The organism is Paenibacillus sp. J31R30, assembly GCF_059692115.1.
Genome location: NZ_JCAUAV010000005.1, coordinates 346029 through 390158 on the forward strand (window position 1 = coordinate 346029; position 44130 = coordinate 390158).

Below are 44130 nucleotides of genomic sequence, written 5' to 3' on the forward strand. Positions count from 1 at the left end.
CCTTTTAACTACTTATCCGTCGCCTCAACCAGCGTCAGCACCGTCGTCAGCTTCTTCCCGCCGCGATAGTACACTACGTTGATTTTATCGCCGATCTTCTTCTCATTGTAAAGGTACTTCCGCAACGAAATCGTGCTATCAATCTTGCGATCGTCCAACTGCACGATCACATCCTGCGCCTTCAGTCCCGCTTCCTTCGCAGGGCCAGAGACGTCGAAGACGATAACTCCAGTTTTGACATCTGCAGGCAGCTTTAATACATCCGTTCCTTTAAAAGCTTGCAGCTCCTGCGTCGACACACCTATCAACGGTCGTTTCACCTTGTGGTCCTTGATGAGACTATCAATAATCGGTGTCACACTATTAATCGGAATCGCAAAGCCCAAGCCTTCAACGCCTGTGTCCGAAATCTTCATCGAATTGATACCGATCACTTTGCCTTCGATATTGACCAGCGGTCCACCACTGTTGCCTTGGTTAATCGCGGCATCCGTTTGGATGACATCCATTTCCCAGTCATAATCAGTGCCTTCACGTGAAAGCGAGACAGGAATCGTCCGCTTCGGTGAGGAAACGATGCCTTGTGTCACCGTTGGTGAGAAGCCAAGACCCAGCGGATTGCCCACGGCAATCGCCATTTCACCCGCTCTTAGCTTGTCGGAGTCTCCGAACTCAGCAAGAACTTTAACATCTTTGCCATCGGCCTCCAGCACGGCCAAATCGGTAATCCGATCCCGACCAACCAACGTCGCTTTGCGATGCTCGCCTTCGAAGTTCACGATTTCGAATTGATTCCCATTCTCCACGACATGACTATTCGTCACAATGCGAACTTTATCCCCGCTCCGCGCGAACATGACGCCTGATCCGATGCCAATGCCCGTTTCTTGCCCCGCTTCGTCCTTCTTGGAGGAGATGACACTGACTACGGCTGGCTTTATTTTGTCCGTCGCAGCAACAACCGAGTCATTGCCATTCATCGGATGCACATCCGCCTTGGCTACCACAGGAATCGCTAGTGCGTTCTCCGAAGAGTCACTTCCTCCAATAGCTTGAACAATTCCTACTACGATGAGCATGCCTATAGCCCCGATGAGCCCTGCGATGAGGGCAACATACCGTCTTCGACCAGCAAAGCTCGTAAAGCTCGTGAAATTCCCTGTCCCCTTGGGACGCCAGACCGGCTCGCGCCTTCTAGACCTTTTGGTCGAATAAAAATCATCATCAAACAAACTCATTTCGGGTCCCTCCTCGCTGTCGGGGTTTGAAGCTCACTCGCCTTGCTTTATTTCAATCCATGGATGTGTTCAAGTTCAAATCATCCTGTGATTGGTTTTTTGCAAATAATAGGAATGTTTCGCTCGCTTCTTGCCTACAATAATAGTAAACCAAATCTCTTACCGAATTACTAGAGTTTAAGGAAACTTTTCCACATAAGAAAGTATAAGTTTTCGGTTTCCGAAAATTGCTTTCTTATTGGCGATAAAACTTACCTCTAAACGCGGTAGCTCATCTTTGATTGGCCTCGATAGAAGTTTTATCACTAGACCTTATTTAAAAGGAGAATGCCACAATGAACCGTATTCCTTCCCATTTTGAAGAAATTAATATGATCGGTAAGCTCGCTGACCTCAAGGAAAGTCACTATCACCAGTCCCTTGTCCTCTCATCTCTCATTCAGGTCTTGATTGATAAAGGTCTCATCACCGCACAGGAAATCCAGCTCAAGTCACAGGAACTCGACGCTGCGCTTACTCCGAATCCAATACATCCCATTTCGTAGAACGGTCAAAATACGTATCCATCAGCCGCAGCTGTTTCGCCTCGGGCGCTCGCTCTTGTACTATGTTATTCACGGTCAGCCTGGCCAAATCCATTAAGTTATGATCACGGCTAAGGTGCGCCATATAGACAGATTTCGTCTTATTCGTCATGATATCACAGAGCGCTTCACCTGCGGCTTCGTTGGATAAATGTCCCTTGTCACCGAGAATCCGTCGCTTAATGCTCCACGGGTAATGCCCCACGCGCAGCATGTCCACATCATGATTCGTCTCTAGGACCAAAGCGTCCGAATCCGAGATCTTTTCCTTCACCTTTTCGCTCATATACCCGAGGTCCGTTACAACACTTAACTTCTGTTCCCCTTCATAAAAAACATAACCCACCGGCTCCGCCGCATCATGCGAAATCCCGAAGGATTCCACTTTTAATGATCCAAACTCCTCTACACCGCCCGTGTCCATGACACGCTTGTTGCCTTCGGCGATGACGCCAATCTGGCGATCTAGCTCCACCCACGTCTTCTCATTCGCATAAATCGGCACATCATATTTCCGCGCAAACGCACCTAACCCTTTGATATGATCGGAATGCTCGTGTGTGACGAGAATGCCATCAATACTGCTCGCCGCGAGCTCACGCTCTTTCATTAACAGCTCCATCTTCTTCGCACTGAAGCCTACGTCGATCAGCAGCTTAACCTCACCGTTATCGACGACCGTTGCATTCCCCGTAGAACCACTTGATAACACCGTAAATCGAATTCCCATCTTTCCTGCTCCTCTATCCTACCTGTGTGCCAGTTGGTTATTCGTTGCTATTTCTTAGGCGTGCTTTTGTCACCTGAAGCTGGAGAAGCCGATGCTCCCCCGCCTCCATCGGGCGTAAATGGGACAGGCTCAGACCCTTTTTGCAGGGACTCCACCGCACCATTGAACGCTTGCACATAATACACATATCCGTTATCGATCGTAATCCGCCACTGCGGAAACATCGGCTGTGTTTGCGAATTATAAGGTTGTCCGTGATACCCCAAGCGAACCTCGGTAATAATCGAGCCATCGCTCAAATAATTGTCCACTAAGCTGCGAACCGCTAATTGGGCCGAAATCAACTTCTGCTCCGTCTGTTCTACCTCTGATTCTACTTCAACGAAAGCTTGACGGTAACTGGTAATTTCTCCATTTTTCTCATTCAGCTCAACTGTCACATCAAAGAGTGGAATCTTCCCATACAATTGGGAGAACACATAGATACCATTTCGGCTCATGACCGAATCCAGTTGATACATCGCGAAGTTTGGAATCTCCGACAGCGATTGAACTTCTTTACTAGCCCCTTTACCGAGCAGTGTGCTCATGTAGATGGGTGTTTTGAGCGTTTTCTCCTCGCCCAGCTTGATGTTATCATCATATTTCACTGTAATGACCTTCAACTTAGGCGGATCTGTCGGCAGCTCGTCCGTAAGACGAATATTTTTATTGCGGAGCGCACGATTCAAGTCCTCCACCGTACTGGATGGATCCAAGGAAATTTCCGTGTCATTGGAACGATTGGTGGACCACAGCTGGAAGCCGAGAATCATATTTAACAGTAAAAACGAAGCAATCAAAATCGTCTTGGCCCTGCTCCAATTCATAATCTCACCAACCTTTCCATGAGGTCCTGCCTATTCAATAAAATCATACGTACCATCGCGCAATTCCAGCGCCCACGCACTAGTTAAGGTTAACGTCTTATCTGAGATGACAGGACGATACGCTGGGAATATAGAAACGATACTTGATCGGCGTTGGTAGTACTGTAATCGTTGCTCTATCGTCTCACCCGACATCAACTCGTTCTCGCGGCGCTGCCCTGACTTTAGATCAGGAATGACCATCGATCGTTCGAATCCGGAGATGACACCCTTTTGAACCTGCAACTTCATCATGCCAAAACTCTCTGGCTGTGCCGTTATAATGGGTAGTGATTCATAGTACTGCCGGAATGTGAAATCCTGATTATCTATGAGCTGTTTCTCCGGGGTGTGGGAAACCATATATTTCCCATCCCAACCAATATGCTGATTGATAAATTTGATGCCAGCCAGCAGATCATCCAATACCTCGGTTTTGCTTGCCGCAGGCGCAACAGGATCCGTATACGTGACCCATCGTTGATCCCGGTTGAGCTGGAAGCCGCGCTTGCTGTCGGTGTAGATCTCAGATCCATCGCGTTCTCTCAGATAGCGAGTAATACCCGGATCGACGAATAAGCTTTGCTTCAGTTGATCCGCCGTAAGCTGGGTATACGTGAACGTATAGCTAGGCAGATGCAGCGTCTTCAACGGCAGATAGTAATCACCGCTGTTCGTTGTCTTGTATAGGTTGTTTGGTTCCCCGTAGGCCACGAAATTCTCAACGTCCTTACTTGTGAAATCCGCCCCAATAACTTCATAACCAACACCAGGCGAATCCGTGAAAAAGAACGCACGAACCTCTTCATTCGTCCCTTTGGAATAAATCCAAATTTTCGTGATCTTGTCGTTCTCGACGGGAATTTCACCTTCAATTCGGAACAGCTGCTGCAGAATCGTGAACGGTATCCCATCTCGGAACCGAATCTCCACACCAAGCTGCTTCGTCCGCACTTCTTCCCAGTTCACATTGACGAGATACATCGACGTCTTGCGGAAGCCTTTGAAACTGCGCTGCTTAATATTATCCAGCAATCTCGTGTAATAATAATTGTTCGGGTATAACACAGAATGCTGCTGATTTCCCAAGTGAATAATGAGTTGATCTGGAAAAAGCATATCCGCCAACTCCATTTGCTTACCCAGCGTCTCGGTCTGAACATAATTGCTTTGCTGAATCGGCTCAATCTTAGGAGGGCTATAGGAAGCGAGGATAAAGCTCTGATACAAGCTTGTTCCTATCAACAGAACTAACAAGATCGTTTTCAGGCTCTCAATCATACTTCCCCCTCCTCTTCCTGCCCAATTGGCAATGTAAATAGGACGCGTGTGCCTTGACCCAGTTCGGACTCTAAAGCAATCGTTCCACCGTGCGCTTTCACTATTTCCCGGGCAATGGACAGGCCGAGGCCTGTGCCTCCCATGTTGCGAGAGCGCGCTTTATCTACGCGATAGAAGCGATCAAAAATGCGTGAAAGATCCTTCTTTGGGATCCCCATTCCGTTATCTTGCACGGATATTTCCAGCATTTCTTTCTCAATCTTACGAGCTTCCAATCGAATTGTACCTTCATCACCTGTATACTTAATCGCATTGGAGACCAAATTATCAAGAACCTGATCGATTTTGTCACGATCCAGCATAAGGCTCGTCACGCCATGTTCCACGTGTAACATTATTTGAATTTTCCGTTGCTGCAGCTGAAAAGAAAACCGGTCCGCGACCTCCTCCAGCATCTCGCTGACGAGCGTCGAGGACTTGCTCATCATGGACTGCTTCGAATCCAGTCGCGATAGATGCAGCAGATCCGTCACCAAGCGGATCATCCGCTCGGTTTCACTTCGCGTCACGCTAATGAAGCGCGAGGCGAGCTGCGGCTCTTCAATCGCTCCGTCATCGAGCGCTTCGAGATAGCTCTTGATCGTTGTCAGAGGCGTGCGCAGCTCATGCGAGACGTTCGCTACGAACTCTCGTCTGGCTTGCTCCAGCTTCTCTTGGTCCGTTACGTCCTGCAGCACCGCAATGATCCCGTGCTGGCCTTCACCCCGACGGTGAATCGGTGTGAACGTAATCCGAACGGACGACTGCTCGTCCTCATCGTCAGGCATTTGGATGTCTAGCAGCGTCGTATTCACTTGCCCGGTAACTAAAGCACGTATCGTTTCTATCGGAATCCCGATAACCTCGGAAATTTCTAAACCTAATGTCGTTTCCTCTTCCACTTGCAGGATCTGCTTCGCCCGACGATTCAGAACGATGACCTGACCCCTGTCGTCCGTTGCAATGACCCCGTCATTCATATTCGTCAGAATCGAAGCGAGTTTCTCCTTCTCTTCTTCATTGAGAGAGAGTGCCTCCTTCAGCCGATTCATCATAAAATTAAAGGTCTGCCCCAGCTGCCCGATCTCGTCGGTCCCTTGAATGACGACCTGTTGATCGAAATTCCCCTCGGCGACAGCCGTCGCTTGTTTCGTAATCTCTTTAATCGGATTCGTAATTGTACTTGTTAAGAGAACACCTAACAGTGCGGTCAACCCCAAGGCAATCAACGTCCCCGAAATGAGGATACGGTTAATTGAGCGAATTGTCTTATAGACATCCTCCATGGATGCGATAATGTAAACCGCACCTAGGACACGTGCCCCGCTTCCGACCGGCTTCGCAATAATAACCTTCCGGTACCCATCCTCATCCGTAAAAATTCGTTGGTTATCCTTAATCCCTTGCAGGGCCCGAATCACTTCCGGCTGTGTATTCTTCTGCTTCAAATGGCTCGGAACCGATGTACTGATCACGTTCCCGTTCGCATCAATAATTTGAATTTCGGCATTATTAATGGAGAAAAGATTGCTAACGAATTCATTCAAATCTGCATACGTTTTCTTACCTTCGGTTGCATTCTTGCTCTCCTGATCCCCCGTCAAATACGATTCAACGAAGCCAGCAAGCAGCGTAACCTGACTATTGCGGGATGCTAGGAAATCATTTTTAAAATATGTCTCCACCGTCTTATAGAAATACACGCCAATCAGCTGCATCGCGATAAGGATCAGCAGGACATAAATAATAATCAGCTTCGCTTGAATCGATTGAAAGAAGCGGATGCCCTTCATCTTTAGAAGCCTCCGGCTTTAGGACTGCGCATCAAATAACCAAGGCCCCTGCGCGTCATGATATACTCCGGACGGCTTGGATCCGTCTCCAGCTTCTCGCGTAGACGACGAATCGTCACATCGACGGTCCGCACGTCGCCGAAATATTCAAAACCCCACACCGCCTGCAGCAGGTGCTCACGGGTCATCACTTTGCCTGAGTTTTTGGCCAAATACTGAATCAGCTCGAACTCCCGATGTGTCAGATCAAGGGGCGTCCCGTCCTTGTAGACCATGTACATGTCGTTATCGATAAAGAGCGCATGAATGCGCATCCCATTCCGCTGTGCTTCCGGCTCATTCGGTGCCGATTGCACCTTCGTCTGTCTGCGCAGATGCGCCTTCACACGGGCCAGCAGCTCTCTTGTGCCGAATGGCTTCGTCACATAGTCGTCTGCGCCCATCTCTAAGCCCAGAACCTTGTCTAGCTCCGTATCCTTCGCTGTCAGCATAATAATCGGTGTATTGAGCTTAGAGCGCACCTCACGGCATACATCCATGCCATCCTTGACAGGCAGCATGAGATCAAGCAGGATCAGATCCGGCTGCTCCGAGAACGCTAGCTCTACAGCGCTTCCACCATCGTACGCACAGATGACCTGATAGCCCTCTTTCTCCAGGTTAAACTTCAAAATATCTGCAATTGGTTGTTCGTCATCCACCACGAGAATTTTCCCAAACATGTGACCACCGCCTACTATAAAGTAACTGACATTGCCATGCTCCATCGAGCGCAGCTGCCAGAGTTAGATCCAATTTCAGCCAGTTATTTCCTTCAAGCTCATTTCCATTTTAACATAGTTTTAACTAAAAAGAGACAAGGCCCCCGAGTTGTCCGGATTGACCTTGCCCCATTTTTTTCTATCGATTCAAATATTTCAAAGGATTTTCCACGCTTCCACTTTTCTGCACTTCAAAATGCAAATGCACGCCTGTAGAATCGCCTGTGCTCCCCATAATTCCAATTTTATCGCCTTTCTCGACGATAGTGCCTGACTTCGTAAGGATTTGACTTAGATGTCCATACAGTGTCTCATAGCCATTTAGATGATTAATAATAATATAATTGCCGTAATCTGACTTATAGCCCGTTTCAACAACTTTGCCATTATCTGCAGCCATAATGTTTCTGTTACCTGTGATGTCGATGCCTTTATGTAGCTTGCCCCAACGATAACCGAATGTACTTGAGATACTAGGAGAAATGACGGGCCATGCGAACTTCCCGGTACCTTCACCCTTTATGACCTTCGTTCCTTTTTTCACCTTGGCTGTGACGGGTTGATCAATGATCTCTTCATTCACAACTTGCTCTTCCGTCAGTAAGCCATCAACTTTCGTCACTTGAATCGTTACTTTCTTAAGCCCGTTCTTTCCTGCTGAAATCGGTTGGACTACGCCTACGCGCATCGAGTCGTCTTTCACATACTCAGTATCGTATTGAATCTCTTGATTCTTCACGATTTTCTCCGTCGTTTTCACTGAAAGCGTTGGCTTCAGCACCGTTACGTCCAATTGATTGCCAATTTTCAGCTTATCATCTTGAATGCCTGGATTGTTATCATAAATGAATTGCTTCGTAATACCCAGTTTCTTCGCAATACAGGATACACAATCGCCTTCGACAACCGTGTATTTGGCTGGTGCGACATCGCCTGTTTGTAGTGTTTTCACTACATCTTCTGGTTTCGCTATTTCTGTCGGATCGATGGGAACTTCATCCGTATCGACCTTCTGAACGAATTCTACTTTCTCGAGCTCTGATGGCGCTGTTGCAATATCCTCACCTAGACCGGTAGATAAGGCAGCAACTTTTTCACTATTTTTCCCTTTAGGTGTAAACGGTTCGCTCACTTGCGTAAGAATCCGATCAGCAGTTGCCTGATCCTTCACAATCGCTATCGTCTTGCCATCCACCTTCAGTGCAACACCTACTGGCTGCGGTACGAGCAGCTCATCCAACGAGGAAATGACACCAGCATCGTCCGTTTGCTTGTTGTAAGCCCTTTCAGGCGTGTAGGTGATCCCATCCGTTTTAAGAACGATGTGAACATTTGGGAAATTCTTCTGTACTTCTAACGGTTTGTTGATCTTATATTCATCAATTAGCTTACTATCGCTTACGACACCTATTTCTTGATTGTTAAGCATCACATGGTACACATTATCCATGCCCGCTTCCACATACTGGTGTCCGGTGAACGTAATCGCTCCCGTAAGTGCAATGGCACTTACACCTAATGCTATAGTCCATTTATGTCGTTTGATAACCGTTAGTGTCGTTGTTGTCGGAACTTCGTCTAGTTGAACCTCTTCTAGCTGCTTGTCTGATAATGATTCATTTCCGGTCAAGCTTTCTCGCTTAGACGTGAATCTCTTCATGAGATCCATGACAAAACGCATTCCCCTGAAACCTGTCATGATCTTCTCCCTTTGAACGGTTTTGCATCCTTGGAATTACCTCCAAAGATACATAAATAAACCTTGATTAGACATAATATCCATTATGTTTTCTTTCATTTGTTAAATTTAACACACTTTCTGTGCCTATTTCAACAAAATACTCGATTACCATGTGATAGATTCGTGTCTACCGCCAAAAGAAGTCGCTAAAACGCTTATTTTTTGTACGAAATCCCAACTATTTCACTTAATTTTACAGGATTTGGCGAAACATAGTGAAACTTAGAAGGGGAGCTACGGATGAACTTCTCAATTGTCAGCAACTTCCCCTGAACCTAGTACTTATTTAAAATATCCGTTAACTGTGACAACTCTTTGTCGCTCAAATACTTCTTGAGTGTCGAGTTTACTTCGTCTAGCTCTTGTGTTGTAATCCCATCTTCCAAAATTGCGGAGAGCTTCTGCACCTCAGTCTGAGGAAGCTTAGCGACAACAAGTGAAAATATTTTCATTTTATCATCGCTTGAGAGTGCCTCTTTCTTCTTCGCAAAATCCTCCGTGGACATGACAAGCTCCTTCTTCTCGCTCTCCTCCGTTCGAGCGCTTCCCATCACGGCTATGGCATCGTCTTGGCTGCCTGTGGAATTGCCTGCACCATTTAACGAACTAATACCGCCTACAGGTTGTTGATCATTCGGATTTGGACTTGAACTCGGGCTTGGAAAGGCCCCTGACGGGTTGGGACTAGGAGTTGGTGACGGCGTAGTTGCAGGGTTTTCCCCTAATGCCGTTTTCTTCCCCCCGTCTTTCCCCTTAACTATATTCAGCTCTTCCGCCAATCTTGACGCAAATTCACCAAATTGAATCTTTTTACCCATCGCAGGCAGCTGATATTGTCGAAATATATCCTCCACGTACATGTTCACCACGTACCATGTTGTAAACATCGTAATTGATGTAATAAGGACGGTACTTATGACGATTTTACTTAACCAAGTTAACAGTTTCATACGATTTATATCACTCCTAACATTGCTCACAGCTAGATAAGCTTCTCCTCCCAGTATGGACGAAAACCCTGCCATTATATCCCTGTAGGCAAAAGAAAAATCCCCTAAGCTGTGAAAGCAGCCTAGAGGATTATTTAGGTTATCTATGATTTAAGCGTAGATAGGACGAACCAAATTCGTTTGTTCACGATTACGGCCTACGGAGAAGATCGCGATTGGAATACCTGTAAGCTGAGATACGCGCTCTACATAGTGTCTTGCGTTCTCTGGCAAATCACTCAGCGTACGAGCTTCAGAAACATCTTCTGTCCAACCTGGAAGCTCTTCGTATACTGCTTCACACTCGGAGATAGCTTTCAAGCTAGCTGGGTAGTGCTCAATCAGCTCACCGCGGTACATGTAGCCTGTGCAAATTTTGACCGTTTCTAGACCCGTCAGAACGTCGATAGAGTTCAAGGACAGACCTGTGATGCCGCTAACGCGTCTTGCGTGACGCACAACAACACTGTCGAACCAGCCAACACGACGAGGACGACCCGTTACCGTACCGTACTCGAAGCCTTTTTCGCGAATCCAAGCGCCGATTTCATTGTCCAATTCCGTTGGGAAAGGACCGTCGCCGACACGTGTTGTATAGGCTTTAGCTACACCGATGATGTTGTGAATCTTCGTCGGGCCTACGCCAGAACCGATACACACACCGCCAGCTGTCGGGTTCGAAGAAGTTACATACGGGTATGTGCCTTGATCGATATCCAACATAACGCCTTGCGCGCCTTCGAACAATACTCTGCGACCTTGGTCGATATATTCATTCAGGATAACAGATGTATCCTTCACGTAAGGACGTATGATTTCAGCATACGCTAGGTACTCTTTAAGGATTGGCTCTACATCAAGACCTGTCGAACCGTAGACTTGCTCGATTAATACGTTTTTCTCAGCAACGATACGACGAAGTTTCAATTCGAACTCTTCCGCATCCATCAAATCCGCGATACGAATACCGTTACGTGCTGCTTTATCCATATAACAAGGACCGATCCCTTTGCGGGTCGTACCGATTTTGCTATCACCCTTACGATCTTCTTCCAGACCGTCAAGCAACAAATGATACGGCATAATCACATGCGCGCGATCACTGATATTCAGGTTCGTTGTTGTAAAACCATTATCATGAATGTAATTAATTTCTTCAATGAGTGCAGCCGGATTAATAACCATCCCATTCCCGATCACACAAGCTTTATCTCTGTAAAAAATACCGGAAGGAATCATCGTTAGCTTGTACTTTTTCCCGCTAATAATGATCGTGTGGCCTGCATTGTTACCACCTTGATAACGTGCAACAACCTCAGCAGATTCCGCTAAGAAATCCGTGATTTTACCTTTTCCTTCATCTCCCCATTGCGTACCGACAACAACAACCGTTGACATATGCACTTACCTCCGTACGGTGACTAGTCACCCATAATAAGCCGTTATGGCTGTAAGACCACAGAGGAAAGTTGGACTTCATTAAAGCGCTAAAGCGTTCAGCGTCCATTGCACTTTCCCTCTGGCGATTCTGGTGATGCAACTACCTCTATGCACTGCTACACGCGGCAACAGATAAGAGAGCTAACTCTCACTTACTCACCGCAAAGGAATATCTGGTCTCTTTCGGCAGTGATCTGCAGGAAGGAAACCCACCCTTCGGCATGAAAAAACGACCTTATTTCGAGTTACCTGCCACAAGCCGGCTTGTCGATCAAGGTTTTTTCACCGTCTTTAGTTTAGCAGTCCCCCATGCCAAAGTCAATGAAAAACGAACGATTATAGGGGTGTCTGTATAATTGTTCGGAAATTACGCAAACTTTTTCATTGCCGCCGCTAAAAGAAGAAAAACCTCTGGCTTTGCCCATTCCTCCTTGATTCTCTTCTCCATAAGATGCCTCTTCAGGGCATTTTTTATGTCATTTTGGTAGGGGAAAGTGCAGACTACTTATGCATATACAACGAAGTCGATTTATGTGATGGGCGGATTACATGACTGTAGGGTGGATTTCAACGTTACAGTAGAGATTTTAGCGAGATTCGGCTCCGTAGGGATGATTTTCACGCTTTCAGCGGGCAATTTGCGTCGGTAGCCTCTTCAGACAACCAAAAAACAGCCGTCAATACTGCCCGGCTGCTTCTTGATGACTACGATCCATATTCACGAATTTATTGAATTGTTTCAGGAAGGCCAGCTCGACGGTGCCTACGGGACCATTCCGTTGTTTGGCAATAATAATCTCGATAATGTTCTTCTTTTCGGATTCCTTATCGTAATAATCGTCCCGGTAGAGGAACGCTACGATGTCGGCATCTTGCTCGATGGAACCGGATTCCCGAAGGTCAGACATCATCGGACGCTTGTCCTGCCGCTGCTCTACGCCCCGGCTCAGCTGCGAGAGCGCGATGACCGGTACATTCAGCTCACGGGCAATTTGCTTCAGCGTACGGGAGATCTCAGAGACCTCCTGCTGACGGTTGTCGCCGCCTTTACCGCCACGGCCAGCAATCAGCTGCAAGTAATCGATGAGGATCATGCCGAGCCCTTTTTCCTGCTGCAAACGACGGCACTTCGCTCGGATATCCGCGACCGTAATCGTCGGGGTATCGTCGATATAAATATTCGCCTCTGACAAGGCGCCGATCGCCATCGTCAGCTTCTCCCAGTCGTCGCCTTCGAGATAACCAGTCCGCATGCGGTTCGCATCGACGTTAGCCTCGGCGCAGATCATACGTTGTACGAGCTGCGCGGCGCCCATCTCGAGCGAGAAGATCGCGACGGTCTCTTTGGCCCGAACGCCGACATTCTGCGCCACGTTCAGAGCGAACGCGGTTTTACCAACAGAAGGTCGGGCGGCCAGAATGACTAAGTCTGAACGCTGGAAGCCAGACGTCATCTTGTCTAGGTCAATGAATCCTGACGGGATTCCCGTTGACCCGCCCTTGTTCGAGTAGAGGTTTTCAACCTTCTCGAACACTTCCATCAGCACGTCGCGGATCACGACGAAGCCGCTCGAGCTGCGGCGCTGCGAGATCTCAAGAATCTTCGCTTCCGCCTCGCTGAGCATCGCCCCGACATCATCCTCATTGGCATAGCCATTGGTGACGATTTGGGTCGCTGTCCGGATCAAACGACGAAGCATCGACTTCTCCTCGACGATTGCCGCGTAATAGTCGATGTTGGCAGCGGTTGGCACCGCGTTCGCCAGCTCCGACAAATACGTCACACCGCCGATCTCCTCAAGCTGCTGCTTGTTTTGGAGAAGAGCTGTTAGTGTGATGAGATCGACCGGCTCTTGATCCTCTGCGAGCTCTACGATCGACTCGAAGATGCGCTGATGAGCGCCGCGATAGAAATCGTCACTTGTGATCCGCTCCATTGCGGTAATCAACGCATCGCCGTTAATCAGGATCGCACCAAGGACGGCTTGCTCAGCTTCTATATTTTGAGGCGGAACACGATCCACAAACATATTATCTCCGTTGCTCATGCTACTGTGCCCGCCTTTCATTTTCACGGTTTAATAGTTTACTAGTTTTATGTCTACAAGAGAGAAGAGCCCCAGACTGGGACTCTCGCACTTTCCTACTGGCTATTCGAATCTTCATGCCCTGCACCGAAAAGCTTACTTCTCTTCCGTTACTTGCACGTTCAAGCTAGCTGTTATTTCCGCATGGAGCTTAACTGGAACCTTCGTTACACCTAGTGTACGAATCGGCTCTTCCAGCACGATTTTACGTTTATCAATCACGATCTTATATTGTTTCTCAAGTACTTCTGCAATTTGCTTACTAGGAATGGCTCCGAACAAACGGCCGCCTTCGCCAGACTTCGCTTTAATTTGAACCGTCATTTCACTAAGCTTCTCGCCTAGTGTCTGCGCATCCGCCTTCTCTTGATCCTTGCGGCGTTGCTCAGCTTTCTTTTGATTATCCAACACTTTGACTGTGCCCTGTGTAGCTGGAGCGGCAAGTCCTTGTGCGATTAGGAAATTTTGTGCATATCCCTCGGATACTTCTTTCACTTCGCCCTTCTTACCTTGGCCTTTAACGTCTTTTAGTAAAATTACTTTCATTCGAAAAGTCCCTCCTCTTCCTCTATATCCGCTAGTACTTGTTTTAATCGCTTCGTTGCTTCCTCTAATGTACCTTCCGTCTGTGTTGCTGCATTGGTTAGATGCCCGCCGCCGCCTAGACGCTCCATGACCACTTGAACGTTCATTTGACCCAGCGATCTCGCGCTAATGCCAATTAATCCGTCCGGTCGTTCGGCAATTACAAAGGAAGCCATAATATTCGTCATATTTAACAATGTATCAGCAACTTGAGCAATCATCAACTGAGAATATTTACGTTGTGGCTCAGCAACTGCCAAAGCAATATGATCATAGATCGTTTCTGTGTGTTTAATAATCTCGGAACGCTCAATATAAGAATCCAGATCTTCCTTCAGCAGCTTCTGTATGAGTGCAGAATCTGCCCCATTGCGTCGCAAGTACGATGCTGCTTCGAAAGTTCTTGCTCCTGTTCTTAGGCTGAAGCTTTTCGTGTCCACAACAATCCCCGCTAGCAGCATCGTGGCCTCTAGGACTTCCATCGACAGCTTCTCGTTGATATATTGCAGCAGCTCGGTCACCAGCTCACACGTAGAGGACGCGTACGGCTCCATATAGACGAGCGTAGCATCGTGAATGAATTCCTCACTCCTACGGTGATGATCGACCACTACGACCCTGTGTGTCAGCTGTAGCAGCCTAGGCTCGGCTACCATAGAAGCCTTGTGCGTATCTACAACAACCGCAAGGGAACGCTGTGTCGTAATCTGCATCCCTTGCTCCGGTGTAATGAACCAACGGTGCAGTCGCTCATCGGCCGAAATCGTCTCCATTACTTTCTGAATGGAAGGATTCACACCCTCCAGCACGATGTAGCCTTCTTTGCCGACAACCTGTACCGCCTTGAGCACACCAATCGCCGCACCGATAGAGTCCATATCCGGAAACCGATGTCCCATGATGATGACCTTGTCACTGTCCTTCATCAAATCGCGCAGTGCATGCGAGATCACTCGGGCTCTTACCCGTGTGCGTTTCTCAACCGCATTCGTTCTTCCGCCGTAGAAGGACAGGCGCTGTCCGACCTTCACCGTCACCTGATCACCGCCGCGGCCGAGTGACATATCCAGCCCCATTTGTGCCATTTGACCAAGCTCCGTCAATTGTTCAGCCCCTGATGCGATCCCAATACTCAGCGTTAATGGCAGCTTGTTCTCAATCGTTAGATCACGTACGTCATCCAGCAGCTCGAACCGTGTTTGTTCAAGCTGACGTAATGCCTTTTGGTCCATCAGAATCAGGAAGCGATCTGACGATGTCCGGCGTAAATACAGCTGATTCTTCTGAGCCCACTCGGTGATCTCACCGGTAACCTTGGCTAGCATAATACTGCGTGCCTGATCATCCAGTCCTTGCGTCGCCTCTTCCAGATTATCCATCATGACGATACCAATCGCCGTTTTGCTATCTTCGTATTTCTTCGCAAGCAGCGCCTGCTCTGTAATTTCACGTAGATAGAGAAGTCTCTCCTCCGGTTTGGACCAGACCTGATATATAAATTGGCCAACCTTTAACTCCATTTTATCGCTTTTGTCTTTCTTATTTTTGAGATCAGGGAAATAATCAAAGAGCGGCTCACCGATCACCGAGTCCTGCCCTAGCATCTTTGCTACAAAAGGATTGTGCCACTCAATGCGTTTCTCTTCATTATATAAAATAATGCCGATGGGCAGCCCGCTCATGACTTCATTGCCGGCTTTCTTCACCCTGTGGGTTATTGTTCCGACGTACGTATTCAATTCTCGACGAAAAGCTGTCTCCGCTTGCAGTGTAAAGTATGCCATCACTCCGCAGAGTAATAAAGCTGTTAGGCCCAGCCACCATTTGAACATATACAGAGTAGCTGTCAAGGCGATGAGCAGAACGAACATCCACACAATATGTTGACCGTGCCACCGCTTCAAAAGGAACTTCGGCATTCGAACTAGCTCCTAATCCTATAAATTTTTCTTGAACCGTTCACGGATTGGAAACGCAACATCAAATACCCCTAATAAGCTATAAACAATAAATAGTGGCGGCATGAAGACCAGGATGATGATCGCCACGATTGGCAGGATGGGTTTCCACTTATTCGCATGAGCAACAAAGAACAGGAAGCCTATCGCTTGAACTGCGAATACGAGCATCAACAGCGGCATCGCATTCATCAGAAGCGTGGAAATGAGCGAGCTTGAATCAGGCTTCGTGAATAAATCCAAGACGAATGCCACTAAATAAATCCAAACGAGTGATCTTTGCAGCATCCACTCTCTCATAGGTCGTAAACCTGGGATTCCTTCGCCCGATTTGTTCAGGAACCAGCGCGTTACGCCGTGCGTCACGAAGGTCACGAACAAAGCCAAGAAAATCAAATACAAGGGAATCACTTGCACAATAAAGCCAACATACCAGTCTTGATCCTTCGGTAAAATCTCCTGAATGCTTTGCGGCATAGTTGCGATACTATCTATCATGAATAGCTTGAACTTCGCAACCGGATCAAGACCCAATGCAAAACCTAGAAGCAAGCTTAACAATGACTCAGCCAGGATCGTAACGATACCCGCGGTTAGAACCGATCTTGCTGCAGCTTTGCGTTTATACAAATTACCCATCACTAACACAGGTGGTAAAATAAACAACGCAATTGTTATCAAATAGAGGCCTAACCACTGTGTAAGTATGTAAACAACGAGCAGACTAAGCACATAGCTAACGACGAAACGCTTCGTACTTGTTTTGACATATAACATAAGCACTGGAACCAACAGAAAACTACAAGTGAAAATAATAAATGGCGTCATCAACGACAGCAACGAAAGAATCATTACCGCGCTCCAGATGACACTTTGCCAACTTCGATTCCCCAACCGGGCTCACCTCTTACGTAAATGTTCTTCGAGCGATGAAATGTCGCCGTACCAGTCCTCAAGTTGATGGCCCTCTTGGCGGTGCTTCTTCATTTTCTCAACAATAGCTTCGTCCAAACTGCGATAAGAAATCCCCAGTCTCCGGCCTAAAATGTAGCCGCTCGAAATCAAACTGGCCAATCCATCGATCATCTTCGCATGACTACCTTCCCACATGCCTTTGAGCAGATGAGCTACATGATCTACGACTTCTGTTTTGAGCCACTCAATGACTTTGGCCCGTCTGGCTAGGTCAACATCTTTTTCCCTATTCAGCAACCGTCATCTCTCCTCATCTCACCAGAACGATAATGTTAATTATACCACAAAAATGCACTAGAAAAGAAAGCCTCTGCATCGGTATTCGTTCACTAGTCGTTGACGATGTTGAGATGATTGGAATTTCAGCATTCGTCTGCCTTCAGGCATACAAAAAAGACAGCCGTTTGACCAGCTGCCTTTGTGTTAAAACCTATTCCGTTGTGTAAGGAAGCAACGCGATTGTACGGGAGCGTTTGATCGCAATCGTCAATGCACGTTGGTACTTAGCGGAAGTACCAGTTACACGTCTAGGAAGAATCTTCCCGCGCTCACTGATGAACTTTTTAAGAGTCTCGATATCTTTATAATCAATATGCTTGATTTTGTTTACAGTGAAGTAACAAACCTTACGGCGTTTGCCTTTACCGCCTTTGCCACGAGGAGCAAATTTGCGATCAGCACGGTCATCACCATTGTTGTCTCTTTTTTGGAAAGCCATTGTGTCTCTTCAGTCCTTTCTACGTTTAAAATGGCAAATCATCATCGGAAATATCGATCGGTTTTCCGTCATCTATGAAAGGATCCTGCTGCTCGCGCGATCCACCGCCACGATTGCTGCTTCCGCCGCCGCTATAGCCGCCTGCGTTTGCATTAGAGGATCCGCCCTCTTCGCGATTCCCGCCGCCGCTAGATTCAAGGAAACGTACATTGTCGGCAATAATTTCGGTCACGTAAACACGTTTTCCTTCATTGTTGTCGTAATTCCGTACTTGAATGCGTCCTTCAACTGCTGTTAAACGACCTTTACGCAAGTAGTTCGCGCATGTTTCGGCAAGCTGCCTCCACGTGACGATATTGATAAAGTCCGCTTCACGTTCTTTCGAGCCACCGCTCGTGAAAGGACGATCTACAGCAAGTGTGAATTGGGTAACTGCTACCCCAGCTGGTGTATAACGAAGCTCTGGATCTCTGGTCAATCGACCGATAAGAATGACACGGTTCAACATGGAATAACCCTCCTGACGAAAATACTGGCATTGATTAAGCTACGTCGTTTACGATTAAGTGACGAATAACTTCGTCCGAAATCTTAAGTACGCGATCAAGTTCAGTTACAACAGCAGGTTCTGCGTTGAAGTGTACTAGCACATAGTGCCCGTCACGGAACTTCTTGATCTCATACGCAAGACGGCGTTTACCCATCAGGTCATGTTTGGAGATTTCTCCCCCACCGTTCGTGATGATGCCTTGAAATTTTTCTACCGTAGATTGAACAACTTCTTGCTCAACGTCAGTACGAATGATGTACATCAATTCATATTTGCGCATGTATTTCACCTCCTTTTGGACTAAGCGGCTCCTATTCAAACTTGCTAGGCAAGCGAAGGAGCAAGGAGCGAGGATTCTTATTCAAAACTCGCACCTGAATACTATAGCAAATCACGCGGCAAATTACAAGTTTTTATCACACGATTCGCACAGGTGGAAGCTGGAAGTCCATTGGGTACATGCTTCCACCCTCTTGGGGCAATCCTAACTATGATTGTTATTCTGATAAAGAGGTGATTCAATCGTGGGTGAATGGACACATTTTAATGAAGGCGATCATGTTCCTAACGACGGTGAGTATATGGAAATTGGCGAGAACGCCTTCCATATGGGGATCAACAATCCCAAGACGGTTACTCTGAGAAAAGGCGATACCTTTCCGGCAACGAGCAATCATAATCGCAAATGGCATAAAAAAGGCGGCAAACGGATGTAGCTTCATCTATTAAAATGAACAAGAACACCCCTTCTGAGATCTTGAGGGGTGTTCTTGTACTTTATCCTCTACTTCTGAACACACGCTTCTCTGAAATCTTCCCATCCGCGAAATAGACAAATTCAGCAATGTACCCTGCTTGATTGGTGATAGCAAATTGATAGGTACGTTTCCCATTTTCCTCTTTGACTAACTGCCCTTTGGAGCCCGTTTGCTTAACCAAATCATCGTAAGTGCTCGTCAGTGTGATTTTCTCGACTTGTTCTTTGGTTATTTTTGAAGTTGGCTCCGCGGCTCCGCCACCCGCAGTAGCCTTAGGCGTTGGCGTTGCTGTCACAGCCCCTCCTGCATTCGTCCCGCTAGGCGTCGCAGAAGCCCCTGCTGTGGGCTGAACGGTCACACCTGGTGTTGGACTAGCAGTCGCCGTATCATCCTTCTTAGCGCAGCCTGAAGCCACCACAGCAAACACCACAATGGCTGTCATCCATATCTTCCAATTCATATCAGTTGCCTCCTTGATCATGTTCCAATTCCTAACGGTTAGTTTGCCTGCATTTGGGAACTTTATCCCTCGCCCCCTCGTTTCTGAACAAACAAAAAAGCCGTCTATATCCAACATGGATACAAACGGCTTTCATCTAATGTCTTCTAGAACGGAAAGAGTGGGAGTCGAACCCACGCACGCCTCGCGACGCCTAACTGATTTCGAGTCAGCCCCCTTGGACCACTTGGGTACCTTTCCAAGAAAAATGAGAACAGGACTTATTGTATCAAAAAAGTCTGTCTCTCGCAAGTGTTTTACTATTTTTTATGGAAACTTAGCTCGTCTCTTCGTCTATCATGACATCTGGCACAGCATTGCTGCGCAATATTTTCTTGAGCTTGCTTTCGAACTTCGTTCTTGGCACCAGGACACTGTGCTTACAGCCTACGCACTTAATCCGAATATCCATCCCCATTCGAATAATTTCCATTTCATTTGTTCCACATGGATGGGGCTTTTTCATCTGTACAACGTCGCCAAGTTGGTATTCCTTCTTCTCCATCTTAGTTCCCCTCCACCTTTTCCTGTTTCACGTAGGTCACGACCTTCGGATAAGGGATTTCAATGCCATTCGCATCCAGATGCTTTTTAATTTCAGCATTCAGAATTCGTCCCACATCCCCTTGTGTGTTAGGCTTACACTCCGCAATGACCCTTATTTTCAGCTCCGAATTCCCAATCATTTGTACACCTAGCACCTCGGGCACTTTGACGATATTCTCTGTACGCTCGTGTACCTCGCCAACAATCTCACGCAGTAAATCAGTTGTACGATCAATATCTGCATCATAAGATATCGCCACATCAACTATTGCGATCGAGTTATACGTCGAGAAGTTCGTCACTTGCTTGATGTTTCCGTTTGGGATGATGTGAACCTCACCGGTCCAGCTTTTGATACGTGTCACGCGAATGCCAATTTCCTCAACAGTACCTTTGAATTGATCGATTTGAATGACATCGCCAACTCCGAACTGATCCTCAAAAATGATAAAGAACCCCGTAATAACATCCTTCACCAAACTTTGTGCTCCGAAACCTATCGCCAACCCGAGAACACCTGCGCCAGCGAGTAAAGGACCTAAATTCAATCCTACTTGGCCAAGGATCAACATGATAGCAACTAGATTTACTGTGTAGGCAATAAGATTATGTATGAGAATAGAGATCGTATTGGATCTTCTTCTATCAATGTTTAGCGGTGAGTTCTCTCTCGCAATCACCATGTGAGCAATCGTCTTATCGGCGATTTTAATAATGACTCTAGCAATAACATAAATAAGAGCTATTTTGATAACGATCCAGAATACCGAGGCAATGATTTCAGGTTTACTGATATGCTCCCGAATCCAATGCATCAACTCTTCGAAGTAATGTGTTTCAAAAGACACTAGTAAGCCTCCTTACTTTTCTACTATGGTACCATATCCATCTTCTTTTTTAAAATAGATTCCCCTGATCTCAACTTTCTCGCTTTCTATTATCTCTCGAACTTGTACAAGATCCGCTCCAGGAAATTCAATAGAAAGTGCGCATCCAGCTGTAATTTCTTTCGGTGTGGGCCTGATATCTATCTCAATATCTGCGTACTCTAGCAGCATCTCAGCTCTTAAGGCCTGTTGTGTAGAATCGAAAGCTAGCAACATGATAGAAAATTCCAGAGAAAGCTCTCCTCTCTACGTATAAATGTACCTCTCTCTCCATATACTAGTAAAAAAGATTTACTACTTTGGAGGGATATCATGAAATTCCATTTTGGATTCGACGGCGATAAAACCCCACCGCAAGAGCCTTTGAAAATTCAACATACCGATTCTAATACACCTTATCTTCTTGCCAAACATTTGCAATCAATTTTCAGTAAACTACCAACCTATCAACCTATCGTTGTGATCTGTGTCGGAACCGATAGATCCACAGGTGATGCCCTCGGACCTCTAGTTGGCTCTCACTTAAACCGTACCACATCACTTCGCAATCTCCATTTGTTCGGTACCCTGAATGAACCCGTCCATGCTATGAATTTAGCCGAAACCGTGGATAGGATTCACAAACAATTCCAGAACCCTTTTATCGTTGCCGTTGACGCTTGCTTAGGTCAAGTTGCTAGTGTCGGCTGCATCCAGGTTGCTCATGGACCTCTTAAGCCAGGTGCTGGCGTTAATAAAGACCTGCCTCCGGTTGGTGATATTCATGTGACGGGCATCGTCAACGTTGGCGGTTTTATGGAATATTTCGTTTTGCAAAATACGCGGCTTAGCCTTGTTATGAATATGGCCACTGTTATTGGCGATGCCCTCTATGCAGCCATCAGGCGAACTCAATCTTTTACTCCGAGTGCTACGACTGCTTTAAAGTTTGAGTAATCGTTTCTTTCTCTTCTGGACTTAATGTGTAGCTCGACTGACCTTTGGCTATCGGCTTAGCATATACATACATCTGCTCTCGACTATGTATCCCAGTGACGATCACACCATCCTGTTCTTCATTTAACAATGCCAAGGAGAAACTTAAATCACTTCCGCCTTCATTGAAAGCATTGTAGCGGCGAATGCCTATCTTTGATGTCATCTTCATCATGGACTGATGAATACTAGAAATATTAGCCGAGGCCCTCGAGGATTCGGCCTTTTGCTCGTTCAGGGCATTCTGCATGTCGATCAGCACTTGTTCCATGTTTTCAGCACTAGAACCATTGATAACTCGCATATACTGTTTCCGTAAAGATGACAAACGAATTGAAAGGATGATGATCGTAATAAATAATACCACTATGCATGCGAAGCAAACTAACATCACATATTCTGCATTCAAGCCAAACAGTTCCCCCATGCCCAATCCCTCTTTCTAGTTTGCGTATTGCGTTTGAATCTCTCTCACTGCATCAATTAGTGCACTTATTTCCTCATCCGTTGTAAAATATCCAATGCTCGCCCGAACGGCTCCCTTGGCCAAAGTCCCTGCGATTTCATGCGCAAGCGGTGTACAATGATACCCCGATCTCACAGCGATGTGAAAGGATTGATCGAGAATGAAAGCAACTTCCGATGAATCCACATCTTGAATGTTAAAGGAAACGATTCCTGTTTTATTTTGTCCAAGCTTCGGCCCGAGAATCGTCACCCCTTCAATTCCCAGTAGCCCTTCCATTAATTGTTGCGTATGTGCCCACTCTTTCTCGTGAATCTTAGCCACCGTCTCGGCAAGCACGAATTTCACGCCTTCATTCAAGCCAGCGATCCCAGCCGTGTTCTGCGTTCCGGCTTCATAGCGATCAGGACGCACCGTTGGCTGGTGGATCGCTTCCGATTGACTCCCCGTTCCTCCATGCAGCAACGGTTCCAAATCGATGTCCGGATGGATGTAAAGACCACCCGTCCCTTGAGGCCCCAGGAGCCCCTTGTGGCCAGGGAAGGCCAGCATATCGATATTCATATCTCCGACATGTATAGGCAGTACACCGGCGCTCTGAGCCGCGTCTACAAGGAGCTTCGCACCATGGCTTCTACAGATCTCTCCGATTTCACCGATTGGCATGATGGTGCCAAGTAAATTCGAGCTGTGATTCACAACAACGAGTGTTGTATTGGAGCGAAGTGCATTTCGTAGATCATTTATTTGCATGTTTCCCTGCTCATCGTGTGGTAGGTATGTAAGCTCGATTCCCGTCGATGCTTTCAAATATTCAAGCGGCCTTCTCACTGAATTGTGTTCAACATTCGTACAAATCACATGATCGCCAGGTTTAACAAACCCTTTGATCGCTTGATTTAATGCATGAGTCGTATTTAATGCGAATGAAATATCGTTCGGATTTCTAACACCGAATAACTTCGCCAAATTTTTTCTCGTTTCGAAAAGTACCCGGCTTGCCTTTACAGCCATCTGATGGCTGCCTCTTCCGGGATTCGCTGCATACTCTTGCATGCATTGCATCATGGCATTCATCACCGCTGGCGGCTTTGGCCACGAGGATGCCGCTTGGTCGAAATACATTACGTCCTTCATGTTTTCAGCCCCTTCTGAGAAAACTCTTGTGCAGCTATATCATGTTCATTGACCGCGTTTAGATGTTAGTTTTATCACCAATAGGAAAGCGGTTTTCGGCATCCGAAAACCTATACTTTCCTATGTGGTATCATCCCGTCAACCGAAATCTTATGCTTCTATGTGTGGTCACAAATATAGCATACCTCAGTTTTTTCTTTCTACTCGAAAGAAAAACATAGGAGACAGTCGTTCACCGTCAGATGAACAGACAGCCTCCATAGGTATGCTAGCAATTTTTAAGAGATTTTACCTTGCAACAACTCTAGCAGTCGGTTGAGATCGTCTTTCGAGTAATAGAGCAACTCGATCTTCCCTTTGTCCTGCTGGCTTTTAATTTTTACTGAAGTCCGATAAATATCTCGCAATTGCTCTTCTGCTTGACTTATATACGGATCTCTATTTTTCTCTTTTTGCTTCGCCTTTTCCTTCTCAGGTCCTGGCGGTTCTTCTAGCATTTTAATCGCTTCTTCAAGCTCTCTAACACTCCATTGTTTCGAGATCGTTGATTCCGCTAATTCTTTCTTAATCTTATCGTCCTTCACACCAACAATTGCTCTTGCGTGACCCATAGATAATGTTCCACGTGAAACATATTGTTTAATGGCTTCTGGCAGAGAAAGCAATCTTAGGAAGTTAGCGATATGCGATCTACTTTTACCAACCTTGGCTGAAAGCTCCTCTTGCGTCAATGAAAACTGATCAATAATGCCTTGATAAGCAAAAGCAATCTCCAGCGCATTAAGATCTTCACGTTGAACGTTTTCAATCAGCGCAATTTCCATTACTTGCTGATCAGATAAAATTCTCTCAACAGCTGGAATGGTAGGCGTGCCTGCAACTTGCGAAGCACGGAATCGACGTTCACCTGCAATGATTTCATAACCTTTGAGAACCTTACGAACAATGATTGGCTGAATGACGCCATGCTCCTTGATCGATTCCGAAAGCTCCTTGATGCTATCTTCATTAAAATGCTTTCTTGGCTGATACGGGTTAGCTCTTAATTGAGCCAGTGGAATTTGAATGACTTTATCGCTCTCATCAATATGCAAGGACGTAATTAACGCGTCTAATCCTTTACCTAAACCTTTAGAGAGGCCTTTGGTCATACTGAGATCACTTCCTTAGCAAGTTCTAAATACACTTCTGCGCCCTTTGATCTAGGATCATACGTAATAATGGATTGCCCATGGCTCGGCGCTTCGCTTAAACGTACATTACGAGGAATAATCGTTTGATAAACCTTCGTTTGGAAGTACTTTTTAACTTCTTCAATAACCTGAATACCTAGATTCGTCCTTGCATCAAACATCGTCAATAGAACGCCTTCAATTTGAAGTCCTGTATTTAAATGCTTTTGCACCAAACGCACTGTATTCAAGAGTTGGCTTAAACCTTCTAATGCGTAATATTCACATTGGATGGGGATGATTACGGAATCAGCAGCAGTTAAGGAGTTAATTGTCAAAAGGCCAAGTGATGGAGGACAATCTATCAAAATATAATCATATAAGTGTTTGACAAGTTGAAGTGACTTCTTCAATCGAACTTCTCTTGAAATGGTAGGAACCAATTCAATCTCTGCTCCAGCCAGTTGGATCGTTGCAGGAACGATTTTAAGATTTGGAACATTCGTTTCTACCGTTGCATCCTTCGGATGAACATCATTGATCAGAACATCATAGATGCAATTTGTTACATCAGCTTTATTCACGCCAATACCACTTGTTGTGTTCCCTTGTGGGTCAATATCGACCAGAAGAACGCGTTTACCAAGCGAAGCTAATGAAGCGCCTAGATTCACAGAAGTCGTCGTCTTACCGACGCCACCCTTCTGATTCGTTATTGCTATAATTTTAGACAAAACCATTTCACCTCTATCGCTTATGTTCCATAATGCTATTTAACAAGCAGTAGTACTATCTTACCATATCTATCAACCAGTTACCTTATGAATATTTGATAGATTCGTGCCATTAGATGCAAAAAAAACGGCTTGCGCCGTTTTAGGTAGCAGGAATGCCTAAATTATCGCTTAGGAATCTTAATTATAATTTCATAATGATCATCATGATCTTGTTCAGAGGTATTAATATGTAATCCCGAACTTGAAACCATTTCTACCGACTGTCGAATCGTATTCAGAGCTAGCCTCACATCTTTAGTAAAAGAAACACGTCGTGACTTCTTAATCTTCGCAGCTTCCTTTAGGAAACTGATTTTTATTTCCGTTTGTTTAACATTTAACTCCTTGGAGATAATCTCTTCAAGCAATTTAACTTGTTGCTCCTCTTGATCTAAGGCCAGTAGAGCTCGAGCATGACGCTCGGTGATCTTACGTTCCATCAAAGCCATTTTCACAGGTTCGCTCAATTGAAGAAGACGAATCTTATTCGCTATCGTAGATTGACTCTTACCAAGACGCTGCGCAAGGCTCTCCTGCGTGAGATCATGCATCTCGATCAATTGATGATAGGCCGCAGCCTCTTCGATCGCAGTAAGCCCTTCGCGTTGTAAATTCTCAATAAGCGCAATGGATGCCGCTTGTGAGTCATTAAAATCGCGGACAATGGCTGGAATTGTATCCATTCCTAGCTTTTTAACAGCACGCAAACGCCGTTCGCCTGCAATCAATTCAAATGTATTATTTTTGACTCGAACAACGATGGGTTGAATAATACCATGTGTACGAATGGTTTGGCATAGTTCGTCAATTCGATCATCATCGAACAGTGTTCTTGGCTGATAGGGACTTGGAATAATACTATTTACGGGTATGTTTTTGACCTCATCCGTCGTTGACCGATCTGCAAGGCCAAATAGCTTTGATATTTGTTCTTTCATAGGAAAACTTACCACCAACTCTTCCCGTAGTTTAAGCGATCAGTACAGTCATAGATAAGGGACCTATCCGTCCTATACAAGGTGAAAAGATCTATTCGCCATACCGAGACGATGTCATTCATGCTGTATGATTCTAGTAAATTTAATCTATCAATTGCGAATATCCAACTACAACATCACAAATAAAAATCTAAGGCGAAGCCAGTATCAGACCGGCTTTCACCTTATATAGGTATTCTCCATCGAAGACAATAATCCTTCTAATCTATAGGCAAGTAGATAAATGTTTCACGTGAAACATTTGCCTTATTTAGAGAGTGGCTCTTTTAACGGTATTCCTGCTTTCCGAGGATACTTAGCCGGCGTAGAGGCAGTCTTTCGAATTTCCACAAAGTGTCTTACGGACTCTTCAATAGGTAGAATCATCCGAATGACATTCGAAACCTTCCCTCGCAATTCTACTAAACTAAAAGAAGAATCGTTAATCTCCTCGTCTACTTCTGAGCCTTTCATCGCAATGAAGGTTCCTCCACTTTTCGCAAAAGGAAGACAGAACTCATTCAAAACTTGGAGTTTCGCAACAGCTCTTGCCGTAACAAGATCAAAGTGATCACGATAGCGAGGTAAGCGAGCGACATCCTCTGCTCTACCATGCACACAGTCCATATCCGATAGACCGAGCTGCGAAACGATTTCTTTTAGAAATAGAATGCGTTTATTCAATGAATCTACGATCGCCACTTGGAGATGAGGGAAAGCAATCTTTAACGGTATACTTGGAAAGCCAGCACCTGAACCAATATCGGCAAGTGACTTAACTTTCCCCATATCAAAATTAAAAGCCACTGAGAGAGAGTCATAGAAATGCTTGAGATACACTTGATCCCTCTCTGTGATTCCCGTTAAATTCATTTTCTCGTTCCACTCTACGAGAGTTTTGTAATACTGTTCGAACTGATCCAACTGTTGTGTAGATAGAATAATATTCTCTTTTCCTAATAACTCAGTAAATTGTTGCTGAATAGCATCCATATCTTAACCTCTTGCAGCAATGACTCTATTGTAGTGTTCCAAATAAACAAGCAATATGGAAATATCAGAAGGTGTAACCCCACTAATCCGCGAAGCTTGACCAATGGAGATAGGACGAATCTTAGCGAGCTTTTGTTTCGCTTCCGTAGCGATACCATGAATCTCACTATATTCAATGTCATCAGGAATCTTTTTCTTCTCCATTTTGCGCAAACGATCAACTTGATTACTTTGCTTTTCAATGTAACCCGCATACTTCACTTGAATACCGACTTGCTCCTTCATATCTTCATCTAACTCTAAAGGAGACATCGTCATTTGTTCAATATGTTTGTATTCAATCTCAGGGCGACGTAACAAGGAAATCGCTGGTACCGAATTCGTCAATTCTACACTTTCCAAGCTACGAAGCAATTCTTGAACGTGCGGCTCTGGCTTCACTTTCACTTCAGATAACCGAACGATTTCTTGCTCTACCAATGATTTTTTATTCAAAAATTTCGCGTAGCGCTCCTCAGAAATCAATCCAATTTCATGACCAATTGGCGTCAATCGTAGATCCGCATTATCATGGCGAAGCAACAAACGATACTCCGCACGTGAAGTAAGCAAGCGATACGGCTCACTCGTCCCTTTAGTCACGAGATCATCAATGAGAACCCCGATATAGCCTTCCGAACGATCCAATACAATGGCTTCCTTCTCCTGCACTTTACGAGCTGCATTAATGCCGGCCATGACACCCTGACCCGCAGCTTCTTCATATCCCGAAGTACCATTGATTTGTCCTGCCGTAAATAAACCACTAACTAACTTCGTCTCCAAGGAAGGTTTTAACTGCGTTGGCACAACCGCATCATACTCAATGGCATAACCCGTACGCATCATTTCCACTTTCTCTAAACCAGGAATGGAACGAAGAATTCCCAATTGAACATCTTCCGGCATACTCGTAGATAGACCTTGTACATAATACTCGGAAGTACTATGTCCTTCTGGCTCTAAGAAAATTTGATGCTTCGGCTTATCGCTAAAACGAACAATTTTATCTTCAATAGAAGGACAGTATCTAGGGCCGGTCCCTTCAATCGCACCAGAGAACATCGGAGCACGGTGCAGATTGTCATTAATAATCTGATGAGTCTCCGCAGACGTATACGTTAACCAACACGGAAGTTGTTCATTATGATTCGAACCTGTTTTCGTTTCGAAAGAGAAAAACTTCGGTTGCTCATCGCCTGGTTGAATTTCTGTTTTACTAAAATCAATCGTATCCTTATGAACACGCGGCGGCGTTCCTGTTTTGAAACGAACAAGATCGAAGCCCAGCTTACGCAGGGACTCTGATAGTTTTACAGATGGCTGTTGATTATTAGGTCCACTCTCGTACATCAGTTCGCCCATAATCACTTTACCGCGCAGATACGTACCCGTCGTCAAAACGACAGATTTTGCGTAATATTCAGCTCCTGTCTTGGTAATGAGTCCTTTACAAACACCATTCTCAACGATAAGCTCTTCCGCCATCCCTTGACGAAGTGTCAAATTCGGAGTAGCTTCGATTGTTTCTTTCATTTTATGCTGATACGAAAATTTGTCCGCTTGAGCGCGTAGTGCGTGAACAGCTGGACCCTTACCTGTATTCAGCATACGAAGTTGAATATAGGTTTTATCAATATTGCGACCCATTTCACCGCCGAGTGCATCGATCTCACGAACTACATGTCCTTTAGCCGGACCCCCGATAGATGGGTTGCAAGGCATGAAAGCAACCATGTCTAAATTGATCGTTAATAGCAACGTGTTGCAGCCCATGCGTGCTGAAGCCAATGCAGCTTCACAACCTGCGTGACCAGCACCGATAACAATAACGTCATAATCTCCTGCGTGATATCCCATAGAAACGTCCCTCCCTCTTTTATGAAAACGCAAATGCTGTCGATTTTCATTTTCCTAAGCAGAATTGTGTAAAAATTTGATCGATTAAGGACTCTCCTACCGAATCACCGATAATCTCCCCCAACTGCTCCCAAGCAGCTCGGATATCAATTTGAATCATATCAATCGGTACATATTGCTCATTCGCATCCAAGGCATCCTGTAAGGAACGCTTCGCCTGCTTCAACAACGAGATATGACGAACATTACTCACATACGTTAGATCACTCGATTCAAGCTTGCCTTCAAAGAAAATCGCAGCAATCGCTTTCTCCAAATCTTCAATACCTTTATTCTCAATCAGCGATAGCTCCACAATACGCTCTAGTGGGAAATAACTGAGTACTTGTTCCACGTCTAGCTTACGATCCAAGTCAATCTTATTCAAAATGACAATCGTTTGCTTGTCGGCCAACTGTTTCATTAGTGCGATCTCATCGAATTGAAGCTCATCATTACTATTCAACACAAGTAAAATGAGATCCGCTTCAGCTAACGCTGTCTTCGATCGTTCCACACCAATTTGTTCGACAATATCTGAGGTCTCACGTATCCCTGCCGTATCCAGCAGTTTCAACGGAATACCACCAATATTAACGAATTCTTCAATGACATCCCGCGTCGTCCCAGGAATATCCGTAACAATGGCCCGATTCTCTTGCGCTAATTCATTTAATAACGAAGACTTTCCAACATTAGGTTTACCAACAATCGCCGTCTCAATGCCTTCACGCAAAATCTTACCTTGTTCTGCGGTCACCAATAAACGATCAATCTCAAACATGACCGTGTCGCACTTCGTCTTAATGAAAGCATTCGTCATTTCTTCGACATCATGCTCTGGATAATCAATGTTAACCTCTACATGGGCCATTAACTCTACAAGAACATAGCGCAAATGCTTAATTTGCTTCGATAAATTGCCTTCCACTTGCTTCAAAGCGACTTTGAATGCTCGATCCGATTTAGCTCGAATCAAATCAATAACCGCTTCTGCTTGTGTTAAGTCAATACGACCATTCAAGAAAGCACGTTTCGTGAATTCACCTGGCTCAGCTAATCGAACACCTTGCGTAAGCAGTAAATCAAGCACTTTTTTAACAGAGACAATCCCGCCGTGACAGCTAATTTCGACGACATCCTCCATGGTGAAAGAACGTGGGGCTTTCATTAACGTAACTAGAACCTCCTCTACCTTTTCGGCAGAAGCAGGTTCTATAATGAATCCATAATGTACCGTATGCGTGTCAGCAACAGATAATTTCGTTTTTGAGCGGAAAATACGTTCAACGTATGTGACAGATTCCTCGCCGCTCACACGAATAACCGCTATCCCACCCTCACCAAGCGGTGTAGAAATAGCAGCAATCGTATCATTTAACATAGTATTTGCACCTCGAATTTACCTCATCTTAAAGAAAAAGCAATGACATATGAACCAAGTCATTGCAATCTGCGTTATTTAACAGCGATGACAACCCGACGATTCGGTTCTTCGCCTTTACTGTAGGTTTTGATAACAGGATGACCTTGTAATTCAGCATGAATGATTTTGCGTTCTTGCGAATTCATCGGCTCCAAGATGACTTCTTTTTTCGACTTAATAACGCGGTTAGCCAGTCTTAAAGCCAGCTCTTCCAACGTTTTCTTCCGACGATCACGGAAATTCTCCGCATCTAAGATGATACGGAAATGAGAATTCGCATACCGATTTCCTACAATATTAACTAAATACTGAAGTGCATCGAGTGTTTGTCCTCTTTTGCCGATCAAAATACCTAATTCCGAACCACTCATGTTTAAGATGTAGCCTTCACGATCTTTATGTGTATCTATGGTGATGGAAATTTGCATCGCTTCGAACATATCTTGTAAGAAAGCTATCGCTTCCTCAAGTGGATCAGGTATCAATTCGAGCTCAACCTTTGCAACTCTGGCTCCAATAAACCCGAACAACCCTCGTGAGGGCTGTTCCAAAATATGAATATGTACACGATCCTCCGAAACTTGCCATTGTGCTAGACCCGAATTAACCGCTAGCTCAATTGTCTTTCCAGTCACCACGATTTTCTTCATTTAGACAAGCCACCCTTATTATTTTGAGATCCAGGCTTTTTTTGTGAACCAGGAGAACCATAAATAAAGTAAGACTGAATAATTGTGAAAATGTTACCGTAAATCCAGTAAAGCGGAAGTGCCGATGCAAAATTCATGGACATGACGAAAATCATAACCGGGAAAATGTACATCAAGCTTTTCATTTGCTGATTCATTTGGGAAGACATAAACATTTGTTGAACGAACGTTGTAGCCGCGGCAACCAAAGGAAGGATGTACAAGTGATCCGGCTTTCCTAGATTCAACCATAGGAATGTGTGTTCATGAATTTCTTGATTTCGCATAATCGCTTGATACAAGGCGATAAGAATTGGCATTTGAACAATGATAGGGAAACAACCAGCTAGTGGATTGACACCATTCTGCTGAAACAATTTCATTGTTTCTTCTTGTTGCTTTTTCGCGTCATCTTTATATTTCTCTTTAAGCTTCTTCATTTCAGGCTGCAGATCCTGCATCCGTTTGGAGCTTTTGTATTGCTTAAGCGTAAGCGGCAAAATAATTAATCGAATAATGATCGTTACGACCAAGATGGACAATCCATATTGACCCCATAAGTGATCAGCGAACCAGTCAAGCGTTTGGGAAAGCGGGTACGTAAAATACTTAGTGAAGAAATTAGCCGTTTCTGGATCAATTGGCGTTGTAGCTGCACTAGGGGTACATCCTGATAGAAGCAAGATCACCGCAGACAGTGCTGCTAGCATATAAATTCGACGAGTCAAAATGAGATCCTCCTAAATGTCTTTTCCAACATAAACTATAACACATCTTAAGCTCGCAAGGAAATATTGCGTTACTTTTTTGTAGCATCAATTTTTCTATATAAAGAAGCTTTACGAATAACATGCCAAATACTCTTCTCCATGTCTGCATAGGCCATATCCAAAACTGGTTTTCTAGCCAACAGAATGTAGTCATATTGAGGTGTCATGTTTTCCTTTTTTAATCGAATGATTTCTTTCATCATACGTCTCAATCGATTACGAACAACTGCATTGCCGATTTTTTTGGAAACCGAAACACCGAAACGAAATTCTTCTGCTTTAGGCTGCGGCAAATAATAAAGAACGAATTGCTGATTAGCCATGGATTTCCCATAGCGGTATACCTTACTAAAGTCTTCTCTTTTCGCTAACCGATATTGTTTCTCCACAGCCATGTACACTCCAGACAGAATCACATTCATTAGTTGAAAGAACACTACATATCTTATCTAGTTTTAACAAAACCAGCTCGATGTAAACCGCACAACAAAATGCAAAAAAAAAAGCCCCTTTCGGAGCCTCTTCCTTACGCGCTAAGAACTTTTCTTCCTTTAAGACGACGAGCTTGTAGAACTTTACGACCGTTCTTCGTGCTCATTCTTTTACGGAAACCATGGTTCTTCTTACGCTTTCTCGTATTCGGGTTAAATGTTGGACCCATCTATAGCACCTCCCTACCTGGCTGAGGATATCCATCCTACAAAATTTCTACTACTCATTAAATCATTTTCACAGAAGAAAGTCAACCTACCCAAGTGTGCAGTATTTGGGAGTGAGGTTGGTAAGGTATTATTCGCAACTTCTGTCAAAAGAATAACCTGTGTATAAAGTTTTGACGAGAAAGAACAAACTTTGTCGAAAATCAACAGAATATCAACAATATCTTGTGTTGTGAACAATTTCTACCCACAAGCTGTTGTTATTGTGGATAATGCGAAACAATCCGTTGATTAACAGGGTATCTTTTGTTAAGATAGTAATGTTTCTGCTGTGGATATACGCCACTAACCCTCCAAGTTATCAACATCCTGTGGATAAAAATGTGCACAAACTACCCTCTACAAGAATAAGTTGTTTCTGCGGTTCCTTAATATTGTGGATAAAACCGACAAAAGTCATCCTTTTTTGACCCCAGTGGACATAAGATTCTTTTAGAAGATATTTGGGCACACTATATGCTAACTACCTATTCAATTAAGATTCCAACGTGAGTTTTCTCATTTTCACGTTTTATCCATACATCATAAACAACGTTTTCCTGGCCTATGCCACATGTTTGATTCAAAAGGAGTGAAGTACTGTGGAAGGCCATTCTACGGACCTTTGGCAACAAATTTTAACGATAATTCAAACGAAGCTCAGTAAGCCGAGCTTTGATACGTGGCTCAAATCAACCAAAGCGACTGTTTTCAACGATTCAACCGTCATCATTTGCGCACCTAATAATTTTGCGCAAGAGTGGTTAGAAAGCAGATACACGAAGCTGATCGAAACTACGATCTATGATTTTACCGGCAAGCATGTATCCGTTAAATTCGTCATCGAAACCGAAGAGCAGAAGTCGCAATCGACGACAGCGATTCAACCTGTTGTCATCCCCCCCAAAGGCCCGGCAATCGTTGCGGGTGAAGAAAACTTTACAAGTATGATGAACGCAAGGTACACCTTTGATACTTTCGTTATCGGTTCAGGCAACCGATTTGCTCACGCAGCCTCTCTTGCAGTAGCTGAGGCACCGGCGAAAGCGTATAATCCCCTCTTTTTATATGGGGGTGTTGGACTAGGTAAAACACATCTCATGCATGCGATCGGACACTATGTACTTGAACATAACCCAGGTTCTCGGGTTCTATATATATCCTCCGAAAAGTTTACTAATGAGTTCATCAATGCCGTCCGTGATAACCGCGGGGAAGGCTTTCGTAATAAGTATCGTACGATTGATGTACTGCTCATCGATGATATTCAATTCCTTGCAGGTAAAGAAGGAACGCAGGAAGAGTTTTTCCATACCTTTAACGCACTTCACGAAGAAGGTAAGCAAATTATTATCTCCAGTGACCGCCCGCCAAAAGAAATTCCAACCTTGGAGGATCGGTTGCGTTCACGTTTCGAGTGGGGTCTTATCACGGACATTCAGCCGCCTGACCTAGAAACGCGTATCGCGATTTTACGCAAAAAAGCCAAAGCTGAAAATCTCGAGATCCCGAATGAAGCGATGATCTATATCGCGAACCAGATTGATACGAACATTCGTGAGCTGGAGGGCGCTTTGATACGTGTTGTTGCGTATTCTTCCCTAATTAATCAAGATATTAGCGTTCATCTGACAGCTGAAGCATTGAAGGATATCATCCCTTCTAACCGTCCTAGAGTCATTACGATACAGGATATTCAGCAGCGAGTTGGAGAATTCTATGGTTTAAAGCTGGAAGATTTCAAAGCGCGTAAACGCACAAAAGCCGTGGCTTTCCCTAGACAAGTAGCAATGTACTTAGCACGGGAGCTCACAGACTTCTCATTGCCGAAAATCGGAGATAATTTTGGGGGTCGCGATCATACAACGGTTATACATGCGCATGAGAAAATCGTGCAGCAGCTGAAAGTCGATCAGGAATTATATAAGATTGTCCATAACCTAACGGAGCGCATCAAAAACCCCTCTTAATAACATCACATTTTACATCAGCCTATGCACAATCTATTCACATGTGGATAGGCTTGCTCTATCTCAGGTTCATCCACATATCCACATATCCAGAGCCCCTACTGCTATTACTAATAAAGAATGTTATTATATAATGATTATGCTAACGCATCGTAAAAAAAGAACTGCAGGAGTGAAGTCATGAAATTAACTATCCTAAAAGACCATTTAATTGAATCCATTGGTCACGTTTCCAAAGCCATATCCTCTCGAACAACGATACCCATTCTTACAGGGATCAAAATAGATGCAACCTTAAGCGGTGTAACGTTAACAGCCAGTGATACCGACATTTCCATTCAAAGCTTTACGGCCAGTGAAAACAGCACAATTAAAATTATTGAACTTATCCAAGCTGGGAGTGTTGTACTTCCTGCTAAATTTTTCGTTGAAATCATTCGTAAGCTGCCTGCTCAACTCATCGAAATTGAAGTCAGAGCTAACTTCCAAACCATCATCCGTTCAGGATCTTCTGAAATTCAAATCATGGGCTTAGATCCAGACGAATATCCACTTCTGCCTGAAATCGAAGAAAGCAAAATGCTTCGTCTTCCTAGTGATTTGCTTAAAACGATGATTAAACAAACGTCCTATGCGGTATCGACCAATGAATCAACACCAATTCTTACGGGTGTTCTTTGGAACATTACAGGAGATAAGCTGAAATTTATTGCTTGCGATCGTCATCGTCTGGCAAGTAGAGAAGTAACGGTTGATAATGATCTTGCGCAAAACCTGCCTAACATCGTTATTTCAGGACGCACCTTGAACGAATTAAGCAAAATTTTGCCTGATCAAAACACCCTTATAGATATAGTTATTGCGGACAACCAGGTTTTATTCAAAATTCAATCGATTTTATTTTATTCGCGTATTTTGGATGGTACTTATCCGGATACATCCAAGCTAATACCGCAATCTTTTCAAACCGAAATGGTTGTTCCAACCAAAGAATTGGCGGAAGCAATTGATCGTGCCTACCTTCTCTCCAAAGAAGACAAAACGAATATTGTTAAAATGATGATGCTCGAAGACAAAACCATCGAAATCTCATCGAGCTCTTCTGAGCTAGGTAAAGTAACTGAGCAAATTACTTTGCAGCATATTGTTGGTGATTTACTTAAGATTTCGTTTAACTCCAAATATATGTTGGATGCATTGAAGGTACTCGATTCCGAGTTTATTCAAATTGGATTTACCGGGGCTATGCAGCCAATCATTATGAAACCGCAAGATTCCACGAGTATTTTGCAATTGATTTTGCCATATCGCACAACGAATTAAGGGAGCGCTCTCGCATGAAACAAATAGTTATCAACACCGCATATATAACACTTGGGCAGTTTCTGAAATTATCGGACTGTATATCCACAGGTGGACAAGCTAAATTTTTCGTTGTGGAAACCAAAATCGAAGTAAACGGGCAAGCTGAAAATCGCAGAGGTCGGAAACTTGTGCCGCAGGACGTCGTGAAGGTGGAAGGTTTTGGACAATTCGAGGTCGTAAGCTCCTGATCGGATTACCCAGGAGGATGATCGGCCATGTTTCTGAATAAACTCGTACTCAGTCATTATAGAAATTACGATCATATTGAATTAACAACATCGAATAACGTCAATATTTTCGTCGGACCCAACGCACAGGGGAAAACCAACTTATTGGAGTCCATCTATGTAATGGCCATGACCAAGTCACATCGCACACACCAAGATAAAGAATTAATCGGTTGGAATGGTGAACAAACCCTGCTGCATGCAGAGATACAGAAAATGTACGGGAACTGCAAGCTGGATCTCTCTATCTCAACAAAGGGGAAAAAGGCGAAGATTAACGGACTTGAGCAAAAAAAGCTCAGTAATTTTATTGGTGCCCTAAATGTAGTGATGTTTGCGCCAGAGGATTTAGAGATCGTCAAAGGAACGCCAGGGATTAGGCGACGTTTTCTAGATATGGAAATAGGCCAAGTACAGCCGTCCTATATTCATGACTTATCGCAGTATCAGAAAATTTTGGTGCAGCGGAATAATTATTTAAAGCAAAATTACCCGGGAAAAAGCACTCCTGACGCGATGCTGGACATCTGGAATGAACAATTAGCACAGTATGGTGTTAAAATTATGAAAAAGCGTCAAAACTTTATAAAGAAGCTTCAGAAATGGGCGGAGAACATCCACAGAGGGATAACAAACGATAGTGAATCGTTGATTATTCGCTACTCCCCTTCTTTTGACATGGAGCCATTTGAAGATGAATCTGTTTTATTAAACCAATTTATGATAAAGTTATCTTTGGTGAAAGATCAGGAATTCCGAAGAGGCGTAACTTTGGTAGGTCCTCATCGTGACGATCTTCTCTTTTACATAAATGACAAAGAAGTCCAAACGTACGGCTCCCAAGGTCAGCAGCGCACAACGGCGCTATCACTCAAGCTCGCAGAGATTGAACTCATTCATGAGGAAGTGGGCGAGTATCCCCTGTTATTGCTAGATGATGTCCTTTCGGAGTTGGATGAATATAGACAGACACAGTTAATTCGCACGTTTCAGCAGAAAGTCCAAACATTTATTACGACAACAGGTCTAGAAAGTGTTCATTTGGACCAACTGGATCATGCTTCCGTGTTTCATGTTTTGAAAGGAAATGTAAGCGGCAGGAGCTGAGGAGCATGTTTATTCATTTGGGTGGAGAGAAAATTATTCGAGCCTCCGAGTTAATTGCTATTTTTGATATCTCGATTGAGAAATCGTCCAAAATATCAAAGCAGTTCATTCAACAAGCTTTAAAAGATAAAAGAACCGAGCAAATTGGTGAAGAAGATTGCAAGTCACTCGTCGTGACCAAAAACAAAGTGTATTATTCCCCTATTTCCTCAACAACGCTCAAGAAAAGAGCTAATCAGTTATTGACGAATTAACTTCTTTTTAATATAAAAAAGCAGGTGAAGAGTAGCATGTCTGTGAATCAAAATGCGTACGATGACAGTCAGATTCAGGTTCTGGAAGGTTTAGAAGCCGTTCGCAAAAGACCGGGTATGTATATTGGTTCAACCAGTGCCCGAGGACTTCATCATCTCGTTTGGGAAGTTGTAGATAATAGTATTGACGAAGCTTTGGCAGGATTCTGTACAAAGATTGATGTTATTGTTCATAAAAATAACAGCGTTACCGTTATTGATAACGGACGCGGGATTCCTGTCGGAGAGAATGCAAAGCTGAAAAGACCAACGCTTGAAGTCGTATTAACCGTGCTTCATGCAGGCGGTAAATTCGGTGGCGATGATTCCGGCTATAAGGTATCCGGTGGTCTACACGGTGTAGGTATTTCCGTTGTAAATGCGCTGTCAGAGCTTCTGACGGTTCAAGTAAAGCGTGAAGGCAAGATTCATCAGCAAGAATACCGCCGCGGTGCGCCGCAATACGACGTAAAGGTGATCGGTGAAACGGAAGAAACGGGCACGGTAGTCACGTTCCAACCAGATCCGGAAATTTTCAAAGAAACAACGGAATACGATTTCGATACGCTGCAATCCAGAATTCGTGAGCTTGCTTTCTTGAATAAAGGCATTGAGATTAACTTAATTGATGAGCGTACGGATACAGTAGCAACGCATATGTACGAAGGCGGGATTGTGTCCTTTGTGCAGCATTTAAATCGTAATCGTGAAGTCGTCAATGAAGTCCCGATCTATGTTGAAGGTGCCAAAGACAATATTTCGATTGAGATTGCGCTACAGTACAACGATAGTTATACCGAGAATATTTACTCTTTTGCTAATAATATCAACACACACGAGGGTGGAACGCACGAATCAGGCTTCAAAAGCGCATTGACGCGGATCCTGAATGACTACGCCCGTAAAAATAATTCCATCAAAGAAAGCGACTCGAATCTTTCTGGGGATGACGTGCGTGAGGGTCTTGCTGCGATTATTTCCGTGAAAATTCCAGAGCCACAGTTCGAAGGTCAAACCAAGACGAAGCTTGGAAACAGTGAAGTTCGTGGTATTGTGGAATCCCTTTTCGCAGAAAAATTGCAAGAATTCCTTGAAGAAAATCCAACTGTAGCGCGGAAAATCCTTGAAAAAGGTATTCAGGCTGCTAGAGCAAGAGAAGCTGCGCGCAAAGCCAGAGAATTAACTCGCCGCAAAAGCGCGTTAGAAGTCAGTGCCCTGCCTGGAAAACTAGCAGACTGTTCTTCCAAAGACGCTTCAATCAGTGAGATTTACATTGTAGAAGGTGACTCCGCAGGTGGTTCAGCTAAGCAAGGACGTGATCGTCACTTCCAAGCGATTCTACCTCTGCGTGGTAAAATTTTGAATGTAGAGAAAGCACGCTTGGATCGTATCTTATCTAATACCGAGATTCGCGCCATGATCACAGCTTTCGGCACAGGGATCAGTGATGACTTCGATATTGCCAAAGCACGTTATCACAAAATTATCCTTATGACGGATGCCGATGTGGATGGTGCGCATATTCGTACCTTGCTGCTTACCTTCCTATACCGCTACATGAAAAAACTAATTGAGACTGGCTATGTGTATATTGCGCAACCACCACTCTTTAAGCTTGAGCGCAATAAAACAATTCGATATGCGTATAACGAGAAGCAACGTGAAATCATTATGCAAGAGTTTGGTGAAGGCGTGAAAGTCAATGTCCAACGTTACAAAGGACTTGGCGAGATGAATCCGGGCCAGCTATGGGAAACAACCATGGATCCGGAAAGCCGTACACTCTTGCAAGTAACGATCGAAGATGCTATAGAAGCGGATACACTCTTTGATTCATTGATGGGCGATAATGTAGAGCCTAGACGTGATTTCATTGAGGAACATGCAAAATACGTGAAAAATTTAGATATCTAACGTCGTCCGAGACGTTGCAAACGATGTAAGCTTTCAGGAGGAACATTCATGAGCGAAGAATTACATTCGCAAGTCAAAGAAATTGACATTTCGACCGAAATGCGTACCTCTTTCTTAGACTATGCGATGAGTATCATTGTCAGTCGCGCACTGCCAGATGTTAGAGACGGTCTGAAGCCGGTTCATCGTCGTATCTTGTTTGCGATGTCTGAACTAGGCATGTCTCCAGATAAGCCACATAAGAAATCAGCGAGGATCGTTGGTGAAGTTATCGGTAAGTATCATCCACATGGTGATACGGCCGTTTACGAAACCATGGTTCGGATGGCACAAGATTTCTCTTTGCGTTATATGCTTGTTGATGGCCACGGTAACTTTGGATCCATCGACGGTGATATGGCGGCAGCTATGCGTTATACCGAAGCTCGTTTATCGAAGATTGCTATGGAACTTCTTCGTGATATTAACAGAGAGACTATCGATTATAAACCAAACTACGATGGTGAAGAAAACGAACCCGTCGTTCTCCCTTCTAGATTCCCGAACTTACTCGTTAACGGAAGCTCAGGGATCGCCGTAGGTATGGCAACGAATATTCCCCCACATAACCTAAGAGAGGTTATTGAGGGTATTCAGATGATGATCGAGAATCCGGATGTCACGCCGATGGAGTTAATGCAAGCGATTAAAGGACCTGATTTCCCGACGGCCGGATTCATACTTGGACGCGAAGGTATCAGATCAGCCTATACCACAGGTAGAGGCTCTGTTACGATGAGAGCTAGAACAGTTATTGAAGAGAATAATAACAAAGCTAGAATCATCGTGAATGAGCTGCCTTATCAAGTAAATAAAGCAAGATTAGTAGAGAAAATCGCTGAGCTTGTGCGTGAGAAGAAGATTGATGGCATCACAGATCTTCGAGATGAGTCCGACCGTAACGGGATGCGTGTAGTCATCGAGTTGCGACGTGATGTTAACCCTAACGTTGTTCTGAACAACTTGTTCAAACAAACGGCAATGCAATCAAATTTCGGAATTATTATGCTCGCTCTTGTCAACGGAGAACCAAAAGTTTTGAATCTTCGTGAGATGCTGCATTATTATCTTAAGCATCAGCAAGAAGTCATTCGTCGTAGAACCGAATTTGATCTGCGCAAAGCGGAAGCTAGAGCACATATCTTAGAAGGTTTACGAATTGCACTTGATCACCTGGATCAAGTAATCGCATTAATTCGTTCCTCTCGAACAACGGATGAGGCTAGAGAAGGACTCATGACAACATTTAGTCTGAGCCTTGATCAAGCACAAGCCATTCTCGATATGCGTTTACAGCGTTTAACTGGCTTGGAACGTGAGAAGATTGAAGCTGAATATGCGGAACTGATGAAGAGAATTGCTGAACTTAAAGCCATCCTTGCAGATGAGCAGCTAATTCTCGCAATCATTAGCGAAGAACTCAATGAAATTAAAGAAAAGTTCGGTGATGACCGACGTTCTGAAATTACCGTTGGTGAAGAAAGCATTGAAGACGAAGACCTTATCCCGCGTGAAGATGTCGTCATTACGATTACACATACAGGCTACATCAAGCGTCTACCGGTTACGACTTATCGGAACCAGAAGCGTGGAGGACGCGGTGTTGTCGGTATGGATACAAAAGATAATGACTTCGTCGAACATTTGTTCGTTACGAATACACATCATTATCTGATGTTCTTTACGAACAAAGGTAAAGTCTATCGTTTGAAAGCTTACGAGATTCCAGATTTGAGCCGTACAGCTCGTGGAACACCAATTATAAATCTGATTCAAATCGAACAAGGAGAAACCGTTAATGCGGTAATTCCGGTGGAAAGCTTTGAAACAGAGCAGTATCTCTTCTTTGCAACGAAGCAAGGGGTTGTAAAGAAAACGCCGATTGATGATTATTCCAACATTCGTAAAGGTGGGTTAATCGCCATCAATTTACGAGAAGATGATGATCTGATCGGAGTTAAACTAACGGATGGTAACCAGGGTATTATTATGGGGACCAAGCTAGGCATGTCCATCCACTTCCCAGAAAGCGATGTACGATCAATGGGTAGATCGGCTACGGGAGTTAAAGGTATACACTTGGATGATGAGGATGCCGTCATCGATATGGACGTTGTCCATGAAGATAATAGTGTACTAATTGTAACTTCCAAAGGCTTCGGTAAGCGTACACCAGTGTCCGAGTATCGGATTCAATCACGTGGCGGTAAAGGTATCAAAACGTTGAATGTCACGGAGAAAAACGGTCCGATTGTCGGTCTCAAAGTGGTACAAGAAGACGAGGATCTGATGATTATCTCTGCATCCGGTACAGTCATTCGTACAAGTATGGACGGCATCTCTGTCATGGGACGTAATACGCAAGGTGTTCGTCTGATTAACATACGTGAAGACGATGAAGTAGGAACATTAGCTCGCGTACAGAAGAATGAAGAGCAGAACGAGACTGAGGAAGACGGCGACTGGGAAGAATCCACAGAGTCCACAGAATCAGAGGAATAAAATGTAGGGATGGGGGCTTACAAACCCATCCCTTTTACTTTACAATATGGAGTATACGAAATAGTAAGGTGAGTGAATGACCGTGCCGACAGTAGCCGTTTCTCAATTAAAATATGGTGAAAGATTAGGCGATATCGTAATAACCAAGATGGGCAATACGCTTTTTCACAAAGGAAGAGTTATTCAGGAGAGGGAACTTGAGATTCTGAAAGCATTTCTTATTCCTTCTGTTTATATTGAATCCAAAAGCAACGAAGTAGAACAAGCGAGCGAAGAACCTAAAGCGAAAGAAGCTGAGACGGTACATCCGTTTTATTTGGAATATCAGAATATGGTGAAGCTGCTCAAAAGAGTCTTTCTTCTTGCTAATGGCGGCCAACAGCTTCCTATTTTGGAAATTCGGACAGGCCTAGAAGCGCTTATTCGCCATATTGATGCCTATAAAGTACTCACCTTCACTCCCAAAAATCGGCAGCTTCATGAGTATATTTATCATAAAAGTATTTTAGTGAGCTTAACCTCTTATTCACTTGCTAGATGGGCAGGTCTTCCTCAGAAGGATTTAGTCCAAATTGCACTAGCAGGGTTATTCCACGATATTGGTACTAGTAAAGTAGATCGTGCACTGCTAGAGAAGAAGACGCCTTTAACAGCTGTAGAGATGGATGAAGTCAAACAACATACACTGATCGGCTACCAAATTCTTAAGAATATGTCTGGTATCAACGAAGGTGTGAAGTTAACAGCTCTCCAACATCACGAACGTGAAGATGGCTCAGGCTATCCATTAGGTGTAAAGTCCGATAAGATTCATATCTATGCGAAAATCGTAGCCATTGCCGATATTTATAATGCGATGACGAATGAACGATACTACAAAGCAGCACTATCGCCTTACGTTGTATTAGAACAATTACTGAATGAATCCTTCGGTAAAGTAGATCCTACACTTGTCCAAGTCTTTATGAATAAATCTACGCAAATCAGTAACGGAACGCTTGTGAAGCTAAGTGACAACCGTGTGGGTGAGATCGTGTTCTCCGATCGCTCACATCCTACAAGACCGTGGGTTAATGTCAATGGTACAATCGTTAACTTAACCGTGGAGAGAAATCTATTTATTCAAGATGTGATTGGCCACATGTAAAATGGTACGTTAACCCTTTCTCGTTTAGAGAGAGGTTTTTTTTTATCCAAAGTCTCATTTCAAATGATTAAGCAAATAAAGCTTGCAATCCTTTGGGGGATTTGTTATATTACTCCTTGTCGCTTCGGCGGTCGAACGAAAGAACGAAAGAAATTTAAAAAAGTTCTTGCAATTGAGTAGGCCGATGTGGTATATTAATCAAGTCGCCTTTGAAGGGCGAAGGATTAAAAGGGGAATAATTGATCTTTGAAAACTGAACAACGAGTGAGTAAGCACGAACGAGAAATCGTTCGAAAAAGAGATTGCAAAATCTCGCTAGCAACGCAAATGAGCAATTAAGCTTTCAGATATACGGACGAGTAATCGTCCAAACTATTATGGAGAGTTTGATCCTGGCTCAGGACGAACGCTGGCGGCGTGCCTAATACATGCAAGTCGAGCGGGTTTATCCTTCGGGGTAAGCTAGCGGCGGACGGGTGAGT

44 protein-coding genes, 1 tRNA gene and 1 rRNA gene are annotated in these 44130 nt (G+C 44.4%); 12 read left to right on the plus strand and 34 right to left on the minus strand.

From position 1 onward, the window contains the following. Positions 1-8: 8 nt before the first annotated feature. Positions 9-1238 carry a S1C family serine protease gene (locus tag AC58QO_RS20240; RefSeq protein ID WP_497268662.1) on the minus strand — a complete coding sequence of 410 codons (1230 nt, stop codon included), beginning with the start codon at positions 1236-1238 and terminating at the stop codon, positions 9-11. Between the two features lie 335 nt (positions 1239-1573). On the opposite strand from AC58QO_RS20240, the gene AC58QO_RS20245 reads away from it, so the two are divergent. Next, positions 1574-1783, plus strand: coding sequence for a hypothetical protein (locus AC58QO_RS20245; protein WP_056622608.1), 210 nt, complete (start codon positions 1574-1576; stop codon positions 1781-1783). Here the strand turns inward: AC58QO_RS20245 and AC58QO_RS20250 are convergent. From AC58QO_RS20250 to rpsF, 16 genes are all read right to left on the minus strand, one after another. Then, the gene (locus tag AC58QO_RS20250) at positions 1752-2552 is read right to left on the minus strand and encodes an MBL fold metallo-hydrolase (RefSeq protein ID WP_171636271.1); all 801 of its coding nucleotides are present in this window, start codon (positions 2550-2552) and stop codon (positions 1752-1754) included. The two genes, AC58QO_RS20245 and AC58QO_RS20250, sit on opposite strands and share 32 nt — an antisense overlap. A gap of 47 nt (positions 2553-2599) precedes the next feature. After that, complete coding sequence (gene yycI, locus AC58QO_RS20255) at positions 2600-3421, minus strand: two-component system regulatory protein YycI (protein ID WP_497268664.1); 822 nt, start codon at positions 3419-3421, stop codon at positions 2600-2602. 30 nt (positions 3422-3451) lie between these two features. Next, positions 3452-4741, minus strand: a complete 1290-nt coding sequence (locus AC58QO_RS20260) for a YycH family regulatory protein (RefSeq protein WP_497268666.1) — start codon at positions 4739-4741, stop codon at positions 3452-3454. Further along, on the minus strand, positions 4738-6573 hold the full coding sequence (gene walK, locus AC58QO_RS20265) for a cell wall metabolism sensor histidine kinase WalK (RefSeq protein WP_497268668.1): 1836 nt from the start codon (positions 6571-6573) through the stop codon (positions 4738-4740). Before walK ends, AC58QO_RS20260 begins: the two co-directional genes overlap by 4 nt. A gap of 2 nt (positions 6574-6575) precedes the next feature. Next, positions 6576-7295 carry a response regulator YycF gene (gene yycF / locus AC58QO_RS20270; protein WP_477588107.1) on the minus strand — a complete coding sequence of 240 codons (720 nt, stop codon included), beginning with the start codon at positions 7293-7295 and terminating at the stop codon, positions 6576-6578. Positions 7296-7473: 178 nt separating this feature from the next. Further along, the gene (locus AC58QO_RS20275) at positions 7474-9033 is read right to left on the minus strand and encodes a peptidoglycan DD-metalloendopeptidase family protein (RefSeq protein WP_497268670.1); all 1560 of its coding nucleotides are present in this window, start codon (positions 9031-9033) and stop codon (positions 7474-7476) included. A gap of 317 nt (positions 9034-9350) precedes the next feature. Next, positions 9351-10025: a hypothetical protein gene (locus tag AC58QO_RS20280; RefSeq protein ID WP_497268672.1), complete on the minus strand. Its 675-nt coding sequence runs from the start codon at positions 10023-10025 to the stop codon at positions 9351-9353. 150 nt (positions 10026-10175) lie between these two features. Continuing rightward, positions 10176-11462, minus strand: coding sequence for an adenylosuccinate synthase (locus tag AC58QO_RS20285; protein ID WP_173116987.1), 1287 nt, complete (start codon positions 11460-11462; stop codon positions 10176-10178). Positions 11463-12181: 719 nt separating this feature from the next. Further along, a complete protein-coding gene (gene dnaB / locus AC58QO_RS20290) occupies positions 12182-13552 on the minus strand; it encodes a replicative DNA helicase (RefSeq protein ID WP_497268674.1) in 1371 nt (456 codons plus the stop codon). Positions 13553-13687: 135 nt separating this feature from the next. Continuing rightward, positions 13688-14137, minus strand: a complete 450-nt coding sequence (gene rplI / locus AC58QO_RS20295; RefSeq protein WP_497268676.1) for a 50S ribosomal protein L9 — start codon at positions 14135-14137, stop codon at positions 13688-13690. Beyond that, a complete protein-coding gene (locus tag AC58QO_RS20300) occupies positions 14134-16095 on the minus strand; it encodes a DHH family phosphoesterase (RefSeq protein WP_497268678.1) in 1962 nt (653 codons plus the stop codon). Before AC58QO_RS20300 ends, rplI begins: the two co-directional genes overlap by 4 nt. Positions 16096-16113: 18 nt before the next feature. Continuing rightward, a complete protein-coding gene (locus AC58QO_RS20305; protein WP_497268680.1) occupies positions 16114-17028 on the minus strand; it encodes a DUF2232 domain-containing protein in 915 nt (304 codons plus the stop codon). Between the two features lie 6 nt (positions 17029-17034). After that, positions 17035-17346, minus strand: coding sequence for a MazG-like family protein (locus AC58QO_RS20310; RefSeq protein ID WP_497244991.1), 312 nt, complete (start codon positions 17344-17346; stop codon positions 17035-17037). Positions 17347-17539: 193 nt separating this feature from the next. Further along, on the minus strand, positions 17540-17827 hold the full coding sequence (gene rpsR, locus AC58QO_RS20315; RefSeq protein WP_028557221.1) for a 30S ribosomal protein S18: 288 nt from the start codon (positions 17825-17827) through the stop codon (positions 17540-17542). A gap of 25 nt (positions 17828-17852) precedes the next feature. Then, positions 17853-18335, minus strand: coding sequence for a single-stranded DNA-binding protein (gene ssb / locus AC58QO_RS20320; protein ID WP_056622646.1), 483 nt, complete (start codon positions 18333-18335; stop codon positions 17853-17855). 34 nt (positions 18336-18369) lie between these two features. Further along, a complete protein-coding gene (gene rpsF, locus AC58QO_RS20325) occupies positions 18370-18657 on the minus strand; it encodes a 30S ribosomal protein S6 (protein WP_028557223.1) in 288 nt (95 codons plus the stop codon). A 244-nt stretch (positions 18658-18901) separates the two neighbouring features. Here rpsF and AC58QO_RS20330 point away from each other — a divergent pair, with 244 nt between their 5' ends. Next, positions 18902-19093, plus strand: coding sequence for a YjzC family protein (locus AC58QO_RS20330; protein ID WP_028557224.1), 192 nt, complete (start codon positions 18902-18904; stop codon positions 19091-19093). A 61-nt stretch (positions 19094-19154) separates the two neighbouring features. Here AC58QO_RS20330 and AC58QO_RS20335 read toward each other — a convergent pair whose 3' ends face one another. The 5 genes from AC58QO_RS20335 to AC58QO_RS20355 all read right to left on the minus strand — a co-directional run bounded on the left by AC58QO_RS20335 (position 19155) and on the right by AC58QO_RS20355 (position 21283). Beyond that, entirely contained in the window at positions 19155-19595 is a 441-nt protein-coding gene (locus AC58QO_RS20335; protein ID WP_497268682.1) for a hypothetical protein, read from the minus strand. A gap of 152 nt (positions 19596-19747) precedes the next feature. After that, positions 19748-19835, minus strand: a tRNA-Ser gene (locus tag AC58QO_RS20340). A gap of 76 nt (positions 19836-19911) precedes the next feature. Next, on the minus strand, positions 19912-20139 hold the full coding sequence (locus tag AC58QO_RS20345; protein WP_497268684.1) for a DUF951 domain-containing protein: 228 nt from the start codon (positions 20137-20139) through the stop codon (positions 19912-19914). 1 nt (position 20140) lies between these two features. Further along, a complete protein-coding gene (locus AC58QO_RS20350; protein ID WP_497268686.1) occupies positions 20141-21028 on the minus strand; it encodes a mechanosensitive ion channel family protein in 888 nt (295 codons plus the stop codon). Between the two features lie 12 nt (positions 21029-21040). Further along, positions 21041-21283, minus strand: a complete 243-nt coding sequence (locus AC58QO_RS20355) for a putative Se/S carrier protein (protein ID WP_497268688.1) — start codon at positions 21281-21283, stop codon at positions 21041-21043. Positions 21284-21379: 96 nt separating this feature from the next. On the opposite strand from AC58QO_RS20355, the gene yyaC reads away from it, so the two are divergent. After that, entirely contained in the window at positions 21380-22003 is a 624-nt protein-coding gene (gene yyaC / locus AC58QO_RS20360; protein ID WP_497268690.1) for a spore protease YyaC, read from the plus strand. On the opposite strand, the gene AC58QO_RS20365 is transcribed toward yyaC, so the two are convergent. From AC58QO_RS20365 to rpmH, 12 genes are all read right to left on the minus strand, one after another. Next, complete coding sequence (locus AC58QO_RS20365) at positions 21978-22469, minus strand: DUF4446 family protein (RefSeq protein ID WP_497268692.1); 492 nt, start codon at positions 22467-22469, stop codon at positions 21978-21980. The genes yyaC and AC58QO_RS20365 overlap by 26 nt on opposite strands. Positions 22470-22484: 15 nt before the next feature. Beyond that, positions 22485-23645, minus strand: a complete 1161-nt coding sequence (locus AC58QO_RS20370; protein WP_497268694.1) for an aminotransferase class V-fold PLP-dependent enzyme — start codon at positions 23643-23645, stop codon at positions 22485-22487. A 278-nt stretch (positions 23646-23923) separates the two neighbouring features. Next, on the minus strand, positions 23924-24796 hold the full coding sequence (locus AC58QO_RS20375; RefSeq protein ID WP_497268696.1) for a ParB/RepB/Spo0J family partition protein: 873 nt from the start codon (positions 24794-24796) through the stop codon (positions 23924-23926). Next, positions 24793-25551: a ParA family protein gene (locus tag AC58QO_RS20380; RefSeq protein ID WP_056622827.1), complete on the minus strand. Its 759-nt coding sequence runs from the start codon at positions 25549-25551 to the stop codon at positions 24793-24795. Before AC58QO_RS20380 ends, AC58QO_RS20375 begins: the two co-directional genes overlap by 4 nt. A 164-nt stretch (positions 25552-25715) precedes the next feature. Beyond that, positions 25716-26531 (minus strand): nucleoid occlusion protein, encoded by an 816-nt coding sequence (gene noc / locus AC58QO_RS20385; RefSeq protein WP_497268698.1) that lies wholly within the window; start codon positions 26529-26531, stop codon positions 25716-25718. A 306-nt stretch (positions 26532-26837) separates the two neighbouring features. Next, the gene (gene rsmG, locus AC58QO_RS20390; protein ID WP_497268700.1) at positions 26838-27563 is read right to left on the minus strand and encodes a 16S rRNA (guanine(527)-N(7))-methyltransferase RsmG; all 726 of its coding nucleotides are present in this window, start codon (positions 27561-27563) and stop codon (positions 26838-26840) included. A 3-nt stretch (positions 27564-27566) separates the two neighbouring features. Next, entirely contained in the window at positions 27567-29462 is a 1896-nt protein-coding gene (gene mnmG / locus AC58QO_RS20395) for a tRNA uridine-5-carboxymethylaminomethyl(34) synthesis enzyme MnmG (protein ID WP_497268703.1), read from the minus strand. A 46-nt stretch (positions 29463-29508) separates the two neighbouring features. After that, positions 29509-30885, minus strand: coding sequence for a tRNA uridine-5-carboxymethylaminomethyl(34) synthesis GTPase MnmE (gene mnmE / locus AC58QO_RS20400; protein WP_497268705.1), 1377 nt, complete (start codon positions 30883-30885; stop codon positions 29509-29511). Between the two features lie 74 nt (positions 30886-30959). Next, positions 30960-31577, minus strand: a complete 618-nt coding sequence (jag, locus tag AC58QO_RS20405; protein ID WP_497268707.1) for an RNA-binding cell elongation regulator Jag/EloR — start codon at positions 31575-31577, stop codon at positions 30960-30962. Beyond that, positions 31574-32344, minus strand: a complete 771-nt coding sequence (gene yidC / locus AC58QO_RS20410; protein ID WP_497268709.1) for a membrane protein insertase YidC — start codon at positions 32342-32344, stop codon at positions 31574-31576. The genes jag and yidC overlap by 4 nt, the downstream gene beginning before the upstream one ends. 71 nt (positions 32345-32415) lie before the next feature. Continuing rightward, the gene (gene rnpA / locus AC58QO_RS20415; RefSeq protein ID WP_497268731.1) at positions 32416-32775 is read right to left on the minus strand and encodes a ribonuclease P protein component; all 360 of its coding nucleotides are present in this window, start codon (positions 32773-32775) and stop codon (positions 32416-32418) included. Between the two features lie 137 nt (positions 32776-32912). Beyond that, a complete protein-coding gene (gene rpmH, locus AC58QO_RS20420) occupies positions 32913-33047 on the minus strand; it encodes a 50S ribosomal protein L34 (protein ID WP_028557239.1) in 135 nt (44 codons plus the stop codon). 639 nt (positions 33048-33686) lie between these two features. Here rpmH and dnaA point away from each other — a divergent pair. The 9 genes from dnaA to AC58QO_RS20465 all read left to right on the plus strand — a co-directional run. After that, complete coding sequence (dnaA, locus tag AC58QO_RS20425; RefSeq protein ID WP_497268711.1) at positions 33687-35054, plus strand: chromosomal replication initiator protein DnaA; 1368 nt, start codon at positions 33687-33689, stop codon at positions 35052-35054. Positions 35055-35234: 180 nt separating this feature from the next. Next, positions 35235-36377 (plus strand): DNA polymerase III subunit beta, encoded by a 1143-nt coding sequence (gene dnaN, locus AC58QO_RS20430; RefSeq protein ID WP_497268713.1) that lies wholly within the window; start codon positions 35235-35237, stop codon positions 36375-36377. A 14-nt stretch (positions 36378-36391) separates the two neighbouring features. Beyond that, on the plus strand, positions 36392-36607 hold the full coding sequence (yaaA, locus tag AC58QO_RS20435; protein WP_497268715.1) for a S4 domain-containing protein YaaA: 216 nt from the start codon (positions 36392-36394) through the stop codon (positions 36605-36607). A gap of 27 nt (positions 36608-36634) precedes the next feature. Then, on the plus strand, positions 36635-37753 hold the full coding sequence (gene recF / locus AC58QO_RS20440; RefSeq protein ID WP_497268717.1) for a DNA replication/repair protein RecF: 1119 nt from the start codon (positions 36635-36637) through the stop codon (positions 37751-37753). A 5-nt stretch (positions 37754-37758) separates the two neighbouring features. Then, a complete protein-coding gene (remB, locus tag AC58QO_RS20445; protein ID WP_497268719.1) occupies positions 37759-38007 on the plus strand; it encodes an extracellular matrix regulator RemB in 249 nt (82 codons plus the stop codon). Between the two features lie 36 nt (positions 38008-38043). Next, the gene (gene gyrB / locus AC58QO_RS20450; RefSeq protein WP_497268720.1) at positions 38044-39960 is read left to right on the plus strand and encodes a DNA topoisomerase (ATP-hydrolyzing) subunit B; all 1917 of its coding nucleotides are present in this window, start codon (positions 38044-38046) and stop codon (positions 39958-39960) included. Positions 39961-40008: 48 nt separating this feature from the next. After that, positions 40009-42501, plus strand: a complete 2493-nt coding sequence (gyrA, locus tag AC58QO_RS20455; RefSeq protein ID WP_497268721.1) for a DNA gyrase subunit A — start codon at positions 40009-40011, stop codon at positions 42499-42501. A gap of 82 nt (positions 42502-42583) precedes the next feature. Further along, positions 42584-43648 (plus strand): HD-GYP domain-containing protein, encoded by a 1065-nt coding sequence (locus tag AC58QO_RS20460; RefSeq protein ID WP_497268732.1) that lies wholly within the window; start codon positions 42584-42586, stop codon positions 43646-43648. Positions 43649-44022: 374 nt separating this feature from the next. Further along, positions 44023-44130, plus strand: a 16S ribosomal RNA gene (locus AC58QO_RS20465); the annotation flags it as partial.

Excerpts from the sequence above, each read along its gene's own strand:
- AC58QO_RS20240 (WP_497268662.1), bottom strand. The coding sequence starts at position 1,238 with ATGAGTTTGTTTGATGATGATTTTTATTCGACCAAAAGGTCTAGAAGG.
- AC58QO_RS20245 (WP_056622608.1), top strand. The coding sequence starts at position 1,574 with ATGAACCGTATTCCTTCCCATTTTGAAGAAATTAATATGATCGGTAAG.
- AC58QO_RS20250 (WP_171636271.1), bottom strand. The coding sequence starts at position 2,552 with ATGGGAATTCGATTTACGGTGTTATCAAGTGGTTCTACGGGGAATGCA.
- yycI (WP_497268664.1), bottom strand. The coding sequence starts at position 3,421 with ATGAATTGGAGCAGGGCCAAGACGATTTTGATTGCTTCGTTTTTACTG.
- AC58QO_RS20260 (WP_497268666.1), bottom strand. The coding sequence starts at position 4,741 with ATGATTGAGAGCCTGAAAACGATCTTGTTAGTTCTGTTGATAGGAACA.
- walK (WP_497268668.1), bottom strand. The coding sequence starts at position 6,573 with ATGAAGGGCATCCGCTTCTTTCAATCGATTCAAGCGAAGCTGATTATT.
- yycF (WP_477588107.1), bottom strand. The coding sequence starts at position 7,295 with ATGTTTGGGAAAATTCTCGTGGTGGATGACGAACAACCAATTGCAGAT.
- AC58QO_RS20275 (WP_497268670.1), bottom strand. The coding sequence starts at position 9,033 with ATGACAGGTTTCAGGGGAATGCGTTTTGTCATGGATCTCATGAAGAGA.
- AC58QO_RS20280 (WP_497268672.1), bottom strand. The coding sequence starts at position 10,025 with ATGAAACTGTTAACTTGGTTAAGTAAAATCGTCATAAGTACCGTCCTT.
- AC58QO_RS20285 (WP_173116987.1), bottom strand. The coding sequence starts at position 11,462 with ATGTCAACGGTTGTTGTTGTCGGTACGCAATGGGGAGATGAAGGAAAA.
- dnaB (WP_497268674.1), bottom strand. The coding sequence starts at position 13,552 with ATGAGCAACGGAGATAATATGTTTGTGGATCGTGTTCCGCCTCAAAAT.
- rplI (WP_497268676.1), bottom strand. The coding sequence starts at position 14,137 with ATGAAAGTAATTTTACTAAAAGACGTTAAAGGCCAAGGTAAGAAGGGC.
- AC58QO_RS20300 (WP_497268678.1), bottom strand. The coding sequence starts at position 16,095 with ATGCCGAAGTTCCTTTTGAAGCGGTGGCACGGTCAACATATTGTGTGG.
- rpsR (WP_028557221.1), bottom strand. The coding sequence starts at position 17,827 with ATGGCTTTCCAAAAAAGAGACAACAATGGTGATGACCGTGCTGATCGC.
- ssb (WP_056622646.1), bottom strand. The coding sequence starts at position 18,335 with ATGTTGAACCGTGTCATTCTTATCGGTCGATTGACCAGAGATCCAGAG.
- rpsF (WP_028557223.1), bottom strand. The coding sequence starts at position 18,657 with ATGCGCAAATATGAATTGATGTACATCATTCGTACTGACGTTGAGCAA.
- AC58QO_RS20335 (WP_497268682.1), bottom strand. The coding sequence starts at position 19,595 with ATGAATTGGAAGATATGGATGACAGCCATTGTGGTGTTTGCTGTGGTG.
- AC58QO_RS20345 (WP_497268684.1), bottom strand. The coding sequence starts at position 20,139 with ATGGAGAAGAAGGAATACCAACTTGGCGACGTTGTACAGATGAAAAAG.
- AC58QO_RS20355 (WP_497268688.1), bottom strand. The coding sequence starts at position 21,283 with ATGTTGCTAGCTTTCGATTCTACACAACAGGCCTTAAGAGCTGAGATG.
- yyaC (WP_497268690.1), top strand. The coding sequence starts at position 21,380 with ATGAAATTCCATTTTGGATTCGACGGCGATAAAACCCCACCGCAAGAG.
- AC58QO_RS20365 (WP_497268692.1), bottom strand. The coding sequence starts at position 22,469 with ATGGGGGAACTGTTTGGCTTGAATGCAGAATATGTGATGTTAGTTTGC.
- AC58QO_RS20370 (WP_497268694.1), bottom strand. The coding sequence starts at position 23,645 with ATGAAGGACGTAATGTATTTCGACCAAGCGGCATCCTCGTGGCCAAAG.
- AC58QO_RS20375 (WP_497268696.1), bottom strand. The coding sequence starts at position 24,796 with ATGACCAAAGGCCTCTCTAAAGGTTTAGGTAAAGGATTAGACGCGTTA.
- noc (WP_497268698.1), bottom strand. The coding sequence starts at position 26,531 with ATGAAAGAACAAATATCAAAGCTATTTGGCCTTGCAGATCGGTCAACG.
- rsmG (WP_497268700.1), bottom strand. The coding sequence starts at position 27,563 with ATGGATGCTATTCAGCAACAATTTACTGAGTTATTAGGAAAAGAGAAT.
- mnmG (WP_497268703.1), bottom strand. The coding sequence starts at position 29,462 with ATGGGATATCACGCAGGAGATTATGACGTTATTGTTATCGGTGCTGGT.
- mnmE (WP_497268705.1), bottom strand. The coding sequence starts at position 30,885 with ATGTTAAATGATACGATTGCTGCTATTTCTACACCGCTTGGTGAGGGT.
- jag (WP_497268707.1), bottom strand. The coding sequence starts at position 31,577 with ATGAAGAAAATCGTGGTGACTGGAAAGACAATTGAGCTAGCGGTTAAT.
- rpmH (WP_028557239.1), bottom strand. The coding sequence starts at position 33,047 with ATGGGTCCAACATTTAACCCGAATACGAGAAAGCGTAAGAAGAACCAT.
- dnaN (WP_497268713.1), top strand. The coding sequence starts at position 35,235 with ATGAAATTAACTATCCTAAAAGACCATTTAATTGAATCCATTGGTCAC.
- yaaA (WP_497268715.1), top strand. The coding sequence starts at position 36,392 with ATGAAACAAATAGTTATCAACACCGCATATATAACACTTGGGCAGTTT.
- recF (WP_497268717.1), top strand. The coding sequence starts at position 36,635 with ATGTTTCTGAATAAACTCGTACTCAGTCATTATAGAAATTACGATCAT.
- remB (WP_497268719.1), top strand. The coding sequence starts at position 37,759 with ATGTTTATTCATTTGGGTGGAGAGAAAATTATTCGAGCCTCCGAGTTA.
- gyrB (WP_497268720.1), top strand. The coding sequence starts at position 38,044 with ATGTCTGTGAATCAAAATGCGTACGATGACAGTCAGATTCAGGTTCTG.
- gyrA (WP_497268721.1), top strand. The coding sequence starts at position 40,009 with ATGAGCGAAGAATTACATTCGCAAGTCAAAGAAATTGACATTTCGACC.